This window comes from Pedobacter suwonensis, from assembly GCF_044762335.1.
Classification (GTDB): domain Bacteria; phylum Bacteroidota; class Bacteroidia; order Sphingobacteriales; family Sphingobacteriaceae; genus Pedobacter.
The window spans coordinates 57,672-115,342 of record NZ_JBIWEB010000001.1 but is presented as its reverse complement, the minus strand read 5'-3'; the positions used below and the strand labels follow the sequence as shown (position 1 = coordinate 115,342).

Annotated in this window: 47 protein-coding genes (2 of these 47 cut by a window edge); 22 read left to right on the top strand and 25 right to left on the bottom strand. The window is 40.4% G+C overall.

Going from position 1 to position 57,671, the window contains the following annotated elements:
• The 18 genes from ACIQXP_RS00410 to ACIQXP_RS00325 form a co-directional block, all read right to left on the bottom strand.
• Nucleotides 1-283, bottom strand: partial view of a GlcG/HbpS family heme-binding protein gene (locus ACIQXP_RS00410; RefSeq protein WP_387504436.1) — the 5' portion only. 167 nt of this gene lie to the left of the window's left edge; 283 of the gene's 450 nt are visible here — the first part of the coding sequence; the start codon lies at nt 281-283; the stop codon falls past the left edge of the window.
• A 117-nt stretch (nt 284-400) separates the two neighbouring features.
• Complete coding sequence (locus ACIQXP_RS00405) at nt 401-970, bottom strand: Crp/Fnr family transcriptional regulator (RefSeq protein ID WP_293744834.1); 570 nt, start codon at nt 968-970, stop codon at nt 401-403.
• Nucleotides 971-989: 19 nt separating this feature from the next.
• Nucleotides 990-2,126: an FAD-binding domain-containing protein gene (locus ACIQXP_RS00400; RefSeq protein ID WP_387504438.1), complete on the bottom strand. Its 1,137-nt coding sequence runs from the start codon at nt 2,124-2,126 to the stop codon at nt 990-992.
• A 22-nt stretch (nt 2,127-2,148) separates the two neighbouring features.
• Nucleotides 2,149-2,325: a DUF2256 domain-containing protein gene (locus ACIQXP_RS00395; protein WP_387504440.1), complete on the bottom strand. Its 177-nt coding sequence runs from the start codon at nt 2,323-2,325 to the stop codon at nt 2,149-2,151.
• Nucleotides 2,326-2,367: 42 nt separating this feature from the next.
• Nucleotides 2,368-2,607, bottom strand: coding sequence for a hypothetical protein (locus ACIQXP_RS00390; RefSeq protein WP_387504441.1), 240 nt, complete (start codon nt 2,605-2,607; stop codon nt 2,368-2,370).
• A gap of 4 nt (nt 2,608-2,611) precedes the next feature.
• A complete protein-coding gene (locus ACIQXP_RS00385) occupies nt 2,612-3,205 on the bottom strand; it encodes a phytoene/squalene synthase family protein (RefSeq protein WP_387504442.1) in 594 nt (197 codons plus the stop codon).
• 98 nt (nt 3,206-3,303) lie between these two features.
• Entirely contained in the window at nt 3,304-3,915 is a 612-nt protein-coding gene (locus ACIQXP_RS00380; protein ID WP_387504443.1) for a MarR family winged helix-turn-helix transcriptional regulator, read from the bottom strand.
• Nucleotides 3,916-3,953: 38 nt separating this feature from the next.
• Nucleotides 3,954-5,201, bottom strand: coding sequence for an NAD(P)/FAD-dependent oxidoreductase (locus tag ACIQXP_RS00375; RefSeq protein ID WP_387504444.1), 1,248 nt, complete (start codon nt 5,199-5,201; stop codon nt 3,954-3,956).
• 9 nt (nt 5,202-5,210) lie between these two features.
• On the bottom strand, nt 5,211-5,843 hold the full coding sequence (locus ACIQXP_RS00370; protein WP_387504445.1) for a flavin reductase family protein: 633 nt from the start codon (nt 5,841-5,843) through the stop codon (nt 5,211-5,213).
• A gap of 6 nt (nt 5,844-5,849) precedes the next feature.
• Nucleotides 5,850-6,569, bottom strand: coding sequence for an SDR family NAD(P)-dependent oxidoreductase (locus ACIQXP_RS00365; RefSeq protein WP_387504446.1), 720 nt, complete (start codon nt 6,567-6,569; stop codon nt 5,850-5,852).
• Nucleotides 6,566-7,213: a GTP cyclohydrolase I FolE gene (gene folE / locus ACIQXP_RS00360; RefSeq protein ID WP_387504447.1), complete on the bottom strand. Its 648-nt coding sequence runs from the start codon at nt 7,211-7,213 to the stop codon at nt 6,566-6,568. The genes ACIQXP_RS00365 and folE overlap by 4 nt, the downstream gene beginning before the upstream one ends.
• 523 nt (nt 7,214-7,736) lie before the next feature.
• On the bottom strand, nt 7,737-10,013 hold the full coding sequence (locus tag ACIQXP_RS00355) for a GH92 family glycosyl hydrolase (RefSeq protein ID WP_387504448.1): 2,277 nt from the start codon (nt 10,011-10,013) through the stop codon (nt 7,737-7,739).
• A gap of 73 nt (nt 10,014-10,086) precedes the next feature.
• The gene (locus ACIQXP_RS00350; protein ID WP_387504449.1) at nt 10,087-12,300 is read right to left on the bottom strand and encodes an alpha-N-acetylglucosaminidase; all 2,214 of its coding nucleotides are present in this window, start codon (nt 12,298-12,300) and stop codon (nt 10,087-10,089) included.
• Between the two features lies 1 nt (nt 12,301).
• Nucleotides 12,302-13,528 (bottom strand): acyltransferase family protein, encoded by a 1,227-nt coding sequence (locus ACIQXP_RS00345; RefSeq protein ID WP_387504450.1) that lies wholly within the window; start codon nt 13,526-13,528, stop codon nt 12,302-12,304.
• A gap of 7 nt (nt 13,529-13,535) precedes the next feature.
• On the bottom strand, nt 13,536-14,516 hold the full coding sequence (locus tag ACIQXP_RS00340) for a purple acid phosphatase family protein (protein WP_387504452.1): 981 nt from the start codon (nt 14,514-14,516) through the stop codon (nt 13,536-13,538).
• 94 nt (nt 14,517-14,610) lie between these two features.
• Complete coding sequence (locus ACIQXP_RS00335; RefSeq protein ID WP_293744821.1) at nt 14,611-16,209, bottom strand: RagB/SusD family nutrient uptake outer membrane protein; 1,599 nt, start codon at nt 16,207-16,209, stop codon at nt 14,611-14,613.
• Between the two features lie 11 nt (nt 16,210-16,220).
• Nucleotides 16,221-19,265 carry a SusC/RagA family TonB-linked outer membrane protein gene (locus ACIQXP_RS00330; RefSeq protein ID WP_387504453.1) on the bottom strand — a complete coding sequence of 1,015 codons (3,045 nt, stop codon included), beginning with the start codon at nt 19,263-19,265 and terminating at the stop codon, nt 16,221-16,223.
• A 60-nt stretch (nt 19,266-19,325) separates the two neighbouring features.
• Complete coding sequence (locus ACIQXP_RS00325; protein ID WP_293744819.1) at nt 19,326-20,213, bottom strand: inositol oxygenase family protein; 888 nt, start codon at nt 20,211-20,213, stop codon at nt 19,326-19,328.
• 479 nt (nt 20,214-20,692) lie between these two features.
• Between ACIQXP_RS00325 and ACIQXP_RS00320 the strand changes: the two genes are divergently transcribed.
• From ACIQXP_RS00320 to ACIQXP_RS00310, 3 genes are all read left to right on the top strand, one after another.
• Nucleotides 20,693-21,700, top strand: a complete 1,008-nt coding sequence (locus ACIQXP_RS00320; protein ID WP_293744818.1) for a LacI family DNA-binding transcriptional regulator — start codon at nt 20,693-20,695, stop codon at nt 21,698-21,700.
• Between the two features lie 125 nt (nt 21,701-21,825).
• The gene (locus ACIQXP_RS00315; RefSeq protein WP_387504454.1) at nt 21,826-23,454 is read left to right on the top strand and encodes a sodium/sugar symporter; all 1,629 of its coding nucleotides are present in this window, start codon (nt 21,826-21,828) and stop codon (nt 23,452-23,454) included.
• A 46-nt stretch (nt 23,455-23,500) separates the two neighbouring features.
• Nucleotides 23,501-24,919, top strand: coding sequence for a glycoside hydrolase family 28 protein (locus ACIQXP_RS00310; RefSeq protein ID WP_387504455.1), 1,419 nt, complete (start codon nt 23,501-23,503; stop codon nt 24,917-24,919).
• A 47-nt stretch (nt 24,920-24,966) separates the two neighbouring features.
• Here the strand turns inward: ACIQXP_RS00310 and ACIQXP_RS00305 are convergent, their stop codons facing one another.
• Entirely contained in the window at nt 24,967-25,260 is a 294-nt protein-coding gene (locus ACIQXP_RS00305) for a hypothetical protein (RefSeq protein WP_387504456.1), read from the bottom strand.
• A 144-nt stretch (nt 25,261-25,404) separates the two neighbouring features.
• Here ACIQXP_RS00305 and ACIQXP_RS00300 point away from each other — a divergent pair, with 144 nt between their 5' ends.
• The 7 genes from ACIQXP_RS00300 (at nt 25,405) to ACIQXP_RS00270 (ending at nt 35,233) form a co-directional block, all read left to right on the top strand.
• The gene (locus ACIQXP_RS00300) at nt 25,405-25,728 is read left to right on the top strand and encodes a TfoX/Sxy family protein (RefSeq protein WP_387504457.1); all 324 of its coding nucleotides are present in this window, start codon (nt 25,405-25,407) and stop codon (nt 25,726-25,728) included.
• A gap of 753 nt (nt 25,729-26,481) precedes the next feature.
• Nucleotides 26,482-27,564: an efflux RND transporter periplasmic adaptor subunit gene (locus ACIQXP_RS00295; protein WP_387504458.1), complete on the top strand. Its 1,083-nt coding sequence runs from the start codon at nt 26,482-26,484 to the stop codon at nt 27,562-27,564.
• 23 nt (nt 27,565-27,587) lie between these two features.
• Complete coding sequence (locus ACIQXP_RS00290; protein ID WP_387504459.1) at nt 27,588-30,758, top strand: efflux RND transporter permease subunit; 3,171 nt, start codon at nt 27,588-27,590, stop codon at nt 30,756-30,758.
• Nucleotides 30,751-32,184 (top strand): TolC family protein, encoded by a 1,434-nt coding sequence (locus tag ACIQXP_RS00285; RefSeq protein WP_293744811.1) that lies wholly within the window; start codon nt 30,751-30,753, stop codon nt 32,182-32,184. Before ACIQXP_RS00290 ends, ACIQXP_RS00285 begins: the two co-directional genes overlap by 8 nt.
• Nucleotides 32,185-32,459: 275 nt before the next feature.
• Nucleotides 32,460-33,290, top strand: coding sequence for an aldo/keto reductase (locus tag ACIQXP_RS00280; protein WP_387504461.1), 831 nt, complete (start codon nt 32,460-32,462; stop codon nt 33,288-33,290).
• Nucleotides 33,291-33,561: 271 nt separating this feature from the next.
• Nucleotides 33,562-34,023 (top strand): VOC family protein, encoded by a 462-nt coding sequence (locus ACIQXP_RS00275; protein WP_387504462.1) that lies wholly within the window; start codon nt 33,562-33,564, stop codon nt 34,021-34,023.
• A 64-nt stretch (nt 34,024-34,087) separates the two neighbouring features.
• Nucleotides 34,088-35,233 (top strand): serine hydrolase domain-containing protein, encoded by a 1,146-nt coding sequence (locus tag ACIQXP_RS00270; RefSeq protein ID WP_387504463.1) that lies wholly within the window; start codon nt 34,088-34,090, stop codon nt 35,231-35,233.
• On the opposite strand, the gene ACIQXP_RS00265 is transcribed toward ACIQXP_RS00270, so the two are convergent.
• On the bottom strand, nt 35,225-35,422 hold the full coding sequence (locus ACIQXP_RS00265) for a hypothetical protein (RefSeq protein ID WP_387504464.1): 198 nt from the start codon (nt 35,420-35,422) through the stop codon (nt 35,225-35,227). The two genes, ACIQXP_RS00270 and ACIQXP_RS00265, sit on opposite strands and share 9 nt — an antisense overlap.
• A 7-nt stretch (nt 35,423-35,429) precedes the next feature.
• Nucleotides 35,430-35,651 carry a DUF1877 family protein gene (locus ACIQXP_RS00260; protein WP_090986855.1) on the bottom strand — a complete coding sequence of 74 codons (222 nt, stop codon included), beginning with the start codon at nt 35,649-35,651 and terminating at the stop codon, nt 35,430-35,432.
• A 282-nt stretch (nt 35,652-35,933) separates the two neighbouring features.
• On the opposite strand from ACIQXP_RS00260, the gene ACIQXP_RS00255 reads away from it, so the two are divergent.
• The 5 genes from ACIQXP_RS00255 to ACIQXP_RS00235 all read left to right on the top strand — a co-directional run bounded on the left by ACIQXP_RS00255 (nt 35,934) and on the right by ACIQXP_RS00235 (nt 41,630).
• Nucleotides 35,934-37,145: a glycosyltransferase family 87 protein gene (locus ACIQXP_RS00255; protein WP_387504465.1), complete on the top strand. Its 1,212-nt coding sequence runs from the start codon at nt 35,934-35,936 to the stop codon at nt 37,143-37,145.
• A 106-nt stretch (nt 37,146-37,251) separates the two neighbouring features.
• Nucleotides 37,252-37,425 (top strand): DUF3606 domain-containing protein, encoded by a 174-nt coding sequence (locus ACIQXP_RS00250; RefSeq protein ID WP_387504466.1) that lies wholly within the window; start codon nt 37,252-37,254, stop codon nt 37,423-37,425.
• A 12-nt stretch (nt 37,426-37,437) separates the two neighbouring features.
• Nucleotides 37,438-40,134: a DNA ligase D gene (gene ligD, locus ACIQXP_RS00245; RefSeq protein WP_387504467.1), complete on the top strand. Its 2,697-nt coding sequence runs from the start codon at nt 37,438-37,440 to the stop codon at nt 40,132-40,134.
• Nucleotides 40,135-40,181: 47 nt separating this feature from the next.
• A complete protein-coding gene (locus ACIQXP_RS00240) occupies nt 40,182-40,478 on the top strand; it encodes a Dabb family protein (RefSeq protein WP_293744804.1) in 297 nt (98 codons plus the stop codon).
• A gap of 267 nt (nt 40,479-40,745) precedes the next feature.
• Entirely contained in the window at nt 40,746-41,630 is an 885-nt protein-coding gene (locus ACIQXP_RS00235; protein WP_387504468.1) for a sugar phosphate isomerase/epimerase family protein, read from the top strand.
• 244 nt (nt 41,631-41,874) lie between these two features.
• Here the strand turns inward: ACIQXP_RS00235 and ACIQXP_RS00230 are convergent, their stop codons facing one another.
• Nucleotides 41,875-43,014, bottom strand: coding sequence for a sensor histidine kinase (locus ACIQXP_RS00230; protein WP_293744802.1), 1,140 nt, complete (start codon nt 43,012-43,014; stop codon nt 41,875-41,877).
• Between the two features lie 234 nt (nt 43,015-43,248).
• Nucleotides 43,249-43,974 (bottom strand): LytR/AlgR family response regulator transcription factor, encoded by a 726-nt coding sequence (locus tag ACIQXP_RS00225; protein ID WP_293744800.1) that lies wholly within the window; start codon nt 43,972-43,974, stop codon nt 43,249-43,251.
• 443 nt (nt 43,975-44,417) lie between these two features.
• On the opposite strand from ACIQXP_RS00225, the gene ACIQXP_RS00220 reads away from it, so the two are divergent.
• Nucleotides 44,418-45,425 (top strand): LLM class flavin-dependent oxidoreductase, encoded by a 1,008-nt coding sequence (locus tag ACIQXP_RS00220; protein ID WP_387504469.1) that lies wholly within the window; start codon nt 44,418-44,420, stop codon nt 45,423-45,425.
• Nucleotides 45,426-47,141: 1,716 nt separating this feature from the next.
• Here the strand turns inward: ACIQXP_RS00220 and ACIQXP_RS00215 are convergent.
• Both ACIQXP_RS00215 and ACIQXP_RS00210 read right to left on the bottom strand, forming a co-directional pair.
• Complete coding sequence (locus tag ACIQXP_RS00215; RefSeq protein WP_387504471.1) at nt 47,142-47,363, bottom strand: hypothetical protein; 222 nt, start codon at nt 47,361-47,363, stop codon at nt 47,142-47,144.
• Between the two features lie 1,200 nt (nt 47,364-48,563).
• Entirely contained in the window at nt 48,564-49,307 is a 744-nt protein-coding gene (locus tag ACIQXP_RS00210; protein WP_387504473.1) for a hypothetical protein, read from the bottom strand.
• 461 nt (nt 49,308-49,768) lie between these two features.
• Here ACIQXP_RS00210 and ACIQXP_RS00205 point away from each other — a divergent pair, with 461 nt between their 5' ends.
• From ACIQXP_RS00205 to ACIQXP_RS00180, 6 genes are all read left to right on the top strand, one after another.
• Nucleotides 49,769-50,779, top strand: coding sequence for a PD-(D/E)XK nuclease family protein (locus ACIQXP_RS00205; RefSeq protein ID WP_387504474.1), 1,011 nt, complete (start codon nt 49,769-49,771; stop codon nt 50,777-50,779).
• 36 nt (nt 50,780-50,815) lie between these two features.
• Nucleotides 50,816-51,988 (top strand): DUF4268 domain-containing protein, encoded by a 1,173-nt coding sequence (locus ACIQXP_RS00200; protein ID WP_387504476.1) that lies wholly within the window; start codon nt 50,816-50,818, stop codon nt 51,986-51,988.
• A gap of 52 nt (nt 51,989-52,040) precedes the next feature.
• Nucleotides 52,041-52,259, top strand: coding sequence for a CBS domain-containing protein (locus ACIQXP_RS00195; RefSeq protein WP_387504478.1), 219 nt, complete (start codon nt 52,041-52,043; stop codon nt 52,257-52,259).
• Nucleotides 52,260-52,972: 713 nt separating this feature from the next.
• Nucleotides 52,973-54,781, top strand: coding sequence for a class I SAM-dependent DNA methyltransferase (locus tag ACIQXP_RS00190; protein ID WP_387504480.1), 1,809 nt, complete (start codon nt 52,973-52,975; stop codon nt 54,779-54,781).
• Entirely contained in the window at nt 54,781-56,124 is a 1,344-nt protein-coding gene (locus ACIQXP_RS00185) for a restriction endonuclease subunit S (protein ID WP_387504481.1), read from the top strand. Before ACIQXP_RS00190 ends, ACIQXP_RS00185 begins: the two co-directional genes overlap by 1 nt.
• Nucleotides 56,124-57,671, top strand: partial view of a type I restriction endonuclease subunit R gene (locus ACIQXP_RS00180; RefSeq protein ID WP_387504482.1) — the 5' portion only. The gene runs 1,497 nt beyond the window's last position; the window shows 1,548 of its 3,045 coding nt (coding positions 1-1,548); its start codon is at nt 56,124-56,126; the stop codon falls past the right edge of the window. Before ACIQXP_RS00185 ends, ACIQXP_RS00180 begins: the two co-directional genes overlap by 1 nt.

Sequence of the window (57,671 nt, the reverse complement as noted above, 5' to 3'; positions counted from 1 at the left end):
TGGAGTCTGATCTGAGTGTGAGTACCAAAGTGGAAGTTTTCGTGGAAAGTGCAGTATAGGACTTTTTGCGCGAAGCTTCCGCATTGTGGGCCCCTGCCAGGTGTTCCCTCTTAATCAAAATTACATTTCCTCCTGCATCTACTATAGCAACCGCAATATTGCTGTTGAGTGTCTTCGCGTATGCTCTGGCTCTTTTAGCCATTAAAACTGCGCCGCTGAGGCTTATCTCTATTTTCGAGTGTGTTAGGGAGTCTATTCGCTCAACTTTGCTGCACTCATCCAAAGGTTTTGCCGAGGCAGTACTGAAAACAGTATGCCATATCCGCAGGTTTTCTTAATGGTTTTCATATGGCAAAGCTAACCTGAAAAACATGGATTAACGTTGACGCAGATCAACGTTTTAAAGCTTTGCTTTCATTCTGCTCAGCGTGGAGGGCGATATTCCCAGATAGGAAGCTGCCATTTTATTGGAAACCCTTAGCAGAAGTTCGGGCTGACTTTTAATTACCCACCTCACCTTTTCAATCGCATCGAAGCCCTGGAAACCATATATCCTCTTCTGGGCGTTTATAAATCCCGTTTCAAGGATGTTGAGGTAAATCCCTGAAAAAAAACGGTGCTTTTCCACCATTTCAAAAAAAGAGGATCTGCTTATTGAAAACAGCCTGCTTTTCTCGATCGACTGAAGATATTCCATGGCAGGCTCCTGGTTTATAAAACTGGGCAGGGCGGTGCAGAAGTTGCCTTCAAAGGCAAAAAAACGGGAATTTTCTATCCCCTCTTTATTAATTGTAAAAACCCTAAGTGCACCTGTTTCGATGAAATAATAGTTTTTGCAGACCTCTCCCGGTGAGAGCAGGAGTTGATTCCGCCCGGTAAGGGCCGGACTGAAGCAAGCCAGTACCTCTTCAATGGCCTGTCTGCCAGGATCAAACCCGGCCTTTAGCTTGTTTGTTAATTTTTCGTACATATAAAATGAGCTGGACGTTTTACAGGTAACGCTTGCAGCGTTTCCAATAGGCAAAAAATGAAGGGTATTCTTCGGTAACTTCCGGAAACATCCACTCATAACTGTCGCGTATACCCGGATAATGCCCGAAGGCCACATGGTTTTTTGAGATAAATGCCTCAAATGGAGATCGGCTGCCCGTTGCGTACAGAGACTGCAGGTCGGTAATTTCACCGGTATAAACCTGGATGCCGGGAATGTTTCCGGCTAAATCCCTGATGAATCTGATTACTTTTTCACTAACCGGGTAGCGGGCGAAATGGGACGGCTCCAGTAGCAGGATTCTGTTCGCAGTTTCTTCTTTTCTCCACTCCGGGTCCAGGTTGTAGCTGTTATAGATCAGCGTTGGCATGGTGTTATCGATTGCGGGGAGCAAGGTTTCTGGTAATGTTGTGCTTAACTTCAGGTCGATCCTTTCTTTAAGTTCACCAGGTAGCTCCATAGTAAGAATCTCTTCATAAGGCCTGTCCAGAAATGTACCCTCCTGTACGCTGAGGGTGTATCTGTTAATATTTTCCTGGTTGCAGTAGTATTTTTTTGGCGCGAAAGCGCCTGCTACCCACTGCCAGCTGCAATTGTTACTGGCTATATCACCATCAAGTAAATGGTAATACATCCACTTTGAGGGCTGGAGCCAATGGGCTCCGGCAATATTGCAGGCAATCGAGGCGAGATACATTCTGACATGGTTATGCATATAACCCGTGCTATACAGCCTGTTGATTGCCTCATCTACAGCTGTTATACCAGTTCTGGCATCAATAATTGCCCTGATCATATCTCCGTGCAGCACATCGGTCTGGGGAGTTCGTAAATCCTGCCAGATCAGATCTTTTCTTACCTCCCAGAGGCGCTGGTAGTACTCGCGCCAAGCCAGTTCCTGAAAAAACTTTTCGCATTCCTCTATCTTCCAGCCTTTTTTCATTACTTCCCGATGGATCTGCCGAAGGCTTATTACGCCCCTTGAAATATATGGGGAAAGGTAAGTGACTGCTCCATTGATAAAGTTTCTGGTGGCTGCATAATTTGTGGGGTCTATATGCTTTATCTGTTCCAGTACCTGATTATAATCCGTGGTAAATGCTGTACCTTCCGTTACGTTCTTTTTGACTCTCATTTTTTGGGGGATGATATGGTGATCAGATCGGTTTAAACAGCGGAGCTTTCTGTGTCACCATCTGGGATGTTCCGCGGCACTTTTCGCTGCAGTATTTGACTTCATCCCATACTTTGGTCCATTTTTTTCTCCATTTAAAAGGCCTGTTGCACACTGCACAGATTTTAGATGGAAAGTTTTCTTTTTTAATAGTTTTCATTTATACCCTGATGGTGATAACTGCTTTTCTACACACATTGTTTCAGATCCCCCGGGTTTTATACCGGACAACAGCGCTCAGCATGAGCCCGAATTTATGGATATTGGAAACCCGTATCCGCTGGGCCATTACCTGGGCGGCTGTTTTCTTACCGATCTTGTCAAAAAGTTTTCTGTAATAAATGTAGGCGAGGTAAACCCCTCTTTTTGATGACAGGGGCAATTGTCGGATCCCTTCCAGAGCGGCATCGAATTCCGCCGCGATATCTGCTTCAATCTTCATCTTTTCATTGTCCGAAAACCTCGAAAGGTCTACATCCGGAAAGTATGTCCGGCTCAGGAGATGAAAAGTCAGCATTCACATCCCTTAGAAAATTAACTTTCTGGAAAGCTGAACCCAGTTTCATCGCCGGCCCCCTGAGCCGCTCATAATTTGCACGATCGCCTTCGGTAAATACATGCAGGCACATCAAACCAACCGCCTGGGCCGATCCCAATATATAACGCTCATATTTTTCGGGCGTGTAAACCTCCCGCTTTAGATCCATCTCCATACTCTCCAGAAAGAGATTGATTAGCTCCAGGTCTATTTTATATTTTTTAACTACTTCCTGAAACGAATTCAGGACAGGATTGAGGCTTATAGAATCCCTGATCGCCTCCAGGGCATCCCTTCTGAATTTAGATAGCAGTGAAGCTTTATCGTATGCGTGGAAACTGTCAACGATTTCATCGGCAAGCCTTACGAAACCATAAATTGCATAGATGGGGTGCCTAAGCTTCTCGTCCAGAAAGTTAATTCCCAGAGAGAAACTCGTGCTATAGTTTTTGGTCACGATCATACTGCATTTGGCAGATACTTTATCAAAGGTTCCTTTCATTTTTTTGATAGGGGTTAGGTCTGGGCTATTGTAAATTCAATAATTATGGATCCGATATTAATTATAGGCGTGATGCCAAGGGTTCAAGGTTTTCTCAGCTAAAATTTTCCGGCTGACCTGTCTTGATGGAAATCTTCCAGCTTAAGGAGTAAGGCAATCAGGTCCATTTTTTCAGAATCGGAGAGAGGTTCGGTAACATTTCCTGAAGCCATTTTGATGTTTTCGATACTGTGATTCAATTCCTGTACTCCCTTTGGGGTAATGTGAATAATCCTGCTCCTTTTATCGCTATCTATAGTTTGCTGCTCTGCCAGGCCTTTTTTTAGTAGTCTGTTGATAATCAGTGTTCCCGTAGCTTTTTCATGGATGTTCTGTCTGATCAGGGCTGTTTTGCTCATACTGCCTCCGGAGGCAAGGCCAATCAGGTAGATAAATTCATCCGGGGTAGAAAAGGCAGATCCTGTAATGGCTGTTTTTGCATGCAACCTGGCGTAACGGTACAAATGTACCAGTGAGGTATTGATCACGCTGTCTGCAGAGCGCCCCCTTGCTTTTCCCTCCCATGTGGGTTCGGTGGTAGCTGAGTTCTGGATTGTATCTCGGTCATTGAGCCAGTTGAGGAATGACGACAGGCCGTCGGCCGGGTTTTCAACACTGCTCTCATAAGTTTTAACAAGGGTGATCAGTTCAGTCAGGAGATTGTACATCATAATGCTATGGTATTATGTTTTGCGGACAGCCTTGTAAGCTATCCCTTTTTAAGTATTTCCTCTACCACATTACGGGCACTTTTCATTGCACCGTTTATCGATCCGTTTAGCAGATAATCCCCGCAGAGGTAGCAATTTTCGCTTATACGCATGGTCTCCGGATCCAATTCGTTGCCTGCAGTCCTGTTATCGGGAAGCGCATGGGGGATATCGTAGGTGGCGAGCAGTTTCCATTTCGCCGAACCTGGGTACCATTGCAGAAGCTCTTTCCTGACGATTTCTTCAACGTCTGTCCTGGTACTGATATTGCCAGTCCGGACCGATACCGAAATTAGTGAATGTCCATCCGGTGCGTATGATGGTGCGATATGCTCCATAAAGGCAATGTTGTTGATCAGCTGCCCCCTCATGGCATTCAGGGCAATACGTTTGGAGTGGGCTGTCCGTTCCGTACTCGAAAAATACATGGTTAAGGCGCCTTTTATAAGAAGCCTGTCCATATTCCCCGCCGATTGGGAAAGGTTTTGTGCCTGGGTTGCAATAATGATATTCCCGGCTTCATAAATCTTCCCTGAGCGGCCAAAAGCCAGGCCGTTTCCGATCGATGTGATTTTTTCGCCCAGCAGCAGTTCATCTTTATCCAGGCAACCGGCCAGCTGTTTGCTGATTTCACCCATTCCGAGGGCAGGAACAGCAGCAGCACCTTCACTTAGCATTTTAAAAACGAATTCGAACATCCTGCTGGAGGTTTCAAGCTCGCTTTCCAGAAAGATACCGGAAAAGAAAGGCCTGAAGAATTTTAGGATGAATTTTTCACTGAATCCCAGCGAGGTGAGATACGATAATGTTCCCGTTTCTTTTCTGCTGAATATTTCATCTACAGTGCTAAAATGTAACCTCAGTTTGAGCTTTAACAGAAGCAACTTATCGCTAAGATTTCCGATGGGGGAAAAAAGGGTTCTGATCAGCATCAAAGGTTCCCTGAGCGGATCGCCGATTTTGTGGCTTCCCTGTTCATCGAGGATTTCTGCCCCGGGAAGAAAGGACCTGAGATCAAGTTTTTTGTAATCCAGGAGTTTTTTAGCCTCCGGATAGGCGGTAAGCAGGACCTGGAATCCTCGGTCAAGGATAAAACCATTTGTATGGTCGCTTTTCGCCCGGCCGCCAACTTCTTCTGATGCTTCGATCACCAGTACCTTTTTACCGGCCTGTTTTAAAAGTTTAGCTGCAGAAAGTCCCGCTATCCCGGCACCTGTTATGATCACATCCAGTTTTTCTTTTTTCATAACTGCTTTTTATGGTAACCGCCGGGCTGAAAGGCCCGGCTTGGCATAGCTGAGCCTCGCCATATGTTTTCCCAGAAAATAGCTGTCTATCCCGCTTACCGTAACCGTACCCGCCTTTCCATGGTCGATATATCCGTCGCTTGCCATGAGCGCACTGTTTATGCTGATATGGGTGATTTCCCCGATCACCAGGCTTGTTCCGTTCAACCTGACCGGCAGGATTTCTCTCAAATTCATGCCTATCTTTACCGGTGATTCTGCCACAAAGGGTGCATCAAAACCAGGTATAAAAAATTCCGTCAGCCCGCATTCTGCAAACTCGGAAAAGCCGCTTTCATACCTTGCGCTGGTTTGGTGCGCCTGCTCAAAAAAAGAGGCGGTTACGTTGTTTAATGTGTAAGATCCGCTGCGTTCGATATTGCTTAAAGTATCATGGTCGGCTGACTTAGGACGGAAGACGATGCCCAATAGGGCGGGGGACGCCCCAAGATGTACTATGGAATTAAAAAGTCCAAGATTGCTATGCCCGTTTTCAGCGGTGGTACCGACCAGTTGGAGGCACTTATAACCTGGCAGCGAGTTGATCATTACAGAACGGTATGAGCGGTCCATCTTTTGTATTTCCTGTTGCGTAATATGCATATCCCGTTAAAGGTTTGTTCTTAAACTACCCATCCCGCCATCTACCGCAATCACCTGTCCGGTTATCCAGTTGCTGTCTTCCGAAAGAAGGAAAGCAATGGCGGCACTGATATCGCCGGGTTCTCCGTATTTTCCCAGCGGGTGTCTTTTCGCCGAGGCTTCCATTTTTTCCGGGGTATTAAGAAGTTTTGTGGCAAGCGGTGTGTTGGTAAGTGATGGCGAAACTACATTTACCCTGATCCTGTTCACGCTCAGCTCTGCCGCCAGCGATACGGCAAGTCCTTCCAGGGCGGCTTTGGAGGCTGCAATGCTGGAATGGAATCCCATCCCTGTCCGGGCAGCTACCGAACTGATAAACACAACAGAGGCGGAAGGAACATTTTTCATTGATTTTAAGGCAAGCTGCACTGTGCGGGCCGCACCCACCACATTCAGTCTGAAATCATCTATCATATCGTTTTCGCTTACCCTGGAGAAAGGTTTCAGGTTGATACTCCCAACGCTGTATACCAGTCCGTGAAGTTCTTCCGGTAAAAAAGCAGAAAGCGAATCCATATTTTCCATTACATCAAGGGGCTGATAGTGTACAGCCGCAGGCCAGCTGTTGGAGCTGCTTCTGGACGCTGCGTAAACATTTGCGCCTTCATTATTTAGCAACTGAACCAGATCGATACCGATGCCCGAACTTCCCCCTATTACCAGTATGTTTTTATCTTGAAACCTCATTTACCTATATTACTTAAAAATTCATTTTTTGTTTCTGCATCCCTGAATTTTCCGCTGAAGGAGCTGGTTATAGTCGAACTGCCGGCGTCCTGGATTCCGCGTGAGGATAAACAGTGGTGATTGGCATCGATCAGCACTGCTACATCATCTGTGTTCAGTACACGTTTGATTTCCCGGGCGATCTGTATGGTGAGTCTTTCCTGTACCTGTGGTCTTCTGGAATAATACTGGACGATCCGGTTGAGCTTAGACAGGCCGATCACTTTTCCTTTGCTGATGTAGGCTACATGTGCCTTGCCTGTTATGGGTACAAAATGGTGCTCACAGTTGCTGAATACAGCAATGTTTTTCTCTACCAGCATTTCGCTGTACCGGTAACGGTTTTCAAAAAGGGTCGCAACCGGTTTATTGGCCGGGTTCAGTCCACTGAATATTTCTTTAACGTACATTTTAGCGATCCTGTTTGGCGTACCTTTCAGGCTATCATCGCTCAGGTCAAGTCCGAGGATATTCAGTATGCTGGTAAAATGTTCCGAGATCATCGCAATTTTAGTCTCGTCGTCTAACTCGAAAGCATTAACTTTTAATGGCGTCCTGTAGTGTTCTGCATCAGTTTCGTAATCAGCTAGGTTCTGTGCTGGCATATAAAAAGTATATTTTTATACTAAGTTAGTATATTAATATATTATCTACCCTTTGTTGATCAAACAAAAATCAATTTTATAATTGTATGACGCAGGCTGAAACCGTCGGCTCAGATGTTTTCGATCATCTCACTGATACAAGGCCAGATCATGTCATGTGATTTGATGATAGGGAAAAACCCGGTATTTTTGATCATAAACTCGTGAATGGGTGGCCTTTGTCAATCATCTTGTGTCATCAGGAAGCTGTCCGATGCAGGTAAAGTTTTTATCAATTAATCTTTTCGGCGTCTATACAGCCGGATGTAGTTAATATGGCGCTAACAATGAATCCTGGAAAGAAAAAATCAGATGCATCAGATAAAACCGGCGACGAACCGGAAAAAAATAACTTTCCTGTATCCATCATCATTTTTATCCTTGCACTTAGCATCCTGCTAATGACCCAGATCTTACTTAAAGTTTAATACAGATGTTGGTTGGAATAGATAACTGAGCCTCCATTAAGATGAATTTTGATGATCTAGCGCTTGATGGGTCTATCCTGAAGGTAAAAGATCAATTCTCCGCCATGAACCAAAGATTGATGTGTAATTTGGTGTTTGGTTAAACTTTTCCCGTTTAAAGTGATTTTAGCACTGTAGATAGATTTTTCACTTTTTCTAATAGTGGTTATGGTTAATTTTTTGCCATTGGTTAAAGAGATTACCGCTTGTTTAAATAGAGGACTGGTAAGTTGGTAATTTCCTGAAACGGGATCTACAGGATAAAAACCCAGCGCAGCAAATACATACCATGCAGACATTTGTCCGGCATCATCATTACCACTTAAACCGCCTGAACCTTCACTGTATTCTTCTGCTAAAATGCGCGATACCTGCAGCTGGGTTTTCCATGGAGAATGGGTGTAATTATACAAAAAAGGAATCTGATGGCCAGGTTCGTTGCCATGCCAATACTCCTTTTTAGCAAACAGAGAATCGAGTTTGTTTTCCAGTTTTTTTTCTCCACCCATCAGCTTAATCAGTCCGGGTATGTCGTGCGGAACATAAAAGGTGTATTGCCTTGGGGTTCCTTCTGTAATATAGGGCTCGCGGTGATCGGGATAAAAAGGTGTGTACCAGTGGCCATCGGCAAACCTGCCTTTCACCATTCCTTCCTGTTGATCGAATACATTTCTGTAATTTAAAGCCCTTTTCTTCAGTTCTTTATAATCTGATTCTTTACCCAGATCTTTCGCTACAGTAGCCAAAGCATAATCATCATAGGCATACTCAAGCGTTCTGCTCACTTGTTCTCTTTTATGAAAGGCATCCGGAATACTATCCTCCATCGGGATATAACCATATTTAAGGTAACTATTAATCCCTCTACGGCCTTTACCGTTAAGGTACTGAGCCGAGTCGGGCATTTCAAATGCATTTTGGCGCATCAATCTATAGGCTTCCTTTACATCGTAATCCCTGATCCCCTTGTTATATGCTGAAGCCAGAAAAGCGGTAGCATGATCGCCAATCATGGCTGCAGTATAATTATTCCAGCAGGGAAAAATAGGCAGCCAACCGCCTTGTTGCCCTTTTAGCACCAATGAATTTGCAAAATCATTAGCCAGATCGGGTTTTAAAAGTTCTACAAGTGGCAATTGGGCCCGGTAAATATCCCACATTGAAAAATCATCGTAATAATTGCCCTTTTTTAATATTTTTTTGGTGTAATTGCCTGCAAACTGGGGGTATCCACCATCAACATCGTTAAATAATCGGGGGTGCTGTTGTGCATGGTAAAGTGCAGTGTAGAAAATACGCTTATTTTTTTCACTGGGATCACTAACCTTAATCTGGCCAAGCGACCGCTCCCAAACCTGATTGGTTGCAGACACAATCTTTGCTAAACCAGCACTATTAATTTCGGTTTCGAGGTTAAGTTTTGCTGCCGCTATACTGGTAAAGGAGGTACCGGCATAAATACTAATGCTTTCTCCTTTTTGTAGCTTAAAGCCCAGATAGGCACCCAGGTCTTTCTGGTTTTCGACGGATTGATCTGCGGAGACGCTGGCACCACTAAACACACCACTTGTTGTAAAAACTTTACTGATGCGGATAAAAAAATAGCCGCTAAAGCCAGCAGGCTGTCCCCATCCCTGGTAAATGCGATGAACAGGATTGTAACCCGAAATTTCACCTTTTTGGCGATCAATTTTGATATAGCCTTTAGCCTGGTCGCTGTTTGGGGTAATTAACAAGTAAACACTATCTGCCTTTAGGGCGGTAACTTTGATTAGGCCACAACGCAAGGTCGCGGTAGCCTCAGCAAGCAGGTTATAGCCTGGTAAACTGGTTTTGTAATAGGAGGGTGTAGCAACCTCACCGGTATGAGTATAATCTGCAGCATAATCTGTAGCGCTGGTTCTTAGTTTTCCGGAGATGGGCATGATGGTAAAGCTACCATAATCTTGTGTACACGAGCCGCTGATCCAGTGACTGGCCCTGATGCCATAAAATTTCTTATTGTTGTAGTAATAGGGGGCCAGGCATTTTTTTTCAAACAGCTGGGTTTGCGGGGTCCACTGCGTCATGCTAAAAGGTGGTGCTACTGCGGGTATGGTATTGGCCAGCCTTTCTGTTTTATCTTCTATATGCTGACTGGCGAGTGTGGTACTGGCGGAAGTGCCTGAAAATGGCTGCACATATTTGATCAGAGATCTGCTTTGTGCATGCCCCTTAATGACTGACCCATTGTAAAAACAAAATGCCAGGGATAAAAACTTAATAAATAGGTTGTTATGCGCTTTTTTTTGCATTGTTTTTATATTAGGTTACGGAGTTTATCTACCGGACTTAAAATTGGGTTATCACGGTTTCATGAATGGTTTCTTAAAGCTGGTGGGCTTCTCCAACAATTTTACGATATTTTTGATATAGATCGGTTGCCGTATTAACCGGATTCCCAACTGGATTTATGGGGTAATCTTTCCGCTGATTTACCCAATTCCATTCCCATTTGCTTACCTCATCGTTAAATTTGGTCATGTCGAGCTCAGTTTTATTTGTAATAGACGCTTCCAGTCTGCTGAAAAACATTTCCCATCTTGGTTTATAAAAATCATTCATTAGCCCGCTCCACTGTCTGCATGCATACTCATTTAGGGGATTTTTGGCATCACCCCACAAAGTAATTAAATCCTTTGCATTCATTTCATATAAGGCTTTTTCCCCTTCACTGGTTCCCTGTTTACGGGCATCATTTACCCATGGACCAAGCATGAAATCTTTCCGCGTAGCCAGCAATTTGTCCATGTCTCCTATCAAAGTGATAAACTCTTTACGCGCTGTTTGAAAAGCTTTCAGGTTTTTACTTCGGTAAGCCTCCACCACTTTTCTCTGTAACGGAAGTGCATAATTGGCCAGTACCTGTCTGGTCACATCAACAAGGTCATATTGATAGCCATCACTTTGTCTGCAATCTGCTGCTGCATGGATCAGTTCATCCCAGGCAGGCAATAAATCGCGTTCGTGATAGTTTAATGTCGTTCTTGCCCAACGGGTCATAGAATCGAGTGTTGGCCGGCCTTGTATGATCGACTCTGCACCATCTCTAACATATTTATCTGCAGGTACACTATAAACCGTTTTTCTAAGTATTTTCCAGGCATTTAAAGCATTTATATTTTTTTTGCCATATCGGTTAAAAACGTATTTAGGCAGCCACGTTTCAAGGTCAATTGTTGTAGAACGCCAAACGTTTTCCATCATCAACTCGTACATTACCGGATTTTGTTCTATGCCTTCCATAGTCAAACCAATACCATTCATTTTGCCGCTTTTCGGATCGTTTAGCGCCTGCGCGGGTGCAGTGGCTACCACATCCATTCTTCCAAATAAATTGGTGTTCCCGCCAAAGTTGTTCAGCATATTCCAAATCCATGGCTTTCCATAAAAACCTTCTGTACGTTTCCAAACAGGTTCAATTTCTGTAGCTAAATCCAATAAAATCATCTTATCATTTGGAACAGCTTTTAACAAAGCCTCTGTTTGTGCCTCTTTCCAGAATTTTCTGTCGCTGTAAAACAACCAGCCCTGCATTACCCAAATGGCTTTAGGATCAGCCTGCGACATGCCATCATAAATCCTGGCGCTTAATTTACTCAAAAACTCAGGTTCCGAAGAGGGTGGTTCGTTTTCATTAAAGGTATCTGCAGAATACAGATGGTCTGTGCCAAGCATTTCAGTTTGCTTTTGTAAAAACTTCTTTCCGATCTCAGCAAACATTGGATCTTCCGAATCAAGTATATAAGTATCTGCAAAACCGTTGGTCCAGTTTGTGGCTTTTAGTTTAGCATTCGGAAATTTGTTTTTAAATGCTGCGGGTACGTGTCCGGTAAAGGCCGGAAGTACAGGTTTCATGCCCATTGCTCGTTCACGGTTCAAAATCTTCTTTTGCAATTCAAAATGGCTTTTCATCCAGCTTACCGGGAGCGGGCCACCCCAGCCGTCAATATTACCCATCCAAAACCACGAGAAATAAGCCGGTCCGGTGAAAAAACCTTTAAGTTCATCGTCTGAAAAGCCCATTTCTTTGTACAAAAGGTACCAGGTATATTCTTCGCCGGTAATGGCAAGGGGCATGTTAATACCATGTAATGCCATCCAGTCGATCTCTTTTTCCCAACGCGCCCAGTCCCACCAGCTCATGCTGTAATTAAACGTACAATAATTAAGATAATACCGATATTCGTATGGCGTTTCTTTCCTGATTTTTTTTTCAAGCTTAGGCAAGGTTTGTGGAACATTCAGGTTAGTGCCGTTCCAGGTAATCTGGCAGTGTGCATATTCGGTTAAATAATGATAAAAAGCCGAAGCCAGAGCTACACCATTGTTTCCGCGAAGAATGATTTTGTTGTTTTTGGATGCTATCTCGAAAACATCTTTCCCTTTAACAGCAGGAAGACTTTCTGTTGAGAAAGATTTTGCATGTTTTGGCAATACCCGTTCTATGAGTTGGTTTGAAGTATTTAAAAAATCCTGCGCAAGTGCCCGGTTAATAAACAAGGAAAAAAGTACAACTGAAAAGTATAATTTTAATTTCATATCAAATTTTTAAGAACCACTTTTTATCGTAAAAGAACTTTAATAAAAACAGTTGAATCAATAACACACCCGTCCATAAAGCGGCTTCGTGCCATAAGGCCGGGATGAGTTTTATTAAACCACCAAATAAGAAAACAGACGATGATTCAAAACTGAAAAGTCCGTGTGCACAAACATAAATTAGAATACTGTTGGTTCCAAACCATATAAACGGAATACTCCATCTGGAATAGGAGCAGATATCAATAATGTAATAAAACAGGGCGAAGAGTATTATACTCCAGCCTCCTGCAAATAAAACAAACGAGCTGGTCCACATGGTTTTATTGATGGGGAAGAGGAAGCTCCATAACAAACCAAGTCCAATGCTCAGCAATCCGCTGCCAGCTAAAGTAGCAAATTTCTGGTTGGGTGTAAAGTTAAATCTGGTCGATTTGATGAAAGCTCCGGTAAAAATGCCGAGCATTGCCGAACAAATGGCGGGTATTGTGCTTAATAAGCCTTCGGGATCGTAAATGGTTCGATGAAGTTTACCAGGCAGAAATAGCCTGTCAAAATAAGCAGAAAGGTTTGCTTCCGGCGTAAAAACCCCAGGCCCGAAATGTGGAACAGGCACAAATGCCATCAACAGATAATATCCTGTAAGGATTGCCACAAACCAAAAAATCATTCCTCTGATAGAACAATTTAAATAAATGATCGCCGCAAAAAATGTAGCTAAAGCTATCCGGCCCAAAACGCTGGCAAAGCGGGTATTTTCATATCCGTTAAATTTTAACAGTCCGTTTACAACAAAACCCAAAATGATGAGTATCAGCGTTCTCTTGATTAGCGGAAAATATATTTTTAGTGATGAATGCCTGTTTTTTTCTCTTTCAGCAAAATATTTTTGATAGGAGTAAGGCATGGATACTCCGGAAATAAATATGAATAAAGGGAAGATCAGATCATAAAACGTAAAACCGTTCCATGGAGAATGGTGCAGCTGATTGCTGATTCCAATAAAAAATTTTTCAAAGAAAGATAAGTTGTCATTTGTAGAAATGGTCCAGTCTATGGAGTTTCTTTTTAAAGCATGCTTGTTCATGATCCCGGTGGCTAGGCCATGGAATATCCCTTCACCACTCACAATCCAAAACATGTCGAAACCCCGTAAAGCATCCAGGGAAATTAATCTTTTGGGCTTTTCTACTTTTTCGTCAATGTTTTTTGTTTCAATAGCTGTCATGAAAGGGTTACTTCTTGATTAAAGTGTTATAAATAACATCACCTTCATCGTTAATTACCTGCACGCGTAACTGGTCTTTATTTACTGAAAATAACATAAAGCCATATTCTGATGCAACCATTTGTGCTTCCGGTATGAGTTTAACAGGTGTCTTCTCTGATGCACCTCCGGAAATGAAATGATGGGTTTTACCTGCTGGCTTAAGATATTGTAAACTGTGTTCGTGGCCGGTCAAATAAACATCAACACCGTATTGATCAAGTATGGGTTTTAATGTGCTTCTGATCGCTTTGGTATCATAACCATCGGTACGGCTACCGCCTGTAAACATGGGGTGGTGACCTACAACAATTTTCCACTTAATTGACGGGTCTTGATCAGCAAGGGTTTTAACCAGCCATTTTTTCTGGGCTGTGGTGTCTTGCCCTTTAACGTTTGGACCATACTCCGCGTTTTTATAAAACTCAGGTATGAGTGGATTGGTATCAACAAATGCGATCAATACCTGATTATTTACATCGCCGTTAATGGCAAACTTTTTTGAATAATAACGGGCAGGCATTTTCCATCTTCTGCTTATTTTCGAATAGGCTACCTGTGCATCAGGATTGGATTTATAATCATGGTTTCCTAAAACCACATACCAATCCCATTGTAAAGAAAAGTCGGTGTATATATCTTCAAAAGAGTATTTAAATGAAGGATCTTGCGGACTAATTACACCGCTAGGATAGAAGTTATCGCCGGTAGAAATGATAAACTGTGCTTTAACATCAGCGGCGGTAATGCCCATTTGTCTGGCAACTGTTTTCTGGTGATCAGCGCCATTTCGTCCCCAATCGCCTAACGCTAGAAACTGCAATGCGCCGGGATCTTTGACTAAAGTTTTACTGGCAGCAACAGTTTCGGTTTGGTTTTTAGTAATGATTTGAGCATAAAGCGTACTGATGGAGAGAAGCGGAATAAGGAAAAGTAGTCGTTTGATCATCGGTTTAAATATAGTTGCAAAGAAAGACAATGAAGTGTTAAAATAAAAATTTCTCCAGACGGATCGCCTGGAGAAATTTTACCTAAAGCAGGATTTAATTATAGCCCGGGTTTTGTTTCAATTTTGGATTTAGAATCAGCGCCGAGGCCGGAATAGGCATCAATCGATGGAAAAGTTGCGCATCTGTTTTAAAGCCCCATGTTCCTTCATATTTTCCAAAGCGAATCATATCGTTACGGTGCCAGCATTCCCAAGCCATTTCTCTGCAGCGTTCTTTATATAAATCTTCTAAAGTAACTGAAGTCCATGCTGGTGAAGTGGTACGCACTGCTCTTAACTGATTCACTAATGATAAAGCCGTTTGACCTTGTGTAGGTGTAGCCCCGCGAAGGATCGCTTCTGCTTTCATCAATAAAATATCTGAGTATCTGAAAACCGGCACGTCATTGTTTTGATTTCTGCTTGATGAGGTACTGTCGCAATAAAATTTATTGTTTCTGTAGCCCATGTTCCAGGCAATTTCATCGTTTCCGGCGTCAAAAGGTCTTGATGCATCTCTCAGGGTAACATTCGGCGTAATATCTACCTGATAGGTGAGTGCAGCAGAACCATCCGAGCCTGCATAAAATTGATCGTATCCTTTTTTGGTAGTCGCGACTGTTACGGGCGAGCCATCATAATAAGTCTGCAATCCTTTGATCCATTGTGCATTCCTTTTATCATTAGGATCATTGAAGTTTGCATAATACTCTGGCAAGGTACTCATTGGTGCACTTGGCGTAAATTTTAAGCTATATTTTTTCTGTAAAGAACGCGGTAGAGAGTAACGGGAATAAATCATGGTACCATTACTGAAACCCGGATCGAAAGGAATGGCAAAAATAAATTCCTTGATTTGTGGTCCGTTATCAATGAAGAACATCTTTCTGTAATCGCTTTCCAAACTATAAGGAGAGCCTGAGGCACCAATAATGGCATCGCATGCCGCTACTGCATCGTTATAACGTTGAGTCCCGGTATATACTTCGGCATTTAAGTACATCTTAGCCAAAATTGCATAGGCCGTATATTTATTTGGGCGGCCATAGGTTGCTGCTCCTGTAGCACTGCTTAAGTTCGGCAATACTTCTTTAAGTTCGGCTTCAATAAAGTTAAAAACTTCCAGGCGCGATTTGGTTTCTGGCGGCGTTGTTTGTCCGAAAGTGGTTACAATAGGTATATTTCCCCATAAGTCCATCATCATAAAAAATGCCAGGGCCCTGGTTGCCCGTACTTCGGCTACGGCTACTGTTTTTCCCGGTGATTCCGGCGCATCTTTCAGTAAAAACAAGCTCTGGTTAGCTTTACTGATGGTTGCAGAAAGCCACCCCCAACCGCTACCTACATGTCCGTTGTCTTTATTCCAGGTGTGTTTATGGTGGTTTTCAAATACACCTCCATCATACCAGTTTCCACCACGTGCCGGCATAATGGCTTCATCAGTACTCAACGACTGCATAAAGAAATAATCGGTACTCCAGTTTTGGCGCAGTTGTACATATACCTGTCCAGTTAGCTGTATGAAGTGTTGGTCTGTTTGAGGAAATGTTTCAGGAGTTAGCTGTGTTTCCACTTTTAAATCCAGTTTATGGCAGGAAGTTAATACGCCTAGCGATAAAGCTGTTCCTGCAATATATTTGATAAGATTTTTCATCTTCTTAATTTTTAATTAAATGATACGTTTAAACCAAATAAGAAAGTTCTGGTTTTAGGATAAAAGTTATTGGTATCTACACCCGGAGCAGTACCACCCTGGTTAATCTCAGGGTCTATTCCTTTGTAACCGGTAATCACAAACAGGTTATTTGCTGTGGTATATAACCGAAGAGAACTTATACCAGGGATAAGTCCCTTTTTGAACGTGTAGCCAAGTGTAGCATTATCTAAACGCAGGTAACTCGCATTCTCCAAGAATCTGCTCGAATATTTATAGGAGTTGAAATCAGCTACTGATTCATTTTCAACTTCTACAGGTATATTGGTAAACTGGGCAGTGCTCGGGCGGAATAAATCTGCGCGGGTAACGTTCATGATTTTAACACCTACTACCGCTCTCATAAATACGCTTAAATCAAAATTCTTGTATCTTACATTGTTTGTCCAACCTAACAAAGCTTTCGGTTGTGCATTGCCAAGGATATAATAATCGGTTTTATTAAGCAGTCCCTGTGTTTTAACATTACCAGCAGCATCATAATATTGCGATACGCCGTTTGCATCTTTACCTGCATATTTAAAGGTGAAAAATGTTCCGATGGCCTCACCTGGTCTAAGAATCTGCAATGTTGCGCCACTCTGGCCGGCTCCGTCTGGAGAAACCGTAAGGCGGTCTTCGATATTAAATCTGCTATCGTCTGATAGGCTGATCACTTTATTGCGGTTATGTGCCAGGTTGAACCCGGTTGTCCATGTGAAATTGTCGGTGCTTACTGGCGTACCGTTTAAAACCAATTCGATACCTTTATTGCTCAAACTACCAACGTTCGCCGTATAGGCACCTGCTGGATATAGATTGTTATCCACGCCAAATGTCAGAATCAAATCGGTTGTTTTTTTATCGTACAGGTCAACAGAACCCGATAATCTACCGTTGAAAAGTCCGAAATCTAAACCGATATTGGTTGTAGCAGTTTTTTCCCACCTTAAATCAGGGTTTTCATTTTGGATGGCGCCATAAGCACCTTCTCGCGGCGAACCGTTATAATAAAACTGCCCAACCTGACCATAAATAAGTTTAGTAGTTAACGGGGCAAAGCCAAGTGAGTTACCAGCTATACCATAACTACCTCTTAATTTAAGGGTTTTGATTACGCCAACGTTTTTAAAGAAGTTTTCCTGATCAATGTTCCAGGCTGCACCTACAGATGGGAAATAGCCCCATTTTTCATTGGTACCAAATACATTTGATCCGTCTCTTCTGATTGATCCCTGTAAAAGGTATTTGTTTTTGTAGTTATAATTTACCCTCGCAAAATCAGAGATCATCAGAATTTCCTGATAAGTTACGCCTGGATTAAAATCAACCCTGAAGTCGGTTACCGCATAAGGGTTTCCCAAACTTAAGTTGTTGTAGCTAACCTGATTAATCGGAAAATTGGTAGAGGTAGCCTGAAAGCCATCATTATTTAATGATTGCTGATAAGAATAACCCACCACGGCATTGATATCATGATCGCCAAATTTTTTATTCCAGGTTAAGTAGGTTTCAACAATTTTATTGGTGTTTTGATAAGCATTTCTTACGGCCAGACCGTCTTTACCCACTAAGGTTACGAAGCTTGGTGTTGCCGGTGGCTCGGGCGTATTACGCACATTGTTGTATCTGGAAGTATAAATGCTGTTGTAAAATGCACCGTAAACATTTTGGCTATTCTGATAGGACGCAGAAACATCATAAGAGAAACCGAATGGTAATTTCAGGTTAACGGTTAAGTTTCCTAAAATATTTTTATTCTTCAGGTTTTCTGTACCGTTTTCAAGCATCGAAACCGGATTGTAGTAGCTGGTTTGAATAAGGTTATCGAAATAAGACCCATCCGGGTTTTTTACCGGTGATGTTGGTAAATAAGTGAGCATTTGCGACAATACCGTATTGCGATAAGGAACCAGGTTAGCATTACTTACCGAATTGCTGATGTTTAATCCAATTTTCAACCTATCATTTAAAGCTTTCTGTTCTATGCCAATACGACCGATAAATCTGTTTAAGTCACTTGTTTTGATGATGCCATCTTGTTTGAAATAGTTTAAGCTTGCATTATAGGTCGTTTTTTCAGTTCCTCCGCTAAGCGATACATTATGGTTGTATGACAAGGCATCGGTACGTTGTACCTCATTCTGCCAGTTGGTATTGGCACCCTTATCATTGGCTGGCGTAAGGGCAGTATTGGTTTTCGCTAGAAATGCCTTTAATTGATCGGCATCCATCATGTCGTATCGGTTCGATACATTTTCTACACCAAAGTAACCATTATAGCTAATTTGTGTTGCGCCTGCTACTCCTCGTTTAGTAGTAACCATAATTACGCCATTCGCCGCCCTGTTACCATAAATTGAAGCAGCAGCAGCATCTTTTAGCACGTCAATGGAAGCAATGTCATCCGGTGCTAAAATCGAAATATCGGCACCAACAACACCATCAATTACAAAAAGCGGCGATTGCGCACCATCACGCAGGGTAGAGGCACCACGCATGATGATGGCTGCGTTACGGTTTGGATCGCCACTTCTGGTAATATTTAATCCAGGTACCTTTCCTTGCAGCATTTGTCCTACATCACTAATGGCTCCCTTATTCAGATCTTCACCTTTAACCGTAGAAATGGAACTGGTTAATGCTTTTCTCGAGCTTTTTCCGTAACCTACAACTACTACATCCGTAAGTGATGAAGCTGCTTCACTAATAACCACCTGGTAAGTAGAGGCATTGGTTACGGTAAGTTCTTTTGTTTGATAGCCTAAAAAGCTAAAGAGGATTTTATCGCCTGTTTTCGCGGTGATACTAAATGAACCACCAGCGCCTGTTGAGGTAACTTTTGTTGTGCCCTTTACCGTTACAGAAGCCCCTACAATAGGCAGTTTGGCATCGTCAATTAAATTTCCGGTAATTTTTCGTTCAGTTTGCGCATAAGCATTGTTGAACGCCTGGCTGAGGAGTAAAAGCAGCATAAACAGGCCGCTATACTTTAAGCGTGTACAGTTAAATCTCATAATTTTTGTAAAATTAGATTCATAAATTGTTTATTTGGTTATCAATGTTTGGAGATAGAATTAAAATTTAATAGTGGCTGGCAAATACTTCGCCACCAGTGCTTTATAATAAGGTTCCAGTTCTGCCCAGCTTTTCTGGTTGGGGTTTTTGGAATATAAATCGTAAGGGTTAAACAGGTTAACCCACTTGAACATTTCATGGTCTTTTTCATTCATCAGGTGTTCGTAGGCATGCTCCCGGTGTTGCGAATAAAAAGAGTGGTAACGGAGCATGTATAATCCTGGTTCAGGCAGGTAGGGTTTCATCATGTGGTATACATATTCATCATGGCCCCATGACATGTCTACATTATCCAGTCCGCAATTTTGGGTATAAACCCCTAATTTGGTCTGGTAAATTTCATTTTTGTAATCAGGATTTTCGCTAAAAAATTCCGGATAAACGATTTTATCAGAATAAGCACAACCTACCGGGAAAGTATCGCCCACAACAGCCCATTGCGGTTCTCCGAATAAACAAAGTACTTTACCCATATCGTGGATTAAACCAACCAAAACCATCCAGTCCGGGTGGCCATCGTTCCTGATGGCTTCAGATGTTTGCAACAAGTGCTGCATCTGGTCTAAATCCGTATCAGGGTCAGAGTCATCCACCAGCTTGTTTAAAAAATCGAAGGCACTCCAGATCGGCATCTCTTTTTTATCAAACTTTAAGTAATCGGCTTTTTTCTGTTTTACAAAATCGTAGGTTTGATAGGTATGGTTAAGCCTGTAAAATTCTTTTACACTATCCTTTTCCGTTTCTTCGTAATTTCTAAACTGCTCCTCTTTTTTGTCAGCATTGATATTTTTTGGATCTGGATAGCGGGTCAGGATATCCTCTTCCCATTGATCAAGATTTTGCAACGGATTTTGAATATCCTTTGAAGATGCGCTCTGGTTTCTCATAAGGCTAGAAATTTATTTTTACGAAAATTTTGTTGGTTGTTGGGTTAAAGTTGAGTTTTTGCAAGCTGAAAATTTTATGTTTGGCCAATTTTATTTACTTAAACGATTACGTAAAATATGATTTCAAACGTTTGATATTTATGTAAGTATTTAAAAATCAAATGTTTATTTTATTCTTGTTTACCTATAGTGCAAGCATGCTGTTTTGAAGCATTTAGCGAAAAGCAAAAAAGAAAAAATGGACTTGATCGTGTGATTATTTTATATTTGCGTTTGTAGCCGGCGTATTTATTCATAAAAAAAATATCAGGTTGCTTAATCAGCAAATGTTTAAAAATCTACTTCAATGGTTGTATCGTATAATCAATGAGGTTATTGTCTTTAAGGTGCTGCTGGTAAAGAAAGGTGAGCGCTGCCCTTCGCGATTTTATCGATAATGGTTATGCAAGCCTTAAAAACTAACAAAACAAATTAAAAACATGGCGGAAGCAGTTAATATTAAGCGGTTGGCTCAGGAGTTGAACATTTCGATCGCAACCGTTTCTAAGGCCCTCAACGACAGCTATGAAATTAGTTTAAAAACCAAAAACAGGGTATGGGATTTAGCCAGGGAACTGAATTATACCCCAAATCCGGCGGCGAGTAACCTCCGCAGTAATAAAACCAAAACTATCGCAGTAGTAATACCCTTTGTAGCCAATAATTTCTTCTCCCTATCAATCATGGGAATCGAAGAAATTGCAAGGCAGTATGGTTATCATGTGCTTATTTATCAAACCCATGAAAATATAGAGGCTGAAAAAGCATTTACCAATAGCTTGCTGAACGGAAGGGTAGATGGCATTCTTACATCTGTATCGAGCAGTGAAGATAATCGTGAATATTATGCCAATCTGGTCAAAAAAATTCCTTTGGTATTTTTCGATCGGGTTTACGAAGACCTGGATGCAGTTAAAGTAACTACTGATGATTATGAAATCGCTTATCAGGCCACTGAACATCTGATTGATTGTGGCTGTACCAAAATTGCCTATTTATTTGGCCTCGAAAACCTTCCGGCGGGCAAGGCAAGGTTTGCAGGATATCTTGATGCCCTGAAAGCACACGGCATAGCGCCTTCAGCCGAACTTGTTGTCAACTATCTTGATGGAGAAGTACTTAACGTCGAACAAATAAAGAAATTGCTTGAAAAGTTCCAACCCGATGCACTCTTTTCATCAATTGAAGAATTTATTATTCCTGCTTATTGCGCCTGTAGAGAAGCAGGTTTGCAGATTCCGGATGACATTAAAATACTCAGTTTCTCTAATCTGAGTACAGCAAAGCTTTTAAGCCCATCGCTTACCACCATTTCACAGCCTGCTTTTGAAATCGGGCGTGAAGCAGCGAAATGCCTCTTCAAAATCCTCCACAAAAAACAATTGGATGATGAACAGAATATTATCCTGAAATCGGTGCTCATTAAGCGCGAATCTACGGGCTGTTAACGGTGTGGTTTTAAGTCTTTAAAGCCTGTAACGCGAAAACGTTTACGTAATTAAATAATTCAATAAAACATCCAACATTGGGATTTTTTCTGATTTTTAAAAAAAACCAAATGTAAAATATCCTTATGAACCACCTGTCTGCATTCGACTATGTTATTTTTTTAATGTATTTTATAATGGTGTCTGCATATGGTTTTTGGGTGTACCGGAGCAAGAAAAAAAAGCGTACCGATACCAAAGATTATTTCCTTGCAGAAGGTTCGCTCACCTGGTGGGCTATCGGGGCATCTATTATCGCCTCTAATATTTCTGCTGAGCATTTTATCGGTATGTCGGGTTCGGGTTTTGCGATGGGGCTGGCCATTGCAAGTTACGAATGGATGGCTGCCGCCACACTTATCATCGTGGCCATATTCTTCTTACCCATTTACATCAAGAACAAGATTTATACCATGCCACAGTTTCTATCCAACCGTTATAATAAAACGGTAAGTACGCTGATGGCGGTTTTCTGGTTATTGGTTTATGTATTTGTAAACTTAACTTCGATATTCTTTCTTGGTGCCATTGCCATTGAAACCATTACGGGGATTCCGTTTAATGTATGTATCGTTTTTCTGGCGATTTTTTCTGCCATTATTACGCTGGGCGGCATGAAGGTAATTGGTTATACCGATGTAATACAGGTTTTTGTTTTAGTGGCAGGCGGACTGATTACCTGTTATATGGCGCTTAAACTGGTGGCTGAGAAACTGGATGCACCGAGTGTTCTGGCTTCGTTTCCACTGTTGCGCAGCGAAGCGTCTGATCATTTTCATATGATATTTGCCAAGGGAGACAAATTTTACAACGAATTGCCCGGGATAGCGGTACTGGTGGGTGGTTTGTGGATCAATAACTTAAATTATTGGGGCTGTAACCAGTATATTGTTCAAAGGGCTTTGGGCGCGGATTTAAAAACCGGGCGTAGCGGACTAATATTTGCGGCGTTTCTAAAATTACTTATCCCGGTAATTGTGGTAATTCCGGGCATCGCAGCCTATGTATTGTATCAGCGGGGATATTTCCAGGCCGAAATGCTCGATGCAGCCGGGACGGTTAAGCCCGATCATGCCTATCCGGTACTGATGAATTTATTGCCGGCAGGAATAAAAGGCCTCGCCTTTGCCGCGCTCACCGCTGCTATTGTAGCCTCGTTAGCAGGTAAATGTAACAGTATTGCCACTATTTTTACGCTTGATATCTACAAGAAGTTTATTCAACCGGAAGCCTCAGAAACACGGATGGTTTCAGTTGGCCGCTGGTCGGTGGTTGTTGCTTCCTTAATTGCTATTGTTATTGCCCCTGCCTTGCGGAGTTTCGATCAGGTTTATCAGTTTATTCAGGAATATGTTGGTTTCATTTCACCAGGGGTTTTTGCCATTTTTTTACTCGGCTTTTTCTGGAAAAGAACCACTTCCCGCGCAGCGCTTACCGCTTCTTTATTAACGATCCCATTATCTACTTTTTTTAAATTTCTGCCTACTTTAACCCGTGGCACTATCGAACCCATTCCTTTCTTAAACAGAATGTCGTGGGTATTTCTGATTATAATTGCGGTAATGGTAATCATAACTTTAGCCGATCCGAAAAGTAAAAATAACCCGAAAGGGCTTGAAATTGATAGCAGTATGTTTAAGGTTACACCGGCATTTACCATTGCCTCAGTAATTATCTGTGGTATACTTGCAGCACTTTATACTGTTTTTTGGTAACTGGAACAATTAAATACCCAAAATATTTTTTTATAACGATTTGAAAATGAAGATTAGACCTTTACTGTTTTTTGCACTCCTGATTTCTTTCAGTGGGATGGCCCAGAATAAATTATATAATATTAAGAATTATGGTGCAGTGGGCGATGGCAAAACCAATGATGCCGCTGCTATCCAGAAAGCCATTAATGCCTGTTCGGCGGCCGGAGGCGGCCAGGTTATTGTACCTGCCGGAAATGTTTTTCTAGCAGGTCCTTTTAATCTGAAATCTTTTGTTGAATTAAGGGTAGAAGGCGGGGCAAAAATCTTAGCCAGCCCTGATGAAAAATTATATACTCAAAGTGCTTTTAGGGAGAATAAAGGCGAAGGCACCATTTGGATAGGTGGAGAAAAGCTGGAACAGGTAAGCATTACCGGAACAGGGGTAATTGATGGGAATGGAATTTCGTTTATGGGAGAGGAATTAAGTGACTCGTATGTTTTAAAACCTTTTAATATTGTAGATCCGAGGCCGCATTTGCTTACACTAACGGGTTGTAATAAACTGAATATAGATGGGGTAACTTTTCAAAATTCTGCTTATTGGACGGTTCATTTGGTGGGCTGTAATGATGTTTCCATATCAAATATCACATTACTGAACAGCATAAAAATCCGTAATAGTGATGGTATTGACCTGGATCACAGTAAAAATGTACGGATTACCAATTGTTTCATAGAATCAGGTGATGACTGTATCTGTTTAAAAAACAGGCGCGAGTTTGAAGAATATGGTGCGTGCGAAAACATTGTGATTAGCAACTGTACCATGACCTCCAGCTCGTGTGCCATCAAAATAGGTTCTGAAAATATGGACCGGATCAGTAATGTACTCATCAATAATTGTAATATCAGAAAGAGCAACCGAGGTATTGGAATTCAGAATCGCGACGAGGGAACCGTGGAAAATGTAGTTTTTTCAAACCTGTTTATCGAGTCGAAATTGTTTTCAGATGTATGGTGGGGTAAGGCAGAACCGATTTATATTACCGCTTATCCAAGAGCAACGAGTAATAATAAAGACGCTGGCTGGCGTTTACCAAAGGGCCAGACCAAAGGTAAGGTGGGTGCGGTTAAGAATATTTATTTCAGTAACATCAGGTGTACAGGAGAAAGCGGTGTTTACATCAGCGGCGAAAGCCCGGATAAAATTTCCGAAATCTATTTTGACCAGGTGAGTGTTTATCTCGATAAAACAACTAATGAAGCAGGGGGAGTATATGATCGCAGACCCAGCAATGTTGAAGGACTGGTTAAAAGTGCGGTTGCAGGATTTTATTTCGAAAATACAGGATACATCAGTTTGCAGAACAGTAATGTAGTTTGGGGTAAAAATAAACCAGCCTATACAGGTAAGGCCCTGGAAAAAAAGAATGTAACTAAGCTTAAAACAGTTAATTTTAGCGAAACCACCGTTGAGAAGTAAGAGATTTTAATACCTTGTTTGCGCTTTAACGAACCGGATACCGCTGTTTAAAGTGTAGACTGATCTGTTATTGGCTGCTCGTTATCCATGGCAATTTCAATCAATGCGTTATTGATTTCGCCGATGGTTTTAACACTGAAAACATGCCTGCCGGTTAACCACCGATTGATTTCATCGGGATTAATATCCAATATGGAAGCCAGGTCGTTTTCTGTTGAACCCTTTGCAGCAAGCATTGTTATGGTTTTTTGGGCAACAGCAAGGTTTAACTGCGTTAATTTTTCAATTGCAGGATTTCCGGTTTCTTGCAGCCAGATCGAAACAAAATCATTTTCTTCCATTTTATTCTTTACTTAAAACGTCAGCTTACTTTAGCAGCAGCTGTTTGTTTGGGCGACAAATTTAGCGATTAAGCCAGTTAAAGCAAATCAGAATGAAAAGAATAGTCTAACTTTACAGAAAGTTCAAGTCAAATCAATTTAAAAATGGCATCAGATCAGAAATTTGTAGATTTTATAATCGATCAGGTCGGTTGTGCAGGGCAGATTACCTGTAAAAAAATTTTTGGTGAATATGGCTTGTATTTTAATGATAAATTGTTTGCACTCGTATGTGATAACAAATTATTTGTTAAACCAACGCAATCAGGAAAGGCATATATCATTAATGTAGTAGAAGCGCCGCCTTATCCGGGCGCAAAAAATCAATTTCTAATTGAAGAGCAGCTGGAAGACCGTGATTGGTTGCAAAAACTCGTAGCTATTACGGTTGCTGAACTGCCTGAACCCAAACCCAGAAAAAAGAAATAAGGAGATGAATGCAGGACTGAAAAAATGTTTTTATACTTATTTTTATGAACGGCTAGCCAAAAAAACTATTTGTGTAAATTAAGAATTTGCGTTTCTGGTTCAGAACCGGCGGAAATTTCACCTAACGGCGCTATGCCACACGCTGCCCATATAAATTTAAAAATATTAAGGAATTCGCATTGGATGTCCCTGTCAGATTGTATTTCGTTTTCCATATTGTACCGCTTTAATCTGATTATCAAACAAAAAATGGCTGGTTTTATTTGGACTAAAGTAACGCTTTAATGTAAATATACTGTTCTGTAAAGGTTAAGGATACATTGTCTTTTTTAGCGGCCATTACTTATATAATCAAGGTGGTTGAGAAAACCCTTTACCTATCTTTACATGCAAACACAACGGAAAAAAAGGACGTTATTTCATGCTTTAAACAATAAAAAACATCATTCATATAGGGCTTTGTGGTTGAAATCAAGGTGTTTACAGGAAGTAAACCAATTTAAAATATAGTTTAAAATCCTGTATTTCTGTTTCTAAATACAATTTTTCCTGCCTAAACCTGAAGTTCAACTTCATTATAACTTCATAAAACTGTATTTATTTCGCTATCGAATTAAATCATTGCGTAACCATCATTTATTGAAATCAAAAAAGCATCTATAAACCGGTTGTGGAATGCTTTTCATAAATAAATGGTTACCCACGGAAACTAATTAGAGAAAAAATAAATCAGATTAAAACCACTCCAAAAAAATGAAAAGAGTTCTCATGTGCTTAGGCTTGTTTACTTTGCTTTACGCAACAAGCTGCACCTCGAAGAAAGAAGAAAAAGAAGAAGTAGCCACTTACGCGGTAACTTCCCCCTTACGAATGGACACTTCCTTTACCAAAGAATATGTTTCGCAGATCAAATCTGTTCGGAATATCGAAGTTAGGGCCCAGGAAAAGGGTTATCTCCAAAATATTTATGTAGATGAAGGTCAGCATGTAAAAGCAGGCCAGTTGTTGTTTAAAATTATGCCTAAAGCAGCACAATCCGAATTGTTAAAGGCACAGGCAGAAACCAAATCGGCTCAAATCGAACTGGAAAACACCAAATTACTTTCAGATAAAAATATCGTTTCCAAAAATGAGCTGGCCATGGCCAAAGCAAAGCTGCAATCGGCAAACGCCGAAACTTCTCTGGCGAAATTCCACCTGTCTAATACCGAAATCAGGGCACCTTTCGATGGTACGATCGATCGTATTCCTTTAAAATTGGGAAGTTTGGTTGATGAGGGGGCTTTATTAACCAGCCTGTCAGACAATAGCCAGGTTTTTGCCTATTTCAACGTTTCAGAACCTGAATATTTAAATTATCAGAGTGCAGCAAAGGCAAAAAGCCAGCAGGAAGTAAGCTTGTTACTCGCGAACGGCGAATTTCTAAAAGCAAAAGGCAAAGTGGAGGTTATTGAAAGCGAATTTGATAACGAAACCGGCAATATTGCCTTTAGGGCCAGGTTTAACAACAGCGATAACCTGCTTAGAAATGGCGAGACCGGTAAAGTACACATGGTTGTACCGCTAAAAAATGCCATCATTATCCCGCAGAAAGCCACTTACGATATCCAGGATAAAACTTATGTTTTTGTGGTTGATAAAAACAACAAAGTGCACTCCAGGGCCATTACCATTGCAGGAGACCTGCCAGACTTATACATCGTAGGCGACGGCATTACGGTTGATGATAAGATTCTGCTTGAAGGTGTACAGAAGGTAAAGGATGATGATAAAATTGCCTTTAAATTCCAGCAACCTCAGGAAGTGTTGAAACAATTGAGATTGAAAACAGAATAATCTAAACCCTCTATACTTAATTTATGTTTAGTAAATTCATACAAAGGCCAGTCCTTTCTATCGTAATATCACTGGTTATTGTGTTTTTGGGGGTGTTGGCCATAAGCTACCTGCCTGTTACACAATTTCCAACCATATCTCCCCCTAAGGTAAACATCACTGCTGATTATCCTGGTGCGAATAACGAGTTATTGATCAAATCTGTGGTGATTCCGCTTGAGCGTGCACTTAATGGTGTACCCGGCATGAAATACATTGCATCAAACGCAGGTAATGATGGCGAGGCTTCTGTACAGGTCGTATTTAACCTGGGTACCGATCCAAACCAGGCTTCGCTAAACGTACAGAACCGTGTAGCCGCCGTTACTAATAAACTTCCGCCGTTGGTTATTCGTGAAGGGGTAAAAATCACACGTGAAGAGCCTAACATGTTGATGTATATCAACCTGTATAGCAAAGACCCTAAAATGAACCAGAACTTCCTGTACAACTATGCCGATATCAACCTGCTGTCAGAGCTTAAAAGGGTTGATGGAGTTGGTTTTGCCGATATTTTGGGCGACAGGGATTATGCGATGCGGATCTGGTTAAAACCCGACCGTATGCAGGCTTATAAAATCTCGGTTGATGAAGTAATGAAAGGCCTTGAAGAGCAAAGTCTGGAGGCCTCACCAGGTAAAACAGGAGAGAGTTCGGGTAAACGCTCGCAGGCTTTCGAATATGTACTGAAATATTCAGGCCGTTTCAACACCAAAGAGGGTTATGAAAATATTGTGGTTAGGGCTACCCCCGACGGCCAGTTGTTACATTTAAAAGATGTGGCCGACGTAGATTTTAGTGCTTCAGCTTACAATTTATATTCCACCTTAAACGGAAAAGCATCTGCCGCCATTGTTTTAAAGCAATCTTACGGTAGCAACGCCAGCCAGGTTATTAAGGATGTGAAGGCCAAAATGGCCGAAATCAAATCGGCATCCTTTCCAAAAGGTTTAGATTACGAGATCAGTTACGACGTTTCAAAATTCCTTGATGCATCTATCGAAAAGGTTATCCATACACTGGTAGAGGCCTTTATCCTGGTAGGTTTAGTGGTGTTTTTATTCCTTGGCGACTGGCGGTCAACCCTTATTCCGGCTATTGCTGTACCGGTATCCTTAATCGGAACGTTCGTATTTATGCAGTTCTTTGGCATTACGCTCAATTTAATTACTCTGTTTGCATTGGTACTTGCCATTGGTGTGGTAGTGGATGATGCGATCGTGGTAATTGAGGCGGTGCACGCTAAGATGGAGCTGGACCGGCATCTATCAGTACTAAAGGCTACACAGCAAGCCATGAAAGAGATCGGAGGCGCCATTATTGCCATTACTTTCTTAATGGCCTCTGTATTTATTCCGGTAGCTTTTATGTCGGGTCCTGTGGGTATTTTTTACCGTCAATTCTCCATCACCATGGCAACGGCAATTATTCTTTCGGGTATTGTGGCTTTAACGCTTACGCCTGCATTGTGTGCCATTATGCTAAAAAACAACCATGGCACCGCTAAAAAGAAAACATTGATTGATCGTTTTCTCGATGGTTTCAACCGTGGTTTCGCTAAATTATCTGGCAAGTATGAATTTGTATTAAGCCGGGTGGTGAGCCGTAGGTTGTTAACCTTCGGGGTATTGGTAGCCTTTTGTTTCGGTGTTTGGGCATTAAGCGGAAGCGTGCCTTCAGGCTTTATTCCTAACGAAGACCAGGGAATGGTTTACGCCATTATCCAAACCCCTCCGGGATCTACATTAGAGCGTACCGATCAGATTGCGGAGAAACTGCAGAAAATGTGCGAAGATATTGATGGTGTTAAATCGGTTTCATCTTTAGCAGGATATGAAATCCTGACCGAAGGTACAGGATCTAACTCCGGTACCTGTTTAATCAACCTCAAAGACTGGAGCGAACGTAAGCATTCTGCGCAGGAGATTATTGAAGAATTAGAAGAGAAATCAAAATCGATACCTGGTGCAGCTATTGAGTTTTTCCAGCCACCGGCGGTTCCGGGGTATGGTGCTGCGGGCGGTTTCGAACTCCGTTTACTGGATAAAGCCGGTAGCGGCGATTACAAAAAAATGGAAACCGTTGCCAATGATTTTGTACGGGAGCTTAATAAACGTAAAGAGTTATCGTCTGTATTTACCTTCTATAGTGCCAGTTTTCCGCAGTATATGCTGGATGTAGATAACGATATTGCGCAACAAAAGGGCGTAAGCATCGATAACGCGATGAATACCTTATCTACTTTTGTAGGTAGCGATTATGAAACAAGTTTTATTAAGTATGATCGCCAGTATAAGGTAATTGTACAGGCTCTACCTCAATATCGCGCTTTGCCGGAAGATATTTTAAAACTTTCGGTTAAAAACAGCCGTGATGAAATGGTTCCTTTCTCGGCATTTATCAAGATGAGAAGAGTTTACGGCCTCTCTGAGATTACCCGTCATAATATGTACAACGCCTCCGAAATAAGTGGACAGGCAGCGCCGGGTTATAGCTCTGGTCAGGCCATTAATGCCATTAAAGAGGTAGCGGAAAAAACGCTGCCAAGGGGATTTGGTATCGATTGGGCAGGTATTTCTAAAGATGAGGTATCAAGAGGTAACGAAGCCATCTACATCTTCCTGATTTGTTTAGGTTTCGTTTACCTGGTGTTAGCTGCACAATATGAAAGTTTCATCCTGCCGCTTTCCGTAATCCTTTCTTTACCTGCTGGTATTTTTGGTGCATTCCTGTTCCTTAAGTTATTGGGATTGGAAAACAATATCTACGCCCAGGTAGCCATGGTCATGTTAATTGGTTTACTTGGTAAAAATGCGGTATTGATTGTGGAATTTGCCACACAGCGCCAAAGCCAGGGGGCAAGCGTGCTTAAGGCGGCAATGGAAGGGGCAAGCGTGCGTTTCCGCCCGATTTTAATGACTTCGTTCGCCTTTATTGCCGGTCTGATTCCGTTGATGATTGCCACCGGTCCGGGTAAAATTGGTAACCGTACCATTGGTTCTGCCGCTGCCGGCGGTATGCTTTTCGGTACCATTTTCGGGGTAATCGTGATCCCTGGCTTATATTATATATTCGGATCAATTGCAGCAAAACACAAGCTGATCAAAATTGAGGAAGAACATCCGTTAACTGAAGAAATTGAGAATAATGTTTAAGAATAAATTATATAAAGGCCTTGGACTGGTGTTGATATGCGCTGCATATACCGCCTGTAAGCTGCCAGAAGTAGCCCAACGTGCCGAAAATAAAAATACCCCTGTGAGCTTCAACGGCTCACAGGATACCCTGAGTTCTGCCAGTATACAATGGCGTAACTTTTTTACCGATCCAAATCTGATCAACCTGATTGATACCGCACTGAAGAATAACCAGGAGCTGAATATTACCCTTCAGGACATCGAAATAGCCAAAAATGAAATAAAGGCCAGAAAGGGCGAACTTTTGCCGAATGTAACCTATGGTGTAGGAGCAGGGTTGGATAAAGTTGGCCGTTATACCAGTTCAGGTGCGGGCGATGCTTCTACAGAAATTACACCGGGCAAAGGTGTGCCGGAAGTATTGCCTGATTATCGTTTCGGTTTACAAGCCAATTGGGAAGCCGATATCTGGCATAAACTGCGTAATGCTAAAAAAGCAGCCATTAACCATTACTTGTCTACGGTTGAAGGTAAGAACTTTGTAATCACCAATTTAATTGCTGAAGTCGCAAATTCATATTATGAATTACTGGCGTCTGATAATCAGTTGGAAACCGTGAGAAAAAATATCGAACTTCAAAGCAATGCACTGGAGTTGATGAAAATTCAAAAGCAAGCCACAAGGGTAAACGAACTGGCTGTACGCAAATTTGAAGCAGAAGTATTGAGTTCTAAAAGTTTGGAATTTGATATTCAACAGGATATTATTGAAAACGAGAACAAAATTAATTTTCTGTTAGGCCGTTTCCCTCAGCCCATTATCAGGGATAAATCAAGCTTTACCGATCTGGTACCGGCAACCGTACACACAGGCTTACCAGCACAATTGCTGGCCAATCGCCCTGATATTAAACAAGCAGAGTATGAGCTTGCAGCGGCTAAATTGGATGTAAAAGTGGCCAAGGCCCAGTTTTATCCTTCATTGGGTATTTCTGCGGCCATCGGTTATCAGGCTTTTAATCCTTCTTACTTACTGAGAACACCAGAATCTCTGATTTATTCGCTGGCAGGAGATCTGGCCGGACCGCTGATCAATAGAAACGCCATCAAGGCAGAATACGCTTCTGCAAATGCAAAACAATTGCAAGCTGTTTTTGACTATGAAAAAGCCATTCTAAACGGTTACATTGAAGTAGCCAACCAGCTATCGAAAATCAGCAACCTCCAAAAAAGCTACGATCTCAAATCCAAACAGGTTACCGCCCTTACACAATCCATCGATATTTCGAACGATTTGTTTAAAGCGGCACGAGCTGATTATTTTGAAGTATTGATGACCCAGCGTGATGCTTTGCAATCAAAATTGGAGCTGATTGAAACCAAAAAGCAACAATTAAATGCTGTAGTAGATATTTACCAGGCACTTGGCGGCGGCTGGAAATAGGCAGCACCAGCCTGGAAAACCATAAAGCATAGTAAAGTAATCCTTATATTCTGTAAGGCTGTTCCTCAATCCGGAGCAGCCTTTTCCTTTTCTGGTCTTAGCGTCTCGCTAAGACCTTTTTTTACTATCAGTGGTGTAAGATGTTACCGTCTGACACGTATCAGTTTAGCGAGTACTTCAGTTCCTCATTTATTTATCATAAAATTCGTTTGGAAAACAATGCGATTTAGCTGTGGTTATCTTTATCGTAGAATTTATCATTATATCTGAATAAAATGGGAAAAACAACATTTAAATTTGGCGGGTTAGAGGTTAACCGTTTAGGTTATGGCGCCATGCAGTTAACGGGTAACGGTGTTTTTGGCGAAGTGGCAGACCGCGAAAATGCAATAACCGTTTTGCGCGAAGCAGTAGCAAATGGCGTTAATTTTATTGATACAGCAGAAGCTTATGGGCCGAAGTTTAATGAATCGCTTATTGCAGATGCCTTATCACCTTTTCAAAAAGACCTTTTTATTGCTACCAAGGGTGGGTTCGACCGCCCAGGCCCTAATAATTGGGTACCTAATGGAACACCTGAAAAAATCAGACAGGATATTGAAGGCAGTTTGCAACGCTTAAAAGTAGATTCAATCGACTTATGGCAGCTGCATCGCATTGATCCGAATATTGAGGTTGCCAAAACCCTGGCTCCGGTGGCAGAAGCGGTTAAGGAAGGTAAAATAAAACATGTGGGTTTATCAGAAGTAACCATCGATCAGATTAAGCAGGTTCAGGATATTCTTCCCGTAGTTTCCGTTCAAAATTTATACAACCTTGGCAACAGGCAATGGGAGAGTGTTTTAGACTTTACTGCAGAACAAGGTCTGGCCTTTATTCCATGGTTCCCCTTAGCTTCTGGTCCGCATAAATTAGCAGATAAAATCAAAGCGATTGCCGAAAAACATAAAGCCACTACTGCTCAGATTGCTCTGGCCTGGTTGTTAAAAAGATCATCAAATATCCTTTTAATTCCCGGAACAAAATCTGTAGAACATTTAAAAGAAAACTTAAAAGCTGCAGAAATTGAATTGACTCAGGAAGAATTTGAAAGTTTGGCAAATTAACATTGTCATTCTAAGCGCAGCTAAGAATCTTTTTTACCTTGTTAGAATGATCTGGTCTTAGCGTCTCGCTAAGACCTTTTTTATTAAAATGTGGCTTTCTGAGGAAAAATTTATGATGTAGAAATCAACCTAAGCGACAGGTTTTTGCATTAATTTTTTCCATGGTGTCTGCTGTTACCAGCTGACACTGATAAAAACTTTTCGTTTGTAAATAAGCCATGACGGAAGCACTTAAATTACCAATATTCGCATTTAAATGTGATATTTAGGCATGAAACAAATCATCCTGACCGCCGGCATGCTATTGTCTATTATTTTTCAAAAAACCATGGCCCAAAATAAAACCGAAAACACCCCCGCTATTTTAAATCACATCGCTGTTTATGTGTCAGATCTGGGCAAAGCCACTACTTTTTATCAAAGTGTATTCAACCTTAAAATAATTCCTGAACCTTTTAAAGATAATCGGCATACCTGGTTTACCTTAGGACCTGCCGGACAGCTTCACCTGATACAGGGTGCAAAAGGCAATGAAACTTTTGACAAAAACGGACACTTATGTTTCAGCGTTCCATCAATTGATGATTTTATAAAAAAACTAAACGCCAAAAACGTCAGCTTTGAAGATTGGGCCGGAAAAGAAAAAGGCATTACGCTTCGCGTTGATGGTGTAAAACAGATTTATTTTAAAGATCCGGATGGCCATTGGCTGGAAGTAAACGACGACAAATAATTTCCTGAAATACTTCAGAACTTTCTCTACTATACGATCTATGTTCATCTTATCCTGCAACCTTATGAAATTTAAATACCTTAATGTACTACTACTAATCGTTGGGTTAAGCTCAGCAGTTCAGGCACAGCAGGAAAAAGCTGAAGCAGATTTTAAATCGGTAATGGATAAATACAGTGCAGTTGGGGCTTCAGTAGCTGTAGTAAAAGATGGGCGGATAATTTATAACCACTCTTTCGGTTTAAAGGATCTGGAGCATCAGCTGCCATTAAACAACCAGGATATTTTCAGGATTGCTTCCATTTCCAAGTCTTTTTCAGCAACTGCCATCATGCAGCTGGTAGAGGCAGGTAAAATTTCGCTTGATGATGATTTCGGAGATCTGGTGGGTTTTAAAGTCAGGAACCCAAAATTTCCCGATCAGAAAATTACCTTAAAAATGGCATTATCACATACTTCCGGTTTAAACGATTCGCAAGGATATTTAAATTTAGATGTGATCAATCCTGATAAAAATCCAGACTGGGCTAAATGTTATAACGATTATGCCCCGGGAAGCAAATTTGATTATTGTAACCTTAATTTTAATATGATTGGTGCTGTTATCGAAAAAATATCTGGTGAACGCTTTGATAACTATATAAAACAACATATCATAAAGCCGTTGGATCTTTATGCAGGGTATTGTGTTGATTCTTTAGATAGTACACGTTTTGTAAAACTGTATGAATACCATCCTGATAGTAAAAGTTATACACTGTCATCAAATGCTTATGCGCCGAGGCGAACCGAGATTGCCAATTATGTAATGGGCTACACTACACCTATTTTTTCACCAACCGGCGGAATGAAAATTTCTGCTCATGATTTGGCAAGATATATGATCATGCACATGAACTACGGAACATCAGATGGCGTGAAAATAATAAACAGAAAAAGTGCGAAAATAATGCAAACGGCGCTAAGTGATGATGAGGGCTATGGTTTAGCCATCAGGACTGCAGATGATTTGATACCGGGAGTTAAGTTAAAAGGGCATACCGGCTCAGCCTATGGTTTACACAGTACGATGTTTTTTAATCCTAAACATAAATTTGGATTTGTGATCATTACCAATGGAATAAATGCGACTTATACAGACGGATTACCTGACTTTAGCCGTGCCGCTATAAACAACCTGTACCAATCGTTCTTTAATCACCTAAAGTAAGTTAGACAATCCATTTTTATGAAAAAATACCGATAGCGTTTTGATGCCGGCATTTGGATGGCTTAAGGTATTACCTTTAATTTTACGGTTTAAAACACCCTTAACAGGTGGAAGATCCATCAGGTTCGCATATTTGGTAATGGTTTGCTCAACCGCTACAGTATTGTTACTCTCATTTTTATTATTCATATATCGGTTATTGATTTACAAAACGTTGATAGGTACTTCCGGATTTAATTTTTTCCATCATGAAATGTTCCTTCAGTTTTGAAAATTCCATGCTGTGTAATGCTTTTACGGCTGATTTAAGCTTTTCAGTACTGATGCCTAATCTTGCGGCCCAGTAATTGCGATCCTGCTCATCTGCGATTTCGATAAATTCTTTCCTGGCATTCATCGAATTAACTTGATATTCCATGTCTACAAATTTTGGTTAGTAATCATATATTTAAACAGGCAGAATTCCATTTGGTTTTAAAGTTTTGTCAGTAAATTCTCAGAAATATGGTATAAATAACGCGTTCTCTTTAAATTATAGGATCCGATCACGACTGTTTCTATCGGGAAGTCAGATTTTATTGCATTATTTCCCGTAGAGTAAATTTTTTTTCGCATTTAATCCGCATCACATTCATTCATAAAAACATTAGGTTTTGTCGATTTTCGTTTTTATAATTGTATTGTAATATATTTTTTACAAATGCTAAATTATTTTCTAGCCAGCAATCGGAGTTTGCCTTCAGGTCGTCAGTTCTATCAAGACAATCGTTTTGTGTTGTTTATCTGGGTGCTGATTACCCTTATTTTTGTAATAGATTCCTGGATAACAAACCGTTACAATAATTATCTGATTTTCGAAAATACATTCAGAAACCTGCTGCATGAACGTTCGCTTTATGCATATTATCCAGCCTATCATGATGATTCCAATCATTATGGCCCTGTTTTTAGTGTGTTGATTGCTCCATTTGCCATTTTTCATAATTGGATAGGATTATTGTTTTGGAACCTGTTTAACTGCTTCTTCCTTTTTAAGGCCGTGCAAACCTTGCCCTTAACCGAAGATCAAAAAATGGCTGTAGGTTATATCGCTATTCCCTGTTTAATAGAATCGATGCTCAATCAGCAGTTTAATGCCGGTGCAGGGGCATTAATGGTATTAAGCTATACCCTGCTCAATAAAGATAAAGGAACATGGTCTGCACTTTGCATTGTGCTGGGTACCTTTATTAAATTGTATGGCATTGTGGGGCTGGTTTTTTTCTTTTTTTCAAAAAATAAACTATCCTTCATGTTGTGGTTGCTTTTATGGTCGGTAATTGTATTTTTATTACCGATGCTTATCGCTTCACCAGGTTATGTGCTGCACAGTTATGTAGATTGGAAAAACTCTTTAATGAGTAAAAATATGGTAAACGTGCTGGGAGGTGGGATTGATATTTCCATTATGGGTTTCTTCAGAGCACTTTTTAATGAAAAGAATATACCGAACTTTCTATTGCTGAGCCTGGGTGCTTTATTATTCAGTTTGCCTTTCATAAACCTGTCGCGTTTCAAAAAAAGCCGCTTCCAGTTAATGATCCTGTCATCGGTTTTGATTTTTCCGGTATTGTTTAGCACAGGTGCAGAAGACTGCACTTTTATCATTCCCATTATCGGGGTAGGTGTATGGTATGTGAAAGAAAAGAATGAGGTGATGAAAAGGATACTACTACCCATTTTATTGTTAATTACCTGTAATTTTCCGCTGTTGTTATTCCCGGTCTTCGCAAAATCGCATCCGTTATCACTGGCAATCATCAGCGTTCCTTATTTTCTGGTTTGGTTGAGGATTATTTATAGTGCAACCTATAATAGTTTCTGGTATGCAGAAGAAACAGAGTCGGAAATGGTTGCTGCGTTAGCAGATTAAATTTTAAATGTTTGTTTTTTTTGGTTTTAACAGCTGTTTGCACAAACGGAGGTTAAAACCTTTTTTGTTATGGGGCTGTTTTATAATCATCTAATCAAGAACAGTTATGGATGATAAACAAAAAACAGGTAACGCTGATCGCGCAAGGATCAATGTTAATGAAGGTTATGAGCTGGATTACTGGTCTAACAAATTTGGTGTGAGCAAAGATAAACTCAAGGCCGCCGTAGAAACAGTGGGTACTGCTGCCAGTGCAGTTGAAGATTATTTGAAAAAGTAAAACATTAATTCTATGAGTCTGAAAAAGTATGTTTCCAAACGCGATTTCTCTAAAACTACCGAACCGAAATCGGGTAAAAGCAGCGATCAGAATAAACTACATTTCGTCATTCAAAAACACGATGCTTCGAGGTTGCATTACGATTTCAGACTCGAAATGGAAGGCGTTTTAAAAAGCTGGGCGGTACCAAAGGGTCCTTCAACCGATCCTAAAATTAAACGCCTGGCCATGATGGTAGAAGATCACCCTTATGATTATAAAGATTTTGAAGGGATTATACCAAAGGGCGAATATGGCGGCGGAACCGTTATTGTATGGGATGAAGGTACTTATGAACCGATAAAAGCCATTAAAGGCAAAAAAGCGCAGGAGAAACATTTGCTGGGCCAGTTAAATGATGGTTCTTTAAAAATCAGGCTGAATGGAGAAAAACTTCAAGGCGAATTTGCACTTGTTAAAACAAATGGCATGGGCGAAAATGGATGGCTATTGATCAAACATAAAGACGACTACGCTTCAACGAAAGATATTACCAAAGAAGATAAATCTGTGCTGTCTGGTAAAACGATCGAAAAGATGGAAAAAACATCAGATAAAGTTTGGAAAGCCGGAAAAGAGCAGGATTTGAAAACGGAAAAAAAAAGCCCGAAACCAAAGGTAAAGAAAGAAACTAAATCCGTTGGTGATGAAGTTACTGCAGATGTTAAAAGCATCCTGAAAAAAGCGCCGAAAACTGCTATGCCCACAGGTATAAAGCCCATGCTTGCCACCCTTGTTAACGAACCGTTTGATGACCCTGACTGGCAGTACGAGGTAAAATGGGACGGTTACCGTGCGATGGCCTTTCTTAACAAAGGTAAGGTTGACCTGTTATCCAGAAATAATAAATCCTTTAATGAAAAATTTTATCCCATTTACGATCTGCTTTCAGACTGGAAACTAAATGCAGTTCTTGACGGCGAAATTTTGGTATTAAATGATAAAGGCATATCTAATTTTGGTTCACTGCAGAACTGGAGAAGCGAGGCAGATGGCGAACTCGTTTTTTATGTGTTTGATATCCTTTGGTACGAAGGTAAGAACCTTATGGATCTGCCACTTTATCAGCGCCAGGCCATATTAAACGAGGTTTTACCCACAAACGATGACCGGATACGTTTAGGAAAAGTTTTTAAAGCAAGCGGTGTTGATTTTTTTGATGCAGCCGAAAGGATGGGCCTGGAGGGGATCATTGCCAAGAAAATAAACAGTACCTATAGCACAAATTACAGATCTAAAGAGTGGCTTAAAATTAAAGTACATAAAAGGCAGGAAGTGGTTATCGCAGGTTTTACCAAAAATGCCGATACCAGCAAATCTTTCAGTTCTTTATTACTGGGCGTTTACGAACAGGGAAAACTGCAGTATGTAGGCAAAGTGGGGACAGGATTTTCAGACAAGCTTCAAAAATCCATGATGGAACAGTTTAAGCCGATTATTGTGGATCAGAGTCCTTTCGAAAGTATTCCTGATGTAAATAAACCCTCGCGTTTCAGGCCCAATCCGCCAAAGGCAAAAGCCACCTGGTTAAAACCTGAGCTGGTATGTGAAGTTGCTTTTGCTGAAGTAACAGATGATGGGGTTTTCCGTCATCCTTCCTTTCAGGGTATGCGCGAAGATAAAAAAGCCAAAGATGTGGTCAGGGAGGTAGAAATGCCAACCGAAAAAGTAGTGGAAGATGCGGAGGCCCAAAACCCACATGCAAAAGCAATTAAAGCACCCGAAGGCAAAGTACCGAAGACCTTGTTAAACCCAAAGGATGAAACCCAGGTAAGGAAAATTAAAGGGCATGAACTTAAATTTACCAACCTGAGTAAAATATACTGGCCCGAAGATAAGGTGACGAAAAGAGATATGTTTAATTATTATTACCAGGTTGCTGAATATATCTTGCCTTATCTGAAAGACCGTCCGCAGTCGCTTAACCGTTTCCCTGGGGGCATACATGGCAAAAGTTTTTACCAGAAAGATGTAAAGGGGAAAGCACCTGATTGGGCCAAAACCTTCCCTTATGAAAATAGCGACGGTGAAAAAAAGGAATACCTGGTTGGAACAGATGAAGCTTCTTTGCTTTGGATGGCCAGTTTAGGCTGTATAGAAATGAATCCCTGGTTTAGCAGGGTACAAAGCCCCGATCATCCGGATTATTGCGTAATTGATTTAGACCCCGATAAACAATCTTTCGATCAGGTAGTGGAAACCGCCTTGGAAATCAAAAAGGTACTGGATGCGATTGATGTACCGAGTTATTGCAAAACATCAGGCTCCACCGGAATACATATTTATATTCCGTTAAATGCAAAGTACAGTTACGATCAAAGCCAGATGTTTGCAAAAATAGTGGTGAACCTGGTACACCAGCAAATACCCGAATATACTTCCCTCGAGCGGATGATCAGTGCCAGAAAAGGCAAAATGTATCTCGATTTTTTACAGAACAGGCCAGGGGCAACCATTGCCGGGCCTTATTCTTTACGTCCGAAAATTGGTGCAACGGTATCAATGCCATTACATTGGGATGAAGTGAAGCCAGGTTTGAAAATGAAAGATTTTAATATTTTTAACGCCATTGATCGACTAAAGGTTGAAGGAGATCTTTTTAAAGGGGTTTTGGGCAAAGGGATAGATTTGATAAAAGCGGTAGAGAAAGCTAAAAGTGTTTTTGGATAAACTTAGCTTCTTTAATGCTTTCCTTTATATTTGGCAAAAAATTAAAGATGATCGCACACCACGTTTTATTCTGGCTCAAAGCCGATACCACCGATGAGCAGAAAATTGCTTTTCGCAACAGCTTACAAACATTGGAAAATATTGAAGTAGTACAAACTTTTCATGTCGGTGTACCGGCCCCCATTGAGCGTGCCGTAGTAGATACCACTTACACCTTCAGTCTGCTTTTATTATTTGAAGACCTGGCAGCACATGATGTTTACCAGGTTCATCCATTGCATAAAGCTTTTTTAGATGAGTTTAGGGTTTATTTTGAAAAAGTGGTAATTTACGACGCAGCATAAAACCGGCAGGCTGTACCATAGGTTTGCTTTAACCGCTAATTTGTCTCTATATCGCTCAGGGCAAGTCATCCGGTGGCATTAAATATTAAATGGCACTTCCATCAGCAAAGCACAACGGTTTATCTATGGTACAGCTTATTTTAGAATGAGCGCAACATATCAACTAATATCTGTATCTTGTTGCTTATCACCATCAATCTTGAGCTTTAAGCGCTGGTTCAAAATGCGTAAAAAGCCAGGTATTTTCTAACCAATGTGCTGAAAAATATGAGAAGTATAAAATCCGTTTATCCGGTTTTTTTAATCGGCCTGATTTTTACCATATGTCTGGGTTTCATGCCTGATAAGCAAGATTACCCCCGTTTAGGGATTGTATCGGGTTTAGCACAGGATAGTGTAGCTTATGCTTCAGGTTTTAAAATGATCGGCGAATCAGTTCCAAAAATGCTTTCGCCTCAATTAACAGATGAGCAGTTCAATGCTAATCTCGAAAAAATCAAGGCAGCGAAATGTAAAGTGTTAAGCTGTAATCTTTTCTTTCCATCGAATGTTAAAATTGCCGGACCTGATGTAGATGAAGCGAAAGTTTTAAGATATACCGAAACGGTGCTTTCAAGAGCCGGGCGGGCAGGGGTTAAGTTTATTGTTTTAGGAAGCTCAGGTGCCAGGAGTATTCCTGCTGATTACAATATGGTGAAGGCAAAAACAGATTTTATTGGTTTATGTAAAAAGCTGGCCCAAATTGCAGGCAGATATGAGGTTACAATTTTGTTAGAAAACCTGGAAACTACCGAAACAAACTTCATTACCTCATTAAAGTCGGCAGCTGAGGTGGTAAGAAAAGTTAACCACCCAAATTTCAGATTAAATGCTGATATATTTCATATGATGCGTGAGGGCGAGGCTCCTGATGAAATTATCAAGGCCGGTAAATGGATTGGATTTGCAGAAGTTGCTGAAAAAGAAAAAAGGTCGCTGCCTGGTGTAACGGGCGATGATTTTAAACCTTATTTAAGGGCTTTGCACCAGATCAAATATAAAGGATATATTTTTATTGAAGGCAATATCAAAAATGCAGCAACTGAAATACCACTTGCCTTTACATATCTTTCAGCACAGATTGCAGCCGTATATGCAGAGCGTAAACCTTGATGATTGAACCAGATTTTTCTTTAAGCTGCCCGATGTCCATACGATGCGATGCAGATTAAACAACCTGAGGAAGCCAGCGCCTGGACTGTGTTAAAGTTTACAATCATAATGTTGAACCAGATTTTTGTAAAGCAGCTCCACCGGAAGAATGGAAGCTCCGGTGATCAGCAATTTAACAGTGGTAGTAGGTTTTCGCTACCAGGTTGGTGTGGCCATTAATTGTATTTAAGAAATTATTGAATAACTAAACGAGAATAGCCTGTTCAGCTTTCATAAGTTTAGGGGCCATGCTTAGTTCAGCCAAAGAAATACTGATATTTACATAATAGAAACCTTCTTCATCAATCCCGGCAGTCATTGCGGCGTGTTGATGGTAGGCATAGTTTAAACGGTTACGGATATTATCCATACCGGAGCCAAAGCCTACCTTGCTTTTTACCAGCCTTGGTAAATTGCGGCTTTCAATATGCAGTTTTCCATCAAATGTATAAACTGCTATACTGGCCTTATTTTCTACATCATTGAGGTTCCCGTGTTTAAACATATTTTCCAGAATGGTAAGCAAAACCAGTGGAATCAGCTTAATCTCATCAAGGTCGGGTGAGCTGGCGATTTCAATATAAACTGCGCCCTGGGTAATTTGGTGCAAACCAATCAGGTTTTCGCACTGCGAAATTTCTTCAGTCAGGTGTACAAACCCCTCATTATGCTGTGTACTGGCAGCAAAACGCATCATATCAGAAAGGTAGAGCATTACTTTTGCATCCTCCGGAGAGTAAGTGCTTAGCTTTTGGTGTACAAACTCAAAGGTGTTAAAAAGCAAATGCGGGTTAATCTGTGCTTTCATAAAGGCGTTTTTAGACATGGCCAATTCCTTTTCCGTTTTCTCTTTCTCCAGGAGCATCTGGAAACGCTGTTTCTCAATGCGGGATTTTTCAGTTTTTTCTTTAATAAAGCGCTTTAAGAAATAATAACCTGTAGAAAAAATAAGGAAAAATGAGCCTCGATACAGCACCTTGGCTATTCTGATTCTAAGACTTGGCAGTTCTCCTGGTAAAATATTGGTGTAGGTATTTAGTAAAATGTCTACAACGGTAACTGTACCTAAATAAATCAGGATAGTTGATATCACAACCAAAGGAACCTTCCATACCGCTCCGTTAGGAAATGCTGTTGCTTTTTCGAGCAGTAAAGTATAGGTATAAAAGAAAGTGATATTAATCGTATAATGAATAGCATAGTTACCAAATGTACCGGCCATACCTACCCAGTAAATAACCACTACAGTTTCCCAAAATATAAATACAGACCATGCAATGATATGTATCTGGTAAGTACGTAGCCAGTGTCTTAAAATGCTCATGCTCTGTTTTAATCTATTCATAAAGACTTAATTACTATCTGTGTAACAACTAAAGTTATAGGGCGCTATCGCCGCTAGTTTTCGAAAAAAAACAATTATGAAAACTCAAAAACTAGCTAAAAGAACACTATTTGTATTTAAAAAAAAACTAAGTAGAGCGATTAATAACCCAACAACGGTGTCAGATCCAACTACTGTCACTGTTTCTACCAGTACAGGTATCATTTTATAATTGAATGTTTTTATCGGTAGCCGTTATTTCTTACGGCTACTGATAATTAACCTTTCGGAAATAAAACTCTTAAATTCATTGTTATAAATATCGCCAACAGTAAAACTAATGTGGTTGTTCATGGTAATCCTGTTGCCATCTATATGCAAAATTTTATCAATGGCCACAATATAACCCCGGTGTAACTGTATAAAACCTTTCTTAATACTAAGCTGTTCACGAACATCTTTTAAGCTCAGGTAAGCAATAATTACTTTGGTTACGGTATGTAATTTAATGTAATTATGAAAGCTTTCAAAAGCAATAATATCCTCATATTTTACCATTACCGCCCGGTGTTCTTCTTCCTTGTTTTTAACCAGAAAATAGTCTTCATTGGCTCCGCCCGTCATTTCATGCCCAAAAAGCCGGGTAATGGTTGTTGCAAATTTAGCATAGCTATATGGTTTTAGCAAATAAGCATCTCCGGCAGCCTCAAAAGCATCAAAAGCGTATTGCTGATGAGAGGTGGTAAAGATGAGTTTCCTGGTTCTGAAGCGGATGGCTTTGGCCAGTTCGAGCCCTGAAATCTGGGGCATTTCCACATCCATAAAAATCACATCAACCGTTTCTGAGCCGGCCAGCTCTCTTAAGGCAGTAATGGGATCTGTAAATTGCTGCACTAGCCGCATGTTTGGTGTATCTTCTATATATTTTTGTAGCCCTGCTAAGGAACTGTACTGGTCATCTATGGCTATGCACTTAATCATCTTCAAAATATCTGGTTCTCTTATAACGAAATTACGCCTTTTTGTAACGAAAAACGTACTATCTGTACGCAATAATTTAAAGTTTCTCCCTTGTTTATTAATTTAACTAAAATATTGGTCAATTAAGTTTAGTTGATGCGGGCAATAGCTATAATCCATAAAATATTCTACAACAAGGGTATTTACAGCAACTAGTTGATTTGTTTTCAATATAATAAGTTTAATCAACTTAAGAGCGTACCCCCGTCTGTTTTGTTACCATAATATACAAACTCCTACATCGCTGTAAAGGGCGATGTATAACTTAACTTATTAACTTTTTTGCATCAGCTCCCTGCTACCGGCACTGGCGTTTATGTTGGTTAAGCGTCATAAGTATTCACTTAAGGCAGACTTGGTTTTATAAAGGATATTTTTGCAATACAGATTTATCTTTTTAGTTTATGGCTGATCACTTATTGAAAAATATACCTTATTCCGTTCTCGATCTTGCAACCGTTTTAGATGGTTCTAATGCTTCAGATACCTTCAAAACCAGTTTAGATTTAGCAAAACAGTCTGAAGCTTTGGGCTATACACGTTACTGGTTTGCCGAACACCATAACATGGCCGGCGTGGCCAGTTCGGCCCCGGTGGTATTGATTGGTTATATTGCGGGCAATACCACCCGCATACGGGTAGGCTCCGGAGGCATTATGCTGCCTAACCACGCGCCATTAATAGTGGCCGAACAATTTGGAACATTGGCGTCGTTGTATCCTCATCGCATTGACCTCGGTTTGGGCAGGGCGCCTGGCACCGATCAGGTTACGGCAATGGCCATCAGGGGCGAAAATTTTAATGCCGTTCATAGTTTCCCCAGGGATATTGAAAAATTACAGCAATTCTTTTCTGCCGGCAATAACAGGGCGGGGGTAAGGGCCGTACCTGGCGAAGGATTGGATATTCCGATCTGGATTTTGGGTTCAAGTACCGATAGCGCCCGTTTGGCAGCAGAAAAAGGACTTCCTTATGCTTTTGCCAGTCATTTCGCCCCAACGTATTTCGAACAGGCCGTTTCGATTTACAAGAATAATTTTAAACCGTCACCATTTTTGAGCGAGCCTTATGTAATGGCTTGTGTAAATGTGGTTGCTGCCGATACCGATGAGGAAGCAGAACGTTTATCGAGTTCGGTAAAAAGGATGTTTCTTGGCGTAATTACCGGTAAAAGAGAAATGCTCAAACCAGCGGTTGATGATATCAATACGTATTGGGACCGTATGGAAAAGGAAGCGGTTGAGCAGATGTTATACTACTCTTTTATTGGCAGCGCCAAAACCATTCATGAGAATTTGTCGGCTTTTGTGGCAAAGTATGGTGTCAACGAGATCATGAGTACCTCGCATATTTACGATCATCAGGCAAAATTGCGTTCGAATGAAATTTTTGCAGGGTTGTTTAAAGGTTAAGGTGATATTTGAAATGATGAGAGTAACTCCCCTCCTGATTTAGGAGGGGTGGGGGTGGTTATTAGTACGGTCGTCATTCCCGCACATGCGGGAACCTTAATGCATTAGCCATTTTGTTGTCCTAGCTCGGGCTTGCCTCGGTTAGCCACCGAAGGGCTTTTACTTTTGGCTTGATGAAAAAGTAACAAAAAATCAAGGCTTGCATCGTTCCTTGTAAAAAGCTACGCAAATCTTGATTGCGGCAGCATCGAGGCTCTTAACCCTTGCTTATCCCATCGCGCTCGCTTTGATCCTGCCTTGGGCTGTGGGGTTATGAAGAGGGGCTACAAAGATTTCCGTGCTTTTTCCGGCGGAAATCTGCCAGGCCGGTAGCAGGGAGCAGATCGCATGGAGCAGAAATAATATTCATGAATTGATTTTTGGAAACCATGAGGGGCGCTCCACTCCTGATTTAGGAGGGGCTGGGGGTGGTTATGAATAGAATTTTCTTTAAGTCCCTCGTTTAGGGCTTGCCTCGGTTAGCCACCGAGGGGCTCTTTCTTTTCTCTTGATAGAAAAGAAACAAACCTGAGCGCAGCGAAAGCATGCCTGCCATTAAAAACAACAACGAAAAGGCATAACTGAAAGGCTTGGATCTGATGCCGGATAAATTCGTCAAAGCTTTATTGGTCGTCAGCACAAGCGCCTCCCGAAGAATGTTGGGGACAAGCTGATGAAAAATCGGGGAGGGCGTGCTGCCTCTGGGTAGTGGTATGTCGAAAGGAGGTGCTAAAGCTTTAACGTCCTTAGCGTAGTCGAAGGGTCTCCTTCCATCATATCCCAGGCCGGGTAGCAGGGTGCAGATCGCATGGAGTAGAAGGGGGTTCTTCTTTTGCTGTCATCCTGATCGCAGCGAAGGATCTTTTAATTGCTTTTAGTTCAAAAAAATCCGTCATCTCGACCGTAGTGGAGAGATCTTTGAACTTTTCATAAACATAGTTCGTCATTCCCGCGCATGCGGGAACCACGAAGTGCTCAGCGAAGCTAATCTTAATGCTTTCGCTATTCTTTACCCTTCGCTCAGGCTTGCCTCGGTTAGCCACCGAAGGGCTCTTACCTTTTTCTTGATAAAAAGGTAACCAAAAATCAAGGCTTGCACCTTTCCTTGTAAAAACCTACGGAAATCTTAATTGCGGCAGCATCGAGGCTCTCAGCCTTGGCTTATCCCCAACGCTCCCGCTTTGATCCTGCCTTGGGTTGTGGGGGTATGAAGGGGAAACTGCAAAGATTTCCGTGCTTTTTCCGGCGGAAATCTGCTAGGCCGGTAGCAGGGTGCAGGTAGCGTGATGCAGATAGCATGGAGTAGAGGGGGTTCTTCTTTTGCTGTCATCCTGAGCGTGGCGAAGGATCTTTTAATTGCTTTTATTTCAAAAAAATCCGTCATCTCGACCGTAGTGGAGAGATCTTTGAACTTTTCATAAAATAGTTCGTCATCCGATAGGCTATCGGATCCCGCGCAGGCGGGAACCACGAAGTGCTTAGCGAAGCTAATCTTAATGCGTTCGCTATTTTTTGCCATTCGCCAAGGCTTGCCTCGGTTAGCCACCGAAGGGCTCTTACCTTTTTTCAGTGGTTGTTTAAGTTTTTAATGGTCTTCAAGCTTGCTTCGCAGGTTTCTTGATAAAAAGGTAACCAAAAATCAAGGCTTGCACCGTTTTTTATGAGATAATGTAGTTTTTATCGGTATAAAAGATTGCTGCGCAATTCCTTGTAAAAAGCTACGGAAATCTTTATTGCGGCAGCATCGAGGCTCTCAGCCTGGCTTATCCCACCGCTCCCGCTTTGATCCTGCCTTGGGTTGTGGTGGTATGAGGGGGTAGTGCAAAGATTTCCGTGCTTTTTCCGGCGGAAATCTGCCAGGCCGGTAGCAGGGTGCAGATAGCGTGATGCAGATAGCATGATGTGTAAGGATAGCTTTTAGTATGGTGATTGTTCAACCAATAAATCCGTCATTCCCGCGCAGGCGGGAACCTTAAAGCGTAGCTCAGAGTTGCGGTCGACAGTTCACACGTTGCGGTCGATAGTTCAGAGGTTGCGGTCGACAGTTCAGAGGTTGCGGTCGACAGTTCAGACGTTGCGGTCGGTAGTTCAGAGGTCGCAGTCGGCAGTTCAGAGATTGCGGTCGGTAATTCAGAGGTTGCAGTCGGTAGTTCAGGCTTTGCAGTCGATAGTTCAGGCTTTGCAGTCGGCAGTTCAGAGGTTGCGGTCGATAGTTCAGACTTTGCAGCCGTTAGTTCAGGTTTTGCAGTCGGTAGTTCAGACTTTGCAGCCGTTAGTTCAGGTTTTGCAGTCGGTAGTTCAGGCTTTGCAGTCGATAGTTCAGGCTTTGCAGTCGATAGTTCAGGTTTTGCAGTCGGCAGTTCAGACATTGCGTTCGATAGTTCAGATGTTGCAGTCGGTAGTTCAGAGGTTGCGGTCGATAGTTCAGACGTTGCAGTTGATAGTTCAGCCGTTGCAGTCGGCAGTTCAGCCGTTGCAGTCGGCAGTTCAGAGGTTGCAGTCGGTAGTTCAGGCTTTGCAGTCGGCAGTTCAGAGGTTGCAGTCGGTAGTTCAGGTTTTGCAGTCGGTAGTTCAGGTTTTGCAGTCGGTAGTTCAGGTTTTGCGGTCGTTAGTTCAGCGGTTGCGGTCGTTAGTTCAGCGGTTGCGGTCGTTAGTTCAGAGGTTGCAGTCGATAGTTCAGAGGTTGCAGTCGTTAGTTCAGACGTTGCGGTCGATAGTTCAGAGGTTGCGGTCGTTAGTTCAGCCGTTGCAGTCGATAGTTCAGCCGTTGCGGTCGATAGTTCAGACGTTGCGGTCGATAGTTCAGAGGTCGCGGTCGATAGTTCAGAGGTTGCGGTTGATGGTTCAGAGGTTGCAGTCGATAGTTCAGACGTTGCGGTCGATAGTTCAGAGGTTGCAGTCGATAGTTTAGGGGTTATAGTAGATCGTTTAGGGGTATAGTTGGTTGTCTTGGGGATATAGGAAGATCGTTGAGGAGATGCAATGAGCTGTTTATAGTTAAACATTGCATTAAAAGAGAAACAGCAACCCGTTTAGGTGCCTGTTATTGGAAGGAGGAAATAAATTAGGGATGATTTTTTTTAGGGTATTATGGGTGTTTTAGTTCAGGTTTCGTACCGGAATACCCGAAATCTGTTTGTATTGGGGGCTGGTTGAGCCGAAAACAGATTTTGCGTAATTTTTCACATCCTGCGCCAGCGCAACAATCCCGGTTTCTGCATCGTAAAGCGCATTATTGCGGTTAATGCGTAGGGTACTCAACTGCGAGGTATTGGCTACCACATCGCGGTTTTTCTGCAATAAATCGTTATATAAACTGGTGAGGCTGGCCAGCTGCAAATCTACCTCGTTAGGTGCATACTGGGGTATGGTGGCTAAGAGTTTAATCTGCTTATCCAACGTATCGAGCAGGTTATCGTAACTCTGTTGCGAGGCCGAAACCTGGTTAACCACCTCTCCGCTGGCGGCCAGGTTATTTTTTTCTTCGGCGGTGAGTTTGGCTGTTGCCCTTTGCCCCTGTATTTTGCGGTGGTGGCTAACGGCATTATCCAATACCTGTTGCGGTACACTGTTGGCCTTAACGGCGCTCAGCACACGGGTACTCAACTTTTTTAAGGGTGCAAAAGCCAGATCGCGCAGGGCTATGGCATTGCTGTTTTTAGCGGCAGCATCGTGCACCTGCTCGTTAATGGTTTTGGCTGCGGCGGCTTTCTCGGTTAAACTGCTCAGCTGGATGTTGGCATTGCTGGGATTGTACACGGCACCATAACCGGTTACATAACTTAAGAGGGTTTCGAAATTGGCTACATTTTTGGCGTGGCCGGTCTCATTCGTTTTAGACATAACATGTAGTTTTAAAAAGTAAATAAATTGGATTAATTGGCATTAAGTTAATATTATTTTCTTTACAACTGAAAGGAGTGGAGAGATTTTTTTTTTGAAGGGATAAGGGAAACCGTAAAAATTAAATCCAGCGGCTATATATCTTGGCATCATGACAAGACTCTATTATGTACTGTTTTTAAGTGTAAGCCTATTGGCTTGTAGTAAACAAAATGAAGTTGGTGGTGCTAAAGAAACCGAAACTTTTATACCATGTGGCACATATAAATCAGGCCAAAAATTATTTCAAAACGTTACTTGACTTGTAGTAAAGATCAAAGTGTATTTATTTCTGTATTATCTGATACTAGAAATGAGTAGTTTGAAAAAAAATGATCCGAATTTAAATAATAATCATAATTTTTGGCTGCTTACACCTTAAGAATTAAGGTTGAAAAGCTATTTAGGAATTAATACGCTCAATGAATCTATTTGTATCTCTAATCAAGCTTTACCGTTCGAACGGGCTTAAGACGCCTTTGGAAGATTTTTCAACAGAGATTTTAGTTAATATATTACAAGAAAATTCTGAGATCAGAAATCAATTTGTAAATGAAATCCTTAAAATTCCTGGCAGTGGTTTTAGTGTTTCTTCGCAGGAAACATTTTCGTTTTTAGAAAATGGACGTTCATTTTGTAGAATAGATATGGTATTCCGTAATGAAGAATCTATATGCTTTTTAGAAAACAAGGTACATTCTGGAGAAGGATTTGGACAGCTCTCAAACTATTGTAAAGTGCTTGACGGTTTAAAACAGCATGAAAAAACCTATCTGCGATTTTGTACAAAGTTCTATCAAGATAAGGCACACATTACCGAACATGAATTTAAGCAGTTCAGATGGTGCAACATAGCTAATTTTTTATCTTCATGGAGCGATCAGGAATTAATTAGAATTTTTCTAGAATTTTTAGAAATAAATAAAATGGGTAACTCAACAGACTTTACACTGCAAGAAATACTTGCACTCGAAAATTTTAACCCCGCCTTATCGAAAATGGATGCTTATTTAGATAAGCTAAGGCCACGGTTCCACTCCATGTTTGGAGAATCAAAAATGGCCAAAAATATGGCGCAGATTAAAATACATAGTCGCCATGTTTTTTGGAAAGATTATCTTTTCGGCACTCATTATTCAGAATTGGGTGTTGGCTTTAAATTTACTACCTATCCACATCTTACCGTTTGGATTTGGACACCTAACGAAAACCCCAAAATTGATGACTTCAAAAAGCTTCTTGCTGATTTTAATGATGGTTTTAATGATGGTTCTACCTGTCTGGAACTTTCAAAGCCGATGTCTGATTTTATTAGCTCTGAGACTATGGAGGAAGATATTGAAAATTGGTTTATTGACGCCTTTAACAAAATAAAGAAACTTGCTGATTTGCATCCTGGATTAGATTGGCATATACCAGTACAAAGTGTCTAAATAACGAAAGACTTCCAATAATTTATAAAATTTAAAATGTATCTGATCAATAAAGAAACAAATTCTATACAGCCATTAGTAAAAAGAACATTTACAGCGCTGGGAATAAAAGAGCGAGCACATTTGCAAGAATGGATTGCCGATAATCCAAGTGCGCTCGGTGAGGAGCTATTGATTATACAAAAAGAATTTAGTGGTTTTTTGGAAACTTACGAGCGGTTGGATTTGCTTGCATTAGATAAAGCGGGTAATCTTGTTGTTATTGAAAACAAGCTTGATGATTCAGGGAAAGATGTAACATGGCAAGCCTTAAAATATGCAGCTTATTGTAGTAGTCTGACTAAAGATCAAATTGAAGAAATATTTCAAAGTTATTTAACATCGAAAGGAAATAGTAAGTCAGCTACTTTGCTATTGTCTGAGTTTTTTGATCGTACAGACTATTCAGAAATAAATCTAAATAAAGGTGGTACTCAGAGAATCATTTTTATTGCTGCGAATTTCCGCAAAGAGGTTACTGCAACAGTACTTTGGCTAATGAGATTTAATATTCAGCTTAAGTGTTTTAAAGCCACACCTTTTGAACTAAACGAACAATTATTCTTAACTCTTGACCAGATTATTCCTATAAAAGATGCACAAGATTATATGATATCGATGGCAAGCAAGGCTCAAGAAGAAGTTCGAACTGAAGAAGAAGCTAAAAATAGGCACAGGGTTAGACTTGCTTTTTGGGGACAGCTGCTCAGTAAAATAAAAGGGCAATCATCACTATTCCAAAATTCGAGTGCTACAAAGGATCATTGGCTTGTTGCGGGAGGTGCAAATATTAGCGGCATTTCTTATCAATTGGTTATAACAATGAACTATGCATGTGTTTTATTGTATTTGGGAAGAAGTAGTGCTGAAGAAAATAAAAAACTTTTTGATGTACTATCTCAATACAGAAATGAGATTGAAAAGTCTTTCGGTTCCCCGCTTAACTGGGAGCGAGCGGATGATCAGAAAAGCTCAAGGATATCTTTCGCTTTACAACATGTGAATTATTTTAATGAAGAAGATTGGACACAAATTATTAATTTCTTGATTAAGAATATAAATTTGCTCGAAGCATCGATAAGACCTTATTTGGCAGAGTTAAAAAAGCAGTTGAAGCATTCCGATATAGATGGGGAATTTGAAATTGCTAAAACTGAACCTCAGTTATAATGCTTAAATTTTAATCATAAAATTATTTGCCACGAAAATTAATTTATTTTTAATGGATATTAAAAGCTTCAAAGTATCGTCTGTTATACCAAAAAATTTTAAAGTAGTTACTTGTTTAGAAACAGACGATTTGACAAAAGCTAAAACGCTTATACCCTTGAACGATTTTTCGCAACTTCCCGTAATGAGTTTTCAGGGGAAAATACTTGGCGTTATTAGTTGGAAAACGATTAGTAAAAAAAACTTTGGTGCTGAAAGAAAAATGCTTTAGACTATATAGAAAAGCCTGCAATTATTAAGGATGAGGATGATTTTTAAAATATATAAAACTCATTGCAAAGAAAGAGTGTGTATTGGTCGAGAATTCTAATGAAGAACTTATTGAGATTGTTGTCCCTTACGATATGACTATTGACTATAAAGATTTTTTGATTCCATTCTTGAAAATGGGAGTAATTGAAGATTGTTTGAAAGCCATTGTTGACAATAAGAACTTAGTTAATCAAAGAAATAAAAAAGCTGAGCAACTCACTTTTGTAGAATATAAGAAGATTTTTGATTGTCAAAAAAATCGGAACATTACACTATCTTAGCTACTAAATTGACAAGTAAGATATTTATTGAAATATTAAAGGAGAACCGCAACTCCAAACTGACGAATTTGATAGTGGCTGAAATAGCCCTATCAAAGTTCGTTTAAATCGAATAAAACACAGATTATATCATTAAAGGTAATCTGCTATATTGCCGCCAGATTTGAAACCAAACCTTATGGCAGATTATAGATTAAAATTAAACCAACATGACAATGGCGATTATGAGGTTCACCAGGATGATTGCAAATATTATCCTTAGCAAAATTACAATTACTCAGAGGTGTTTAGTTTTATTGTAAACGAATTAAATGGAATGGATGAAGTTCCTGTGGATAATTGCTTAATCAAAAATTACCTTAGTTTTGCAGATATTAAATTGAACTAGGTAATGAGTATAAATAAACAATCCCTCCAACCGATCATTAACTTCATTTGGACAGTTGCAGACGATGTCTTAATCAATAAATTTCTAGAAAATCAGTACCAAGATGTTATACTCCCAATGACTGTTCTGAGGCGTTTGGACTTAGCTCTCGAATCAACCAAAACGAAGGTTTTGAAAACGTATGATGAGTTTAAAAGCAAGATTAATAATATTTCCGGGCTCTTAACAAGTGAATTACATGGTAGTGGTTTAGCATTTTACAACACTTCGCGGTTCACTATGAAAAAACTGCTTGCCGACCCAAAAAATATTGACACTAACTTTTTGGACTACTTGAATGGGTTTTCTGAAAACGTCCAAGACATAATAACAAAATTTAAATTCCGAAATCAGTTAAAGACATTTGAAGATACAGGCATAACTTTTTCGCTCATTGAAAAATTCTGCAATCCAAGAGTTGAGTTAAGCCCCGACAAAATATCGCCAATGGCAATGGGCTATATGTTTGAGGACTTAATCCGAAGATTTAACGAAAAAACTAACGCAGCAGTTGGGCGACACTTTACGCCGAGGGAGATTATTGAGTTAATGACCCATTTGGTTTATCTGCCAGTTAAAGACAAAATTCAAAAAGGAACTTTTTTGGTTTACGACCCATGTGCCGGTTCGGGCGCAATGCTTACACAATCGAAATTTTTTGCAACAAATCCCGAAGGAGAAATAAAGTCAAAAGCAACTTTCCATTTATACGGGCAAGAGAATACTGGCGAAATGTACGCCACTTGTAAATCAGATATGTTGCTGAAAGGCGAAGATCCCGACAAAATAAAATTTGGCTCAACGCTTAGCGAATATGGTTTTGAAGCGGATTTGAAATTCAATTTCATGCTGACTAATCCACCATACGGAACAAGTTGGAAGCAGGATATTGATAATTTGAATGTTGGTACAGAAAAGAAAATCAGTATCGTTGATAAACGCTTCAATCTTAAAATTAAAAACTTTAAAGGCGAACTAGAAGAAAACTGTTTGACCTCACGAAGCAATGATGGACAATTAATGTTCATGCTTCACATGCTTTCAAAAATGAAAGACCCTAAAGATGGAGGAAGCAGAATTGCTTCTGTTCAAAATGGCTCTGCCCTTTTCACTGGTGATGCTGGAAGCGGTGAAAGTGGGATTAGACAATACATTTTAGAAAATGATTTATTGGAATGCATAATTCAATTACCAAATGATATTTTCTATAATACAGGTATTGCAACTTATGTGTGGATTATCACAAACGTAAAAGATGAGCATCGTAAAGGTAAAGTGCAGTTAATTAATGCCTCAACGGAAGAGTTCTACAAAAGCATGCGAAAACCACTAGGAGAAAAGCGTTTAGAACTTTTGCCCGAACATATTGTCAAAATTCAAGAGTTGTACTTTGCATTTAAAGAAAACAAATATTCCAAAATATTCGAAAATACAGATTTTGGCTTTTATCAAATTACTGTTCATCAACCTGAAAGAGACGAGAAAGGAAAAATTGTACTTGATGCAAAAGGGAATCCAAAATCAGACAGCGAATTAAAAGACTTCGAGAAAGTACCAATGAAAGAAAGCATTAAGGATTATTTCAAAAGAGAAGTTCTGCCTTTTGCCCATGATGCCTGGTATGATGACAAGAAAATGAAAGTCGGGTATGAAATTTCATTTACCAAATATTTTTACAAGCACGAACCTTTGAGAGACCTCGCTGATATTGAAGAAGATATTATGCTGTTGGAAAAAGAAACGGATGGTTTACTAAATGAGATTGTGGCATAATGAGCAAGGCGAAATATCCAAATTATAAGCCATCCAAAACGCTTTGGCAAGAGCAGATACCGAGCCATTGGCAGGAAACTGAATTGCGTATGCTGTTTGCCGACAACAAGAACAAAAACATTGGACTTCTTGAAAGGAATTTACTTTCGCTTAGTTATGGCAAACTGAAACGCAAAGACATAGACAACGCCACTGGATTGGTACCTGCATCTTTTGAAGGTTATCAGATAATTGATAAAGGATACATTGTTTTGCGTTTTACCGATTTACAGAATGACAAAAAATCGTTGAGGGTTGGCTACGCCAACGAAAAAGGAATTATTACAAATGCCTATATAGGTTTATCACCTAAAGCAGATATTTATTCAAAATACTTTTATTACCAACTGCATTTTCTTGATAAGATAAAATACTTCTACAATCTTGGTGGTGGTGTTAGGCAGTCCTTAGCATTTAAAGAGTTTGGACGAGAAACCATTTTAGTTCCCGAAAAGGAAGAACAAATCAAAATTGCAAATTATCTTGATTTCAAAACTTCTAAGATTGAGAAGCTAATCTTTAAAAAGGAATTGCTTCTAAAACAGATGCTTGAAAGAATAAATACATCTATTCAAAAGTCTGAAAGTTCAAGCGATGAACCCGAAAGTATATTTTGGCCGTTTATTAATCACACTTGGAAAGTTGAAAAGGCAAAACGAATTTTCAAAGAATTTAAGGAAACAAATCATCCTGACGAACCACTACTTGCAGCAACACAAAAAAGAGGTGTATTGCTAAAATCAATGTGTGATGAAAATTTTGTTTCGCCAACTACTGGCATTGAAGGACAAAAATTGGTTGAACCAAATGACTTTGTAATCAGTCTTCGAAGCTTTCAAGGCGGCATAGAGTTTTCAAGCTATAGAGGCATAATAAGTCCAGCATATACTATAATAAGATTAGAAACTGAATATTCTAAATATGAATACATCCAGTTTTACCGATATTTATTCAAAACGAAGCAATTTATTAACCAGCTTAATACAGCAATTACCGGAATTCGTGATGGCAAAAATGTAAGTTGGACCGACTTTTCAGAGCTTTTAATTCCTATTCCAAAGATTGAAGACCTTGCCATTTGTCTAAAACATATTGAGCAATATGAGAAGCAAGTTGCAATTTTCACCAAAGAGATAAAATTAATTAATGAATACAAAGATGCTATTGTCGCTGAAGTTGTGACTGGAAAAATTGACGTAAGAAAATTCAACTTGTCAACTATTGAAGAAGAAGCTTTTGAAGAAATGAATTTTGTAGCTGAAGAAAAAGAAGAAGCTGAATATAAAAAACAAGAAATGGAATAATGACTAAACAAACAGACACAACAGAAAATGGCTTGGAACGTCACATCTCTCAATATTTGATTGAAGAGAACAAGTATTTGCTTCGTGAAAACAAAGTTTACGACAATGTTTCTTGTTTAGACAAAGAATTGGTATTTCAATTTTTGGAAACAACACAACCTAAAGCAGTAGCCAAACTTAAAACATTCCACAAAGACCTTTATGAACAAAAAATAATAAAACGTCTAAACGACCAAATACAGACAAAGGGTGTAATTGAAGTTTTAAGAAAAGGAATTACGGATGGCTTTACAGATACCAAATTGAATTTGTTTTATGACAAACCAGTTTCTGTCTACAATGCAGATGCAAATGCATTGTATCAAGCAAATTTGTTTTCGGTAATGCGTCAGGTTTATTTTTCTCCTAAAGATAAGAAGTCGCTGGATATGATGATTTTCATCAATGGTATACCAGTAATATCATTTGAGTTGAAAAATGAATTGACCAAACAAAATGTTCAACATGCTATAGAGCAATACAAATACGACCGAAACCCAAATGAAGAATTATTCCGTTTGGGAAGATTAATGGTAAATTTTGCTGTTGATACTGAAGAAATTTGGATGTGTACCCAACTCAAAAAGGAGAAATCTTATTTCTTACCATTTAATAAGGGTTACAACAACGGTGCAGGAAATCCGCCGAAAGACGGAATTAAAACAGACTATTTGTGGAAAGAGATTTTGACAAAAAATAGTCTGACCAACATTGCTCAGAACTTCTGCCAATTAATAACAGAGGAAAAAGAATATTTAGATGAAAATGGGAAAATAAAAATAAAGAAAGAAAAGAAATTAATTTTCCCTCGTTATCATCAATTATTTGCAGTCAGAAACCTTTTAGCCGATGCACAGGAAAAAGGTTCAGGTCAAAAATATCTAATTCAACATTCGGCTGGTTCAGGAAAATCAAATTCTATTTCTTGGTTGGCTCATCAGGTGGTTGGTTTGCATGACAAGTCTGGCAAAGAAAATATTTTTGATACGGTAATTGTAGTAACTGACCGTAGAGTTTTAGATGCTCAAATCAGAAACAACATCAAACAGTTTCAGCAAGTTAACGGGCTTGTTGAAGCCATCACAGAAGGAAGTAAACAATTAATGGAAGCATTAGAAGAAGGTAAAAAGATTATCATTACCACTATTCAAAAGTTCCCTCACATTGTTGAAGAAATTGGCGAATTACCAGGAACAAACTTTGCCATTATAATTGACGAGGCTCACAGTAGTTTGAGTGGACAAATGGCAAGAAAACTCAATGAAACTCTGTCTAAACTAAATTTTAACCATGCTACGCAATTCGAATTAGATGAAGATTTGGAAGAAATTACGAGCATGGTTGATGTTGAAGATGCTGAGGAAACAATCACAGGAGAAGATTTAATTAGGGCTTTAGTAAAGTCAAGAAAGTTATTGCCAAATGCCAGTTACTTTGCATTTACTGCAACGCCTAAGAATAAAACGTTGGAATTATTTGGCGTTCCATTTGAGGAGGGAGGAAAAACA

What these genes read in the sequence shown, in the direction of transcription:
- ACIQXP_RS00405 (WP_293744834.1), bottom strand. Translation starts at nt 970, where the DNA reads ATGTACGAAAAATTAACAAACAAGCTAAAGGCCGGGTTTGATCCTGGC.
- ACIQXP_RS00400 (WP_387504438.1), bottom strand. Translation starts at nt 2,126, where the DNA reads ATGAGAGTCAAAAAGAACGTAACGGAAGGTACAGCATTTACCACGGAT.
- ACIQXP_RS00395 (WP_387504440.1), bottom strand. Translation starts at nt 2,325, where the DNA reads ATGAAAACTATTAAAAAAGAAAACTTTCCATCTAAAATCTGTGCAGTG.
- ACIQXP_RS00390 (WP_387504441.1), bottom strand. Translation starts at nt 2,607, where the DNA reads ATGAAGATTGAAGCAGATATCGCGGCGGAATTCGATGCCGCTCTGGAA.
- ACIQXP_RS00385 (WP_387504442.1), bottom strand. Translation starts at nt 3,205, where the DNA reads ATGAAAGGAACCTTTGATAAAGTATCTGCCAAATGCAGTATGATCGTG.
- ACIQXP_RS00380 (WP_387504443.1), bottom strand. Translation starts at nt 3,915, where the DNA reads ATGATGTACAATCTCCTGACTGAACTGATCACCCTTGTTAAAACTTAT.
- ACIQXP_RS00375 (WP_387504444.1), bottom strand. Translation starts at nt 5,201, where the DNA reads ATGAAAAAAGAAAAACTGGATGTGATCATAACAGGTGCCGGGATAGCG.
- ACIQXP_RS00370 (WP_387504445.1), bottom strand. Translation starts at nt 5,843, where the DNA reads ATGCATATTACGCAACAGGAAATACAAAAGATGGACCGCTCATACCGT.
- ACIQXP_RS00365 (WP_387504446.1), bottom strand. Translation starts at nt 6,569, where the DNA reads ATGAGGTTTCAAGATAAAAACATACTGGTAATAGGGGGAAGTTCGGGC.
- folE (WP_387504447.1), bottom strand. Translation starts at nt 7,213, where the DNA reads ATGCCAGCACAGAACCTAGCTGATTACGAAACTGATGCAGAACACTAC.
- ACIQXP_RS00355 (WP_387504448.1), bottom strand. Translation starts at nt 10,013, where the DNA reads ATGCAAAAAAAAGCGCATAACAACCTATTTATTAAGTTTTTATCCCTG.
- ACIQXP_RS00350 (WP_387504449.1), bottom strand. Translation starts at nt 12,300, where the DNA reads ATGAAATTAAAATTATACTTTTCAGTTGTACTTTTTTCCTTGTTTATT.
- ACIQXP_RS00345 (WP_387504450.1), bottom strand. Translation starts at nt 13,528, where the DNA reads ATGACAGCTATTGAAACAAAAAACATTGACGAAAAAGTAGAAAAGCCC.
- ACIQXP_RS00340 (WP_387504452.1), bottom strand. Translation starts at nt 14,516, where the DNA reads ATGATCAAACGACTACTTTTCCTTATTCCGCTTCTCTCCATCAGTACG.
- ACIQXP_RS00335 (WP_293744821.1), bottom strand. Translation starts at nt 16,209, where the DNA reads ATGAAAAATCTTATCAAATATATTGCAGGAACAGCTTTATCGCTAGGC.
- ACIQXP_RS00330 (WP_387504453.1), bottom strand. Translation starts at nt 19,265, where the DNA reads ATGAGATTTAACTGTACACGCTTAAAGTATAGCGGCCTGTTTATGCTG.
- ACIQXP_RS00325 (WP_293744819.1), bottom strand. Translation starts at nt 20,213, where the DNA reads ATGAGAAACCAGAGCGCATCTTCAAAGGATATTCAAAATCCGTTGCAA.
- ACIQXP_RS00320 (WP_293744818.1), top strand. Translation starts at nt 20,693, where the DNA reads ATGGCGGAAGCAGTTAATATTAAGCGGTTGGCTCAGGAGTTGAACATT.
- ACIQXP_RS00315 (WP_387504454.1), top strand. Translation starts at nt 21,826, where the DNA reads ATGAACCACCTGTCTGCATTCGACTATGTTATTTTTTTAATGTATTTT.
- ACIQXP_RS00310 (WP_387504455.1), top strand. Translation starts at nt 23,501, where the DNA reads ATGAAGATTAGACCTTTACTGTTTTTTGCACTCCTGATTTCTTTCAGT.
- ACIQXP_RS00305 (WP_387504456.1), bottom strand. Translation starts at nt 25,260, where the DNA reads ATGGAAGAAAATGATTTTGTTTCGATCTGGCTGCAAGAAACCGGAAAT.
- ACIQXP_RS00300 (WP_387504457.1), top strand. Translation starts at nt 25,405, where the DNA reads ATGGCATCAGATCAGAAATTTGTAGATTTTATAATCGATCAGGTCGGT.
- ACIQXP_RS00295 (WP_387504458.1), top strand. Translation starts at nt 26,482, where the DNA reads ATGAAAAGAGTTCTCATGTGCTTAGGCTTGTTTACTTTGCTTTACGCA.
- ACIQXP_RS00290 (WP_387504459.1), top strand. Translation starts at nt 27,588, where the DNA reads ATGTTTAGTAAATTCATACAAAGGCCAGTCCTTTCTATCGTAATATCA.
- ACIQXP_RS00285 (WP_293744811.1), top strand. Translation starts at nt 30,751, where the DNA reads ATGTTTAAGAATAAATTATATAAAGGCCTTGGACTGGTGTTGATATGC.
- ACIQXP_RS00280 (WP_387504461.1), top strand. Translation starts at nt 32,460, where the DNA reads ATGGGAAAAACAACATTTAAATTTGGCGGGTTAGAGGTTAACCGTTTA.
- ACIQXP_RS00275 (WP_387504462.1), top strand. Translation starts at nt 33,562, where the DNA reads ATGAAACAAATCATCCTGACCGCCGGCATGCTATTGTCTATTATTTTT.
- ACIQXP_RS00270 (WP_387504463.1), top strand. Translation starts at nt 34,088, where the DNA reads ATGAAATTTAAATACCTTAATGTACTACTACTAATCGTTGGGTTAAGC.
- ACIQXP_RS00265 (WP_387504464.1), bottom strand. Translation starts at nt 35,422, where the DNA reads ATGAATAATAAAAATGAGAGTAACAATACTGTAGCGGTTGAGCAAACC.
- ACIQXP_RS00260 (WP_090986855.1), bottom strand. Translation starts at nt 35,651, where the DNA reads ATGGAATATCAAGTTAATTCGATGAATGCCAGGAAAGAATTTATCGAA.
- ACIQXP_RS00255 (WP_387504465.1), top strand. Translation starts at nt 35,934, where the DNA reads ATGCTAAATTATTTTCTAGCCAGCAATCGGAGTTTGCCTTCAGGTCGT.
- ACIQXP_RS00250 (WP_387504466.1), top strand. Translation starts at nt 37,252, where the DNA reads ATGGATGATAAACAAAAAACAGGTAACGCTGATCGCGCAAGGATCAAT.
- ligD (WP_387504467.1), top strand. Translation starts at nt 37,438, where the DNA reads ATGAGTCTGAAAAAGTATGTTTCCAAACGCGATTTCTCTAAAACTACC.
- ACIQXP_RS00240 (WP_293744804.1), top strand. Translation starts at nt 40,182, where the DNA reads ATGATCGCACACCACGTTTTATTCTGGCTCAAAGCCGATACCACCGAT.
- ACIQXP_RS00235 (WP_387504468.1), top strand. Translation starts at nt 40,746, where the DNA reads ATGAGAAGTATAAAATCCGTTTATCCGGTTTTTTTAATCGGCCTGATT.
- ACIQXP_RS00230 (WP_293744802.1), bottom strand. Translation starts at nt 43,014, where the DNA reads ATGAATAGATTAAAACAGAGCATGAGCATTTTAAGACACTGGCTACGT.
- ACIQXP_RS00225 (WP_293744800.1), bottom strand. Translation starts at nt 43,974, where the DNA reads ATGATTAAGTGCATAGCCATAGATGACCAGTACAGTTCCTTAGCAGGG.
- ACIQXP_RS00220 (WP_387504469.1), top strand. Translation starts at nt 44,418, where the DNA reads ATGGCTGATCACTTATTGAAAAATATACCTTATTCCGTTCTCGATCTT.
- ACIQXP_RS00215 (WP_387504471.1), bottom strand. Translation starts at nt 47,363, where the DNA reads ATGCTATCTGCATCACGCTATCTGCACCCTGCTACCGGCCTGGCAGAT.
- ACIQXP_RS00210 (WP_387504473.1), bottom strand. Translation starts at nt 49,307, where the DNA reads ATGTCTAAAACGAATGAGACCGGCCACGCCAAAAATGTAGCCAATTTC.
- ACIQXP_RS00205 (WP_387504474.1), top strand. Translation starts at nt 49,769, where the DNA reads ATGAATCTATTTGTATCTCTAATCAAGCTTTACCGTTCGAACGGGCTT.
- ACIQXP_RS00200 (WP_387504476.1), top strand. Translation starts at nt 50,816, where the DNA reads ATGTATCTGATCAATAAAGAAACAAATTCTATACAGCCATTAGTAAAA.
- ACIQXP_RS00195 (WP_387504478.1), top strand. Translation starts at nt 52,041, where the DNA reads ATGGATATTAAAAGCTTCAAAGTATCGTCTGTTATACCAAAAAATTTT.
- ACIQXP_RS00190 (WP_387504480.1), top strand. Translation starts at nt 52,973, where the DNA reads ATGAGTATAAATAAACAATCCCTCCAACCGATCATTAACTTCATTTGG.
- ACIQXP_RS00185 (WP_387504481.1), top strand. Translation starts at nt 54,781, where the DNA reads ATGAGCAAGGCGAAATATCCAAATTATAAGCCATCCAAAACGCTTTGG.